This is a genomic window from Ferrimonas sp., from assembly GCF_048263965.1.
Classification (GTDB): Bacteria; Pseudomonadota; Gammaproteobacteria; order Enterobacterales; family Shewanellaceae; genus Ferrimonas.
This window is the reverse complement of sequence record NZ_JBLXDO010000007.1, coordinates 56,711-113,201: the sequence shown is the minus strand read 5'-3', so window position 1 is coordinate 113,201 and position 56,491 is coordinate 56,711. Positions and strand designations below refer to the sequence as shown.

The window sequence follows — 56,491 nt, the reverse complement described above, 5'->3', positions numbered from 1 at the left end:
CGCTGCGGCCCTGTTGATTCCGCTGTGGCTGCTGGTCTGGTACCTGCCGGGTCAATCGCCGATTCTCAGCCCCAGCTTCTTTAGTCCGGTGATCCCCATCTGGTGGCACCCCCATGAGATGCTGTTTGGGTTCGCCATGGCCATCGTGGCCGGGTTCCTGCTAACCGCCACCCAGAACTGGACCAATCAACCTGGCCTTAAAGGTTGGCCCCTGGCGCTGGTTTTCTTCCTGTGGCTGCTGGCTCGGGTCAGCCTGATGCTGCCTACTGCCATTCCCCTGTGGTTGCCCGCCCTGGCTGACACCGGTTTTCTGCTGATCACCGCCGGTAAAATTGGCCACTCCATCATCAAGGTTCACCAATGGCGCAACCTGGGTTTCCCCCTGCTGCTGCTGCTAGCCACGGGTGCCAATCTCTACAGCTACTATGCCCTCTATCAGAGAGACATGGTGCTCTCCTCCACCCTGTGGCAGGCGATGATCTGGTGGATGGCCTTGATGATCACCTTTGTGGGCGGACGGGTGGTGCCCTTTTTCACCGCCATCCGCATCAAGAGGGGCAAGCCCTCTCCCCTGCCCTATCTGGACTGGCCGCTGTTTATCGCCCTGGCTATCCTGGCCATCAACTCGGTCACCCACACCCTGAGCGGCGTAGCCCTCCAGGGGCTGCTGGTGGTTGCCGGTACCCTGCAACTGGTTCGCCAGGCCCGCTGGTTCCCCCACAAGACCCTGAAGGAGCCCATGTTGTGGTCGCTGCACCTGAGCTACCTGTGTATCGCCTTGGCGCTGCTGGGTATGGCTCTGTTCCTGGACAACCCGCACATTGAGCGGCAAATGCTGCATCTGGTGGGTGTAGGCGCCATCGGTGGCATGTGCCTGTCGATGATCTCCCGGGTTTCCCTGGGTCATACCGGTCGCAACATCTACGCAGGCCCGGCCATGGCGCCTGGTTTCGTGATGATCCTGGCCGCGGCCCTGGTGCGCGCCTTTGGTCCCATCCTCTGGCCAGAGAACACCATCATCTGGCACTGGCTGGCCGCCAGCCTGTGGACCGCAGCCTTCGGCCTGTTCCTGTGGCACTATACCGGCATGCTGAGCAAACCCAGACTGGACGGACGCCCCGGGTAAGCTAAGGGGGTGCAGGCGAGGCCTGTACCCTCAACTAAATTTACAGATAATCACAACAAGACAACGAGACCCCCATGCGCATCATGACTCCCCTGCTGCTGTCGGCCCTGAGCTTTAGCCTGCACGCCGCCGACGCCGTGCCCAATAGCTTCTGGAAGGAGCGCTCTCCCCTGGAGTACCAGTCCTGGCAGACCACAGAGAACCAGGGCGAACGCGAAGATATGCTGGCTCAGCGCCCCCAACTGGTAGTGCTCTGGGCAGGCAGTGCCTATGCCAAAGAGTTCCACAGCCCAAGGGGCCATCGCTTCGCCATCTCTGATGTGGCGCAAACCCTGAGAACCGGGGTGGCCCCTGCGGAAGGTCAGAAGGGGATGTCCGCCAGTTGCTGGACCTGTAAGGGACCAGACGTACCCAGGATGATGGCCAAGCTGGGCGAAGAGGGGTTCTCCGGCAAGAACTTTACCGATCTGGGCGCCGAAATGGGCAACACCGTCGGTTGCAGCGACTGCCATGAGTCCGACTCTACCAAGCTGACCCTGAGTCGGCCCCACGCCCAGAAGGCAATGGCCAAGGTCAGCCTGCCCTTCAATGAGCAGAATGCCGCCATGCAGGGTGCCCAGACCTGTGGCCAATGTCATGTCACCTACTACTTCCAGCCCGAAGCCAGCAACAAGGTCAACATCCCCTGGATCTTTGGCAGCACTGCGGACGACATTGAACGCTATTACGACACTCGTCGTTTCTTCGAGTGGTCCCACCCCATCTCCCGCACACCGATGCTCAAGGCCAGACACCCCGAGTTCGAGCACTGGAGCCGCAGCCACCACGCCAAAGAGGGCGCCACCTGCATCACCTGCCACATGCCTCAGGAGCAGGGTGACAACGGCCAGAGCTTCAGTGAACACAGGGTAGGCAACGCCCTGGAGCGTTTCGACCAGGCCTGTGCCGGCTGTCACGACAGCAAGGCGGGCGTGGAAGCGGCGCTGAGAGTCAACAAAGAGAAGATCGATGCGCTGCGTACCGAGGTGGAGTTGCTGCTGGTCAAGGCTCACTACGAAGCCAAGGCGGCCTGGGATGCCGGCGCCGAATGGTACTTTATGGATGAGCCGTTGATGAGCATCCGCCACAGCCAGTGGCGATGGGATTTTGCCGTCTCCTCCCATGGCCTGTATGCCCACAACCCCAAAGAGGGGATGGAGCTGCTGACCACCGCCCTGGCCCAGGCCAAACAGGCGCGGGCTCAGCTCGGCGAGATTCTGCTTCGCCTCAAGGTGGAGACGGTGACCTATCCGGATCTCTCCAGTAAAGAGGCAGTTCAGGCTGCCGTAGGCCTGGATATGGACAAACTGACCGCCGAGAAGAAAGCCTTCATCGACTCAGAGATCAAGAAACACTGGCCGGAAGCGGCCAGCCGATTGCCTCACGAGTAAGAGATCAGCAGTGGCAGCGCCTGAGCCAGGCGTTGCCACTGACTCTCATCCAAGGGCAGACCAAACCTCAGTCCATCCCCCTCATCGGTCAGCCGCACCAATATCCCCTCCCGACACAACTGTCTGTGCCAAATCGCCGCCCGCGGGTGGTAGAGGGTCTGAAACAGTCCGGTACCACAGAGTCTGCCCCCCAGGGACTTCAGCTGCCGGTTCAAACGATTCGACGCCGCCATCAACCGCTCAGTCTGCTCAACCTGCCACCTCTTGTCTTCCAAAGCGCGGCGACAAGCGATGCGGCTGGGCCCGGCCAGGGTCCAGGGCCCCAGCTCATCGGTCAGCTGTGCCAACAGACAGGGCTCGGCCAGGACAAAGCCGGCCCGTATGCCTGCCAGACCAAAGAACTTGCCGATGGAGCGCAGCACCACCAGACCAGGCAAAGGACACAGCTTTGACAGGCTCTGGGCCGGTTCCACATCGGCAAACGCCTCATCCACCAGCAGCAGGCCGTGGCGACTCTGCAACTGGTTGTGCCAAGCCAGCAGCGATGCCCGCTCCTGACGCTGTCCGGTGGGATTATTGGGGTTGATCACCACCAGGGCGGCCACCTGGGGATCCAGGGTTTCATCGGGCTGAGAATCATAGTGCACCACCTGCCAACCCGCGCGAAGCCAGGCTTTCTGATGCTCCTTATACCCCACCCTGGGCAGCAGAACTTTGAGGCCGGATTGCCAACGCCCCAGCCCCTCCATGCGCAGACGCCAAAGCTTGGGTATGGCCTGAATCGCCGCCTGGGAGCCGGCCACCGGCAACAGTGACTGGCAGCCGTAATAGTCACGGGCGGCCTCCTCCAAGCCATCTTCACACTCGGGCAGACGGTTCCAGCTGAGCACCGGCATCTCACCGACCGGATAGGTCCAGGGACTGACGCCGGTGGAGAGATCCAACCAGCTGTCGAAGGGGATGCCATACTCCTTCGCCGCCTGACGTAGCCGACCGCCATGATGCAGGCTCGAGGGCGTTATTGGTCTCATCTGAGTCATCACAGGCCTCCCCAAAGCAACAATCCGGTCAGGGCACACAGCCCAGCCCAGGCCCAGGCGCCCCGGTCCACCAGGGTCACCGCACGCTGCACCGACTCTCCGGTCGGTGCCGCCCCCTGCCCCAGCAGGGGCTTCTCACAGCTGTAACCCTCGTACTGGGCGGCGCCGCCCAGAGTCACCTCCAGGGCGGCGGCACCGGCGGCCATTACCGGGCCACCGTTAGGACTGGCGCAGCGCCTCCCCTGCTCACGAGCACAGCGCATGGCTTGGCCGGCCTGGCCCTGCAGGGCGTAGGTGAGTACGGTTAATCGGGCGGGCAGCCAGCCCATAAGATCGTCCAGCCGGGCCGCAGCCCAGCCAAAATTCAGATAGCGGGGGTTCTTATAGCCCCAACGGGCGTCCAGGGTATTGACGATGCGAAACGCCACCGCCCCGGGCACGCCGGCAATCAAAAACCACAGCAGCGCACCAAACACCGCGTCGTTGCCATTTTCCAATACTGATTCCATGGTGGCCGCCGCTACCTGGGTTTCGCTGAGCTGACCGGTTTTACGGCTGACCATGTAGCCTACCCGCTCCCTGGCCAGGGGAAGGTCTTTGGCCTTGAGGGCATCGGCCACCGCCTGGCCATGCTCCCCCAGGCTGCGATTACCCAGCACCAGATAGAGCACCACCACCTGTGCCCACCAGGGTAACGGCCAGAGCAGCAGCAGGCCCAGGGGCAGAAGCAGCAGCACCACCGCCAGTACGCCCCGCTCGGTGTTGGGACGATAGAGACGGCGCTCGAGCCAGGAGATCATTCGGCCCAGCCCCACCAAAGGGTGAAAGCGGCGCGGCTCGCCCAACAGGCGGTCCAGAAGCAGGGCCAGGACGGGGATCATCAGGGTGAGCCAAAGTGGCTGAGGATCTAGCATGGGGATACCAGGGGTCGTTGTTGTTCAATGGCGCTGCCCCACCCTTTCAGTGAGTGCTGGGCCAGCTCGTGCACCAGATGCTGTGGCTCACAGGCCTCCACCAGGGGAAGCAGATTCGCCTCAGTAAAGGGGTGGTGGCCGTCTATGGTGCTGACGTGTTTCAGTGCCACTTCCAGCTGATACCAGAAATCGGCGCAGCCCTTATAGGGTTCGCTGCGCTGTTTTGCCTGCTCGATGTAGTCGCCACTCAGGCTGCAGTTCAGGTGCAGGGTGTGGATCTCCCCAGTGAGATCCAGTCGCTTGAGCTCCTTCACCAACCAGGCGACGCCGTCAGACTCGTTTCTGAGGGCGGTATTGGTGGCCATGCGATGACCGCTGTCGAAACAAAGGCCACAGTTGTCGTAGTTCACCAGTTGACGCAGGGTGTCGTACTCCTGGCGATCGTCCAGGCGGAAGCTGCCCGGCCACCACAGGTTCTCAAACAGCAGTTTGCCCCGGTAGCGGCTCTGGCCCAGGGCGGCATTAAGCAGCTCGGCGCACACCTCCAGGGTCTCACGCCAGTGCCAGGGAAACGCCTGGGTGAACAGATTATCCATGTCACAGGTCACCGGATGAAACACCACGTAGGGGATATCCAGATCCGCGGCCAGGTTAAGCTGATACACATAGGTGTCCACCAGGCACTGGGGGTCCAGTCCGCCGTAGAAGTGCTCCACGGTCTGGCGATCGCCGAAGATCTTAAGCAGCTGCGGCCAATCCTGGCGCCAGAACGGCGTCAATATGGGAAAGAAGGTCAAGTGCAAGCCGCCCGCCAGATCCGCCGGCACACTGGCTGTGGACCAGAGCCCGTGAGGCGCGTATTCGAAGCCATCAAAAGACCAGCGGTTAAGCCACTCTCTGGCCTGGGACCAGTCCTGGAGTAGGTGACCCGGGGCGGGATTGACGGTGATGTTCAGCAGCTGCTTCATCAGAGCCAGCCCTGATTCATCATGGCCACCAGGGCAATGAGGGTGGCGCACTCGGTCAACTGCTGGGTGGCGCCCAGGGTATCGCCGGTATAGCCCTGGATGTGGCGGTGCATCAACCAGGTCATCAGGGCAAAGACACCACTCCACACCAACGCCAACACCGCCGCGGCTTCATAGGGAAGCAGCAGCAACGGCAGCGCCGCGCAGATCATCAACGCCAGTTGGTCGCCAAACCCCGGCTGGTGCTGGCGCTGAGGCGTCTTACTGCCCTCCCCGGTTCGAGCGTAGGACAGTAGCACCGGCACCAACCCGGCCACCGCCCGGCTGCCGGCATGACTCACCAGCAGCGCCACCATGGCCAGTCCCAGGTGCAGCTGAGTCAACGCCACCGCCTTGATGGCCAGGGCGCCTATCAGAGCCAGCACCCCGTAGGTGCCGATCTGGCTGTCCTTCATGATCGCCAGCTTACGATCCCGCTCCCAGCCACCCCAAAAGCCGTCGAAGGTATCCGCCAGCCCATCTTCATGGAAGGCGCCGGTAACCAGCAACAGCAAAACCAACACCAGCACCACCGCCAGAGGCTGACCCAGCCAGGGCGTCAGGACAGACAAAGCCCCTGCCGCTACAGCGCCCAACACCAGGCCGATGAGGGCAAACCAGCGGGCAGAGCGCGCCACACTGTCCGGGTCGAAGGGCACCCAGGAGGGCATCCTCAGCCGGGTCAGAAACCCCAGTGCGGTCAGGATCAGCTTGGGGTTCATGGGTGTTCCCCCAAAAACCAGTTAGCCACCAGAGCCGGCGCCGATGGGAAGTACCAATGCACATAGGAGGCCACCACCCCTCCCTGCCGGTAGACCGGCTCGGCCACTTTCACCCGCCCCGGCTGAGTCGCGGTGGCAATGGGCTCCAGCGGTATGTCGCTGCTGGAGTAGTGGAAGCAGTGACCGTGCAGGGTGAAACCCTGTATTTCGGCGCTGAGCATTCCGATCCCCTGCAGCCGTGGCTGCATCTGGGCGCTGCCGGGTAAAATTCCCAGCATCTCCGTACCCTGCCCCTGTTTGTCGGTCAGATGCTCGAGCAGATAGAGCATGCCGCCACATTCAGCCACCACGGGATGACCGGCACCGGCAAAGTCGCGGATCTGTCGCATTAGAAGGGTATTGGCGGTCAGGGCCGGACCATGAAGCTCGGGGTAACCTCCGGGCAGATAAAGGGCGTGGCACTGGGGCAGTTCATCCTTCAGGGGTGAGAAGTGCACCAGCTCGGCGCCGAGTCTGGTCAGCAGTGCTAGATTGTCCCGGTAGACAAAGGCAAAGGCGGCGTCATCGGCCACGGCGATGGTGCGCCCCAACAGAGGCTGACCCAAAGCCTCCAGCTCAGCGTCTTGCGGTACCGCCTGGAAGCTCACCGGCTCAGGCAGAGGCATGTCACAGCTTTCTCCCAGCTTGGCCGCGGCCACATCGAGCCAGGCGTCCAGGTCGGGCAGTTCTCGGGCCTGCACCAGTCCCAGGTGTCTGTCCGGCAGTGCCAGGCTCTCATCCCGGGGTAGCCAGCCACAGAAGGCGATCTCCTCCGGCAGGCTCTCCTCCAGCATCAAAGCATGGCCAGGGCTACCCACCTTGTTGGCCACCACCCCGAACAGGGTGACGTCCTCGCGATAATGGGCCAGGCCGCTGGCGATGGCGCCAAAGGTCTGAGCCATCTTGGCCGCTGGGATCACCGCCATGGTGGGTACCCCAAACAGGCTGGCCAGATCGGCACTGGAACTGCGGCCGTCGAACATCCCCATCACCCCTTCGATGAGGATCAGGTCGGCTTCGGCGGCAGCCGCGGCCAGATGGCGTCGACAGGCTGCCTCCCCCATCATCCCCAGATCCAGCTGATAGGCGGGCTGGCCACTGGCGACCTCATGGAAGATGGGGTCGATAAAGTCCGGCCCGGTCTTAAATACCCGAACCCTCTTACCCCGGTTGCGCCAGTAACGGGCCATGGCAGCCACCACTGTGGTCTTGCCACTGTCACTGGAGGGGGCGGTCACCAGCAGTGCCGGGCAGCGGTACTGGGTCATGACTGCCACCCCTTTAGTCCGGCAAATACCCGATCGAGATCCAGGTACTGCTCCAGGCAATCCGCGAGGCGATCGATCCCCTGCTCTCGCAAGGCATCCATATCCTGGGCCTGGGAGTGCTGTTCCTCCAGCCCGGCCCAGCGCAGCAGCAGGTTGCAGGCCTGGGGTTCATCGAACAGCCCGTGCAGGTAACCACCGAGTATCTGGTTGCCAGTGTCGATGGCACCGTCGGCCTCACCGGCCAGCACGAAGGGCTGGCTGGCGGTCACCTGACTGCGGCCGGCATGGATCTCGTAGCCGGTCACCGGGGCACTCTCCCCATCCAGAGACAGGCTGCCCTGCACCCGGGTCAGGCGCTTGTCGCCGGTGAGCACGGTGACCAGGTCCAAATAGCCGAGACCATCACTGCTGCCGGGCGCCCCTTCGACGCCATCGGGATCGTCGATGCGCTGACCCAGCATCTGGTAACCGCCGCAGATGCCGATCACCTTGCCACCAAAGCGCAAGTGGCGGGCAATCTGGCGATCCCAGCCCTGATCCCTCAGCGCCTGAAGATCGCCCCTGGTGCTCTTGGAGCCGGGCAGGATGATGAGATCCGCGGCGGGCAGTTCATTGCCCGGGCGCACGAAGGTCAGGTCTACCTTGGGGTGCAACCGCAGGGCATCAAAATCTGTGTGGTTGGAGATGCGCGGCAGTCCGGGCACCACCACCTTGAAACGGGCGTCCTCATCGGTCTGCTGCACATTGATGGCGTCCTCCGCCTCCAGATACAGGCCACGCAGGTAGGGGACCACCCCCAACACCGGCACACCGGTCTTCTGTTCCAACCAGGCCAGGCCGGAATCGAGCAGGCTGGGATCACCGCGGAAACGGTTGATGATAAAGCCTTTGACCCTGGCCTTCTCGGTGTCGGAGAGCAGTTCGAAGGTACCATAGAGATGGGCAAACACTCCGCCGCGATCGATGTCTGCCACGATCACCACAGGGCAGTCGGACGCTTCGGCGAAGCCCATGTTGGCGATGTCATGTTCACGTAGGTTGATCTCCGCCGGGCTGCCAGCCCCCTCAACCAGGCGGGCCTGGTAGCCCTGTCCCAGCTCTTCGAAGGTATCCAGCACCATCTGCATCAGCTTGGGCTTGTTCTCATGGTACTCCCGGGCGTCCATGTCGGTGAGCGCCTTGCCCCGGACAATCACCTGGGCACCGGTATCTGTGTTGGGTTTGAGCAGCACTGGGTTCATCAGAACGCTGGGCTCCAGGCCACAAGCCTGGGCCTGAACCGCCTGGGCTCGGCCAATCTCGCCGCCCTCGGCGGTGACCGCACTGTTGAGCGCCATGTTCTGTGGTTTGAAGGGCGCAACCTTGATCCCCCGCCTCGCCAGAACCCGGCACAAACCGGCAACCATGACACTTTTACCCGCGTCGCTGGTGGTGCCCTGCACCATCAGTTTGAATCCACTCATGCTGTTACCCGAATCGGTTCATATGTTCGATGACGGCCCTGTCCAGCCCGCCGATGATCTCGGCCTGTGACAGGCCCAGTTGCTCTGCCAGCACCAGGCAACCGCCCAGGCCACAGCCCTCCACCACCAATCCCTGTTCATACAGGTTAAGACAGTGATGGCGGCTCTGATTGAAGTCTGTGCTGTTGAGGCGGAGCTGCCACTGCCCGGGCAGATGCCCCAGTACCTTCTCGCCCTCACCGGAGAGCACCCAGCGGGTGGTGTCCACCGACCCGGTCAAGGTGGGGCGGCGTTGGTGGGCCGCCAGCAGCGGCGCCACAAACATCATCCCCCCGGCCAGCCTGGGCAGAGGCAGGCCTTCAGGCCAGTGATACAGGGTCTGATAAACCGACCGCTGAATGGCGTCGTGAAATCTCTCGTTGGCCAGCAGGGTGTCGACACAGAATGCCTGACTGTGCTGGCGATACTCCTGCTCCAGCTGGGAGAGCAGCGCCTGTTTCTGCATAAGCTTGGCGCTGTCCTTGGTGCTGCCCGCCGGAGTCAGCCCCAGCCCGGTCAACAACCTGAGCCATAGGGTGGAGAAGGTGGTGCCGCCAACGCCACACTCGGCCAGGACGCTGATCTGCCCCTGCTCCGCCTGACGCAGCAGTTCCGGCAACAGCTGCTGCTCAATCAGTGCATCGGTATTGGCCTCGATGCCGCCCAAATGGCGGACCGACTCCAGCCAGTCGCTGTGGCCCGGTTTCGGGGTCGCCACACCGAAGTTAAAGCTGCGAAACGCCACCCTGAACCCCTTGGACGCCAGCAGTTGCAGCAGTCCCCGGGTCAGCACCGCCGGACTGATGCCGCCGTTGCCCAACAGGCCTTTGGCGGTCAACGCCGTGGGCGCCGGCGCGTTGGTCAGGGGCGTCAGTGCCTCACCAGAACAGATCAGCTCCGAATCCCGGGTTGGCGTAAGGTGCATCAGGTTCTTGCCCGCTCCGGCGTCGCTCAGGTTATGCAGCTCTGGCAGCTGGGTGGCTGCCCCATTGAGAATATTGAAAACGATGGTTGTTGGCGCGGCGTTCATGGTGCCTCCTGGGGGTTATACAGCTCCACCAGTTGAGGCCACACCTGGCCCTGTTCATCCTGGTACAGGCTCAAAGTGATGCGTGCCGCGTGGCCCAGGGTCACCCGACTGAGATGAGCGTTACCCTGACGGGAGCCTTCCAGCAGCCAGGCCAACACCAGACGCATCACCCCGGCGTGGGTCACCAGCAACAGGTTCTTACCCTTGTGGCGAGTACCATGTTCAAGCAGCGCCTGCTCCACCCGCCGTTGCAGCGACTCGGTGGACTCACCGCCCGGCGGCGTTTCCTGCCAGGGCGCCTGCCAATAGAGTTCGAAAGCGCCGTCGGTGCTTTGCCACAGAGTTTGAAAATCCAGGCCATCCCAGTCGCCAAAATCCAACTCCTGAAACCTGGATTCGGTCTCAACGGGCAGCTGACGCTCCCTTCCCAGGGCCTGGGCGAAATCGGCGCAGCGAGTCAGGGGCGAGGTAATGATGGCATCCACCTTCAGGCCCTGGCAGCTTTGCTGCATCTGCTGCCAGCCAAGGGGGGTCAGGCCAGGATCGGTGCGGCCCAACAACCGGTCCGCCAATTCGGGGCGGCCGTGACGCACCAGGGTCAACACGGTTTTCATCGGCCTGACTCCTTCAATAAGATGGGGTGGCCCGCCTGGCAGAAGGTGACGCTGTCGGCCACCTGAGCGATGGCCTGATGCAGCTCACCGGCTGCGGCAACGAACGCCTGACTCATGGCATCATCGGGGATCAGCCCCTGCCCCACCTCGGTGCTCACCAGCACCACTTCCGCCGCCGACGAAGCCAGGGCAGTGACCAGTTGATCTCGGGCCTGACTGAGATCCGCCTCGGCCATCATCTGATTGGTCAGCCACAGGGTCAGACAGTCGATAAGCAGCAGCTGACCTGCATCGGCCTGGGCAATAAGCTCGGCCAAGGCCAGAGGCTCCTCAATGCATTGCCAGTTGCCGGGACGACGGCTGCGATGCAGCTCAATGCGCTCAGCCATGGAGGGATGACTGCGGGCGGTGGCCACGTAGATCACCTGCCCCGGCCAGTGATAGGCACGCTCCTCCGCCAGGGAAGATTTGCCACTGCGGGCGCCGCCGAGATAGAGATGAATCATTGCACCGACTCCCGGCGCACCTTATCGACCAGCTGGCACACCATGGCCATGCCGTCGAGCACCCGCGGGCCGGTACGGTGAACCAGATCGCCCTGGATCGGGATAACATGCCCCTGCTTGACCGCGGGGATCTCTGGCCAACTGCTCCAGGCCACCGCCTCCTGGTTGCTGTTGCCGTGATACTGGGGTTTAAGTATGAGTTCGGGCATTCGGATCAGCACCTGCTCCATCGCCACCTGGGGGTAGTCGGCAGTGCCGTCGGCAAAGATGTTCATGGCGCCGCAATCGGCGAGGATGCCGTTCATCCAGCCACCGGAGACCGTGGTCAGGGGCTCGGGCCACACCTGATAGAACACCTTCACCGGCTCGCCCTGGCTGTATTGCTGACGCAGTTGTGCCAGTCGAGTGCGAAACGCCTCGGCACTCTTTTGCCCCTGAGCCTCACGGCCGATGGCCATGCCCAAAGATTCGAGCTTGTCGGCCACCTCGTCGACACTGGTGACGCTGCTGTCAAACATGGAAATCCCCAGGGTTTGCAGTCGCTCGATGATGGGGGCCGAGGTGTCTTCAAAGGAGATCACCACCAGTTCCGGCTGCAGCTCCAGCAGACGCTCGAGGTTCATATGATCGTAGCGGCCGATGCGGGGAATCGCCTTGGCCGCTTCCGGGTAATCGGCGTAATCCACCGTCGCCAGGATCTCCTCCCCAGCGCCGAGCTCAAACAGCATCTCCACCGAATGGGGAGAGAGGGCCACCAGGCGCATCGCCTGAGCAGGCAGAGTCAGCACAATCATTAGCAGCGCCAGGACTCTCATGAACACTCCTTCAGTTCCAGGGGCAGACCGGCAAGGGTCAGGGTGACTCTGTCCATCAGGGGGGAGAGGTGCTGCTGCAGCCAGCCACACTCGTCCACGAAGCGACGATTGCCCTCACCCAGGGGCACCACCCCCTGCCCCACCTCGTTTCCGATGAGGATCAGTGGTCCTGGCAGGCCAGGAAGGGCATCGAGCAGTGCCTCTTTGGCCATGGGCCAGTCGCCGCCAAACAACTCATTGGAGAGCCACAGAGTCAGGCAATCCACCATAATCAACGTATTGGGCTGACTGTGTTTCGCCAGCAGATCCCCCAGGTTCCTGGGGGCTTCCAGCAATTGCCAGCTGTTGGGACGACGCGACTGGTGGTGGGCGATACGCTGAGCCATCTCCTGGCCCTCGGCGGTAGCGGTGGCGATCACCACCACCTTGCCGTCGGTTTGCTGTTGCCACTCAAGGGCTCGGGCCTGGGCCAGGGCACTCTTGCCAGAGCGGGCGCCGCCGGTGATCAACTGTTTCATGCCAGCCTCCTGCGCCGGTTAACCAACAGAACGATAAAGAAGCAGCTGCCGAGGATGGCGGTCACCACCCCGACCGGCAGTTCCTGATTGCCAAGGAGCTGACGGGCAAGCAGGTCCACCCACACCATCATCACCGCACCGAACGCCGCGGTGGCCACTATGGTGGCTCCGCTGGCCGCACCAATAAGCATCCGTACGATGTGGGGCACCATCAGGCCGACAAAGCCGATGCCGCCACAATAGGCCACCAGGGAGGCAGTAATGAGGGCAGTCAGCAGCAACATGCCCAGACGCAGCGGTGCCACCGCCACCCCCTGGGTATGGGCGCTCTCATCCCCCGCCATCAGGGCCTGCAAAGGCCGCTGAAACTGATGGATGATCACCAGGGACACCAGCACCACCAGCCCGGGGATCCACAGGGTGGCCCAGGTGGCTCGGCTGAAACTGCCCAGACTCCAGAACAGCACCGCCTGAATCGCCTGGCTGTCACCGAAATAGAGCGCCAGATTGGCCAATGAGGAGAGCAGAAATGAGATGGCCACACCGGCCAGGATCAGCCCTTCAACCTGACCGTCTCTGGCCATCACCATCACCACCGCCACGGCGATCAACGATCCCAGGAAGGCGCACAGGGGCAAGCCGAGGCCGGCCACCCCCAGGGTCAGCGCCAGAACCGCGCCCAGGGTGGAGCCGGCGGAGATACCAAACAGATAGGGATCGGCCAGGGGGTTGCGGGTGACGCTCTGAAGCACAGAGCCGGACACCGCCAGGCCGGCACCGCACAGCATGGCCAGCAACACCCGTGGCAGTCGCAGTTCAATGATGATTCGGTCCGACAGCCCCTGGGCCGCCTCACCGGTGAGGGCGCGGCCCACCGCCTGGGCCACATCAAAGGGCGCAATGTCGGCGGAGCCGGTGGCCACGGCCACCAGAGGAGAGATCAGCAGCAGTGGCAGGAGCAGCAGCATCAGCTGCCCGGGTTTAAGCAAGGGCATAGTCGCTATTGTGGTAGTCGTAGGTAATTCTGGGGTGGGTTCCCTGGGGATGGGGGTCGATGCGAGCATCCACGCCGTAGGTCTGGGCGATCTGTTTCTGGGTCAGCACCTGACCTGGCTCCCCATAGGCGGCCAATCGGCCTTGGTGCAGCAGCAACAGGCGATCGCAGTAGGCACTGGCCAGGTTCAGGTCGTGAATGGAGGCCACCACGGTGACCCCAAGGCCGCGAAGCAGCTTGAGGGTGTCAATCTGGTAGCGGATATCCAGGTGGTTTGTGGGTTCATCCAACAGCAACAGTTTGGGCTGCTGCAACAGGGCGCGGGCTATGAGCACCCGCTGACGCTCACCGCCGGAGAGCAGCTCGAAGTGGCGATCGGCCATCTCGGTCAATTGCACCCGCTCCAGCATTTCATCAATCTGAATTCGCTCTTTGCGGCGATCCAGTCTTTGCCACCAGTTGCTTTGGGCCAGCAGGCCTGTGGTCAGAAATTGACGCACGGTCATCGAAAATCCGCTGGGCAGGTGCTGGGTCACCACCGCCACCTCTCGGGCAAACTGGCGGCGACTCATTGTCTGGGTATCTCGGCCCCGCAGCAGCACACGGCCACTGGTGGGGTCGAGGTAACGATAGAGGCAGCGCAGCAAGGTGGACTTGCCGACGCCATTGGGGCCGAGCAGACCCACAAACTCTCCCTGGAATATGTTGAAGCTGATCCCGGAGAGTATGGTTCGGCGCCCATCGCCCCACCCCAGGTTCTCCACCTCCAATTGCAGGGGCGGCTGTGGGGTACGGGGTAGATCGTCAAATGCCTTAAACATGGCGCTGCCTCCGGCGGGCCACCAAGCGGCCCGCGTTTTGGGTTAGAACTGGGTGTAGCTAACGCTCAGGAACCACTCTGTGCCTGGACCATTGTAATTGGCGCTGGTGATGATCTCCTGATCCAACAGGTTATTGGCCTTGAGGCGCACAAACCAGCTTTCAGAGAACTCATACCCCAGGCTCAGGTCAACCTTGTGGTAAGGGTCGAGGTAGTTATCGCCCTTTTCCTTACGCTTGCCCTGATAGTGGTAGTCCAGAGTCAGATCCCACTGGGTCCAGGCGTAAGAAGCAGAGTAGTCAAACTCGTGTTCACTGCGCCCTTCCAGCTGCTCATCCTTCTGCTCATCCTTGGCGTCCAGATAGGTGTAGGCAACTTGGTGGTCCAGGCCGAATGTGGTGAAGTTGACACTCAGCTCCACCCCTTCCAGTTTGGCTTCATCGACGTTGGCTGGCTTATAAATTGCCCAGCCATTGTCATCGGTTTCACCGGTGTCGGCCCATTGAATCAGATCTTCCACGTCGTTGCTGAACACGCTCAGGTAGGCGTTATAGCCGTCGCCGGAGTAGCTCAGAGTCAGATCGGTGTTGTTAGCCGTCTCTGAGCGCAGATCCGGGTTGCCAGATCCTGGCCAGTAGAGATCGTTAAAGCTAGGGGCCTTAAAGGCGGTGCCATGGCCTGCGGTCAGTCGCCAGCCATTGCCGAAACGGTAGGCGGCACTGAGGTTGTAGGAGGTCTCGGAATCGATCTTCTCCACATCGTCGTAGCGCACCACGGCTTCCAGCAGCCAGGCGTCCAGGTCGGCGCGGGCCAGGGCGTAAACACCCAGGATATCGCGCTCATCCTGAGCATAATCACCACGAACGGACTCGTTATAGAAATCCACACCGCCAATCAGGGTCAGCACGTCGCTGGCCAGATACTGGTTGCTCCAGCTCAGCTGCTCGCGGCGGGTCTCGTAGATGCTGTGGTCCGGGCTGCCGTCACGGAAGTTGTCGTTGTAGTCGCGAGCCTGGCCCACTGTCAGCTTGCTGGTGTAATCGCCCTGGTTGTACTGGGCACCCAGGTTCCAATAGAAGTTATCGATGTCTGCCTGGTTGCCGCCATAGGAGCTGTCGTATTCATTGTTGCCGGTGTTGTACTGACCGGTCCAGTTCAACTGCCACTGATTGTTCAGTGTCTGCTCACCATTGATGCCGGCGGTAATGCGATCAAAGCCGTCATCGTCATCTTCGCCGTCACGCTTGGCATCAAAGCCATCGCTCTGCTCGGTAGACAGGGTCAGGCTGGTGCGGCCATCGCCGTGACCTACGCCAACACCTGCCGCCAAACGTTGATAGGCATCACTGCCGACGGCAGCACCTGCATACCACTGCCCCTGATCCAGCTTACGGGTAAAGATCTGGATAACACCGCCGATGGCATCGCTGCCCCAGACGGAGGCGCGAGGACCTTTCACCACCTCGATGCGCTCAATCTGCTCGGGAGAGAGGCTGGAGAAGCTGACCGAACCCAGGGTGGCTGAACTGATGCGAATGCCATCGACCAGCACCAAGACATGATCGGAGTTGGCACCACGAATGCTGATGTTGGCATTCTGGCCCGCACCGCCATTACGGGTCACGCTGACGCCGGGCAGGCGCTCAAGGAGATCGGCCACAGAGGTCGGGCTGATCTTCTCAATCTCAACCCGCTCAATGGTATTGATGATGGTCAGTTGCTGCTCAGGGGCAGAGTCGAAGCGGTCACCGGTGACCACAATGACGTCCTCGGTCGCCGAGGCGGTAAAGGCGGCGCCCAGAGCCAGGGCAACCAGGGAGAAGCGCGTTTTTAAACTCATGGTGTTTCCTTTGAGTTAGAGTTTTAAAAGCGCGGGAATGCTCTCTAGGAGAGGTCGGCGCGATCACCACAGATCGCGCACATACAACAGACGTAAGCCAGATGGGTACGACTCAGAGGGCAAGCCTGTGGCTTACCTTGATACTCCAAATTGTTCGTTCAGGCTATCTGCTCAAGAAACCCGCTTGAGTCAAATCAGCAAACCGAGGTAGGTCTCCTGGCTCTCAGCATCCCAACCCTCTCCTTCCCGGTTTCCCAGTGGCGTCTTGAGGGTCGCTCTGATCACAGTTGCAGGTACAGCCGCGGATTCTCACCGCGTTCCCTGTTATGCGCTGGGGGTAAATCCCGTTCGCACCTTGGTTTGGAGGCATGATAACCATGCCACAGATTGAGATTGTGCCAGAGATCACGGCGCTTTCAAGAGGGAAAAATGTGTGTGAAAACCCACAGTCATTCTTTTGAGTCACTTTTCCATTTGGCCGTATGGATGTCCAAACTAGACACCCCAAGGGTTTGCGACGGCCGCCCTGCTCTGCTGATTCCTCAATTTGTGGCCCAAATTTTTTTCAGATTTTTTTCACTCATTGGGTTTATGCTGGTTATATCGAACAAAAGGAGGTGAAATCTGGCACCTATGAAGAAGTCGATGGGCACAATTGCCCTTCTTTGCAGCGGTCTGGCCTGGGCCGTTCCCGGCAGCGCTCCGCAACCGGATTGGGGCATCGCCATTGGCGTGCGTTACGCGGATATCCCCTACGACACCGAGGTGGATCAGGTAGCGGACATCATGCCGCTGATGTTTTTCCATGGGGATAAGTTCTATCTCCATGGGCTGGAAGCGGGATATCACTTGTGGCAGCAGGAACAACACCAAACCACCCTGCTTAGCCGGTTTCGCTTTTTCGACATCCCCCGGGAGTTTCAGAACGACATCCAGGAAGACAGCTTCGACGTTGGGGGCCGCTACCGTTACATCCCAAGTCCTGGCCACTTCATCGATACCGAGCTTCTCAGTGACAGCCATGGCCGCAGCTATGGCCACCTGCGCTACGGATTTGACCATCAATACGGCGCTTTCACCTTCCAACCCAAGGTGCAACTGGACTGGCGCAGCCGTGAATTTATCGAGCACTACTACGCTCTGAAAACCGGCGGCGGCCGCTCTGACATCGGGATCAGCGCAGGCGTCGACCTCTCCTGGCACCTGATCAGTAACCTTTACTTCATCGGCAAGCTGGAAGGCTCCATGCTCGGAGAAGGCGCAGGCGATCTGCCCACCCTGGACAAACGCTTTACCCTGGAGAGCTATGCAGGCATCGCCTTCTTCCCGAACCCTGACAGCAAGGGAGTGCATTTCACCCGCGACCAGTTCAACGGCCATTACCTGCGAGTGGCTCACGGCTGGGCCACGCCCTCCAATCTGGGGGAGATCCTGGGATTCGACTGGGAGGAGGATCCCTACAACAATCAGCTCACCTCAGTGTTCTACGGCATCCCTCTGACCGACACCTTGTTTGGCCTGCCCATCGACCTCTACTTCACCCCAGGCGCGGTGTACCACCACAGTTCGGAAGTACAAAAGACCACCTATGAGGGCGTTGTGGCAATCAAGGCCTATTACACCATCGACTGGCCACTGCGTTGGCGAATAGGTGTGGCCGAAGGCCTCTCCTACGTCAGCCGCCCCACCTACATCGAGCGCAGTGAGCTGGAGGAAAAGGGGTATCGCCCTTCCAAGCTCATGAACTACTTGGACTTCTCTTTCGATCTGAATCTTGGGGATCTGTTCCAGAGCGCCGCCCTGGAGCAGGTGTGGTTCGGCTGGAGCATCCACCATCGCAGCTCCATTTTTGAGAGCTCCTCTGCCTTTGGACGCATCAAAGGGGGCAGTAACTACAACACCCTCTACCTGCAATGGCACTTCTAGGGTGACCGTTCATTAAAGTTGCTTACGATTTGGTCGATAATAGGACCATGCAACCTAGATGAGGTATCTGCTAATGGAAGTACGTAATCATGGGGCCGAGGTCTCTCAGGTCGCTCGCAACAAGCCCACCGACGGCAGCAATCACGGCAAGGCCGTATCCGAAGTGGCCAGAAGTAAGAGCCCGGCTCAGGCCGCAAAGGCGATGACCAACGCCAATGTCGCGTCTGCCATGGAGGAGGTCAGCCTGAGTGCCGGTCAGGACTCGCTCGCCCTGCTCTATCGCGCCGCCGTGGAAGCCATTGATGAGCACCTGGCCCCGACCCTTGGCGAGAACTCCACCCAGAAAGGGCTGGACGCAGGTATCGACTACTCCCCCGAGGCCACCGCTGATCGAATTGTGGGCTTTGCCACTCAGTTCTTTGAGACCTACCAGGGGCAAAACTCCGGCCTCTCCTTCGATGAGCAGTTGGATGGGTTTATGAGCGTCATTGGCGAAGCGGTCGACAAGGGCATCGATGAAGCCCGCGGCATTCTCGACGGCCTGCAGGTGCTCGATGGTGACATCAAAGACAATGTGGACCTGACCCAGAGCCTGGTGCACGAAGGGCTCCAGGCCTTCAGAGACAGCTTCTCACAGGACGGTGCTACCGGGGAGAGTACCGACAGCTGATCCTGGCAATAGGACCGGAAAGGCCGCCCATTCAGGCGGCCTTTTTCTTGGTAAAAACAACCTCAGGCTGCGGCAGGTTGTTGGCTAGCCAGTCGCTGTTTACGGAACTCCCATAGCTGCACCACGCAGGCGATATTGAGCACCAGGCTCAGCAGCGCCAAGGAGTAAGTCAGCACATCGTTCCTGGGGAAGATCCACAGGTTGCGCTCGTAGAACTCGGTGAAGGTAAAGTAGAACATAAACCAGGCCGCCAGGGTGTAGGCTCTGGCCTGCAGCCAGGTGCCCTCCTTGATGAGCAGCGCCGGAATGGTGGCCGCCACAATCACCATCAGCTGCGCCGAGGCAGACGCGGGAAAGTTCAGATAGACATAAACAAAGTTCCACACGTCGTAGGCGATGATCCACAGGGCGGTCATCTTGGGCCACACCATATCCTTCTGAGGTGAGTCGTCCGCCTTGATCCCTTTCCAGCCGTAATAGCAGGTCAGAATCGACAGCACCCCGGCGACGCCGTTCAGCAGATTGGGGGTAAAGCCCATGGTGAAATCCTGGGCCACCGCTTCGGCGATGTTCAGCGCCAGGAAGCCTACACAAAACAGCTTGGCAAAGGTGTACTTGTGCAGAGGAGTAAAGCGCATCAGCAGGAAGAACACCGACGCTGACACCACGGAGTAGATCTTGGCCCACTTAAACCAGTAGGCGACCCCCTGATAGGGCCAGACGAAGATGGTCAGCAGCAGAGACAAACCGACGAAAAAGGCAAAGCCACTCCACTTCACCAGACGGAACAGCTCATTGAGCGCCACCAGGATGATCAACGTCAGCAGGATGTGGGCCTTGGCCTGGAACTCGTACCAGCGATAGAGGGTAAACTCGGTGTCCTTCTCCATCAGCTTCAGGGACTCCCCAGACACATTGAGGCTGACGGCAATGTTGTCGTGGTCCAGCACCGTCAGGGTGGCCTGATCGAAGTCCTTGATGAGCCCATCACCCACAGGCAGGATGCGAATCTCGTCGCCTACCCGGGTAAAGGGGTGGGTCTCTGCCAGGTCCTCACCATTGAACTTTTTCTCTATGTAGACGGTGCCACCTCGATTGAACTCCATGTGGTAACTCAGTCCGCCGGTGCCGGGCACGCCCTCCAGCAGGATCTGGTAGGTGCCTAGGTCGTAGTTCTCGCGGGTGCCCTGCTCCGGCAATGCGGCAGCCAAAACACTGCCTGCCAACATCCACAGCAGTAACACCCCCATCAAACGATTCAGGTATCTCATAACCCCTCCTCAGGCGCGATGGAAATAGAGATGGGACCAGAAACCACCAATGGATTCCTGGCGCTCCTTGTCGGTAAAGACCCCTTGTGGCGCCGAGGCTGGGTGGCGGAACTTGGTGTCGCAGCCCCCTGTGTACATCTGCCAGTTGTACCAGAACACGTAAGCCACGCTCAGAACCAGATTGATGATGCCCCACCAGGTGGCAAGTTCAGGATTGGCCCAGGCGGATGAGTCCATAAAGGGGAAGACGTCGGTCAGGCCCAACTGAACCACGAAGATCGCCAGGGTGTAGATACGCCCCATGATGTAGAGGTCGTGGCGACCGAACACCGAGTAAAGCTCACAAGCGATGAGAATCGCCAAACCACCGGCAAACTCATCGGGAATGCAGCCAAACAGGAAGGCGGCGTTCCAGGTGGTGTAGAGGAAACACCAGCCCAGGGGGAAGTCCACAATCAGGTCGCCACAGGTTTTGTCCTCGACCCGCCAGAACTTGCCGACGAAGGGGATGGTCAGCACCAGGCAGAAACCGGACAACGCATTCCAGGGGTTGCCCAGTTGCCAATCGTGAATGGAGGCCTCGGTGATGTTGAGGGCGAGAATGAAAAACAGAAACCACAGGGTCCAGGGCTTTTTAAAGATCTCCCAGAACGGACCCTGCTTCTTTTCATAGACGGCGATGCGCATCAGGCTGACCACCACCATGGGCACCAATACGCTGAAGATCTTGGCCCACTCAAACCAGGTATCCCGGTTCTCGGCCCAAAGGGGAAAGGTGCACAGGGAGCCGACGATAAAGGCAAAGCCCAGATAACGATAACGCCGGAACACTTCGGTAAGCGCATAGGTCACGGCGGCGTAGACAAGAATGGAGACGACCAGTGTGAGATTTGAGGGTTCCATACCCTTCTCCTTCAAACATCAAGTGAGCCAGCTGAGCTGGCACGACCGTTCCTTGTTTGGTTTCAACCCCTCACAGTCCAGGCCCCCCCGGACAATCCCCATTGAAGCCGGACCCAGTACCACCAGAGAAGTACACTTCCCCGCTTTACTGCCCCCCAACCTCTGTCTACATGGTTGAAAACCAAAAGAAACAAATTAGAGCATTTACTCTATTTTCAGGATTAAGGTAACACACCGTCACAGGGATGTTGTGAAGCAGATCAAGGTTTTTTGGAAATGGGATACGCAACACCCATACCGTCTCTGGAGGCCGGACACGAGAACAGCGCAGACAGAGAAACGCGCACCTAACGCCCTCTACAGACTCTAAAGCTAATCTCTAAAAGTCATCTTATTGGCGACTCTGCCGCCAGTGTCGATCATTCTGTGTCTACTGAACTTAGGACTATTCAGACCAATCTAAATTGAGAACAATAATAAAATGTAATTATAAATATCACATTTGATAATTTAACGTCACCATCCACTCTCCCTATACTGCTCCACATCGAAACAAGACAAACTCCCCCACAACAAATCTGGAGCACCATATTATGAAAATGAGTCACGTAGGCATCATGGTCACCGACATGGATAAGGCCATCGAGTTTTACACTAAAGCACTGGGCCTAAAGATGGTCATGGGCAAGAGCGAAGTGCTGGAAGAGCGCGAAACCGCCATCGGTCGCATGTGTATTCAGGTGTTCGGCGAAGGTTTTAAAGGCTTCAACATCGCCCACCTTCTGACCACTGATGGCATCGGCGTTGAACTCTTCGAAATGAAGGATCGCCAAGAGCGTCACGAAGTCGACTTCTCCCGCATCGGCATCTTCCACTTCTGTCTGGAAACCACCGACTTTGAGGGCGTAATCGAAAAAACTATTCAGTATGGCGGTAAACAACGCATGGACATCATGCGATACCACCCAGAAGACGACAGCAAGCCGGCGAAGATGGTGTACCTGGAAGACCCGTTCGGCAACCTGTTCGAGCTGTATTCTCACTCCTACGCCGAAACCTACTCCTCTGAGTACGAGTAAATCGACGGCTTCATTGAGTAAATCCAAGCCAGCGTAGTATTGCTGGCTTTTTACTAACGAGTACGCATCCTGACAACCTTAGGGAGAACCTTATGGCACAACTACTTCACACCATGTTTCGCGTTGCCGATCTGGATAAATCTATCGCCTTCTACACAAATGTACTGGGCATGAAACTGCTACGTCAGGTTGAAAACAAAGACTACAAGTACACCCTGGCCTTCGTTGGCTACGGCAAAGAGAACGAAGGGCATGCCGTTATTGAACTAACCTACAACTGGGGTGAATCCAATTACGACCACGGCACCGCGTTTGGCCACATTGCCTTAGGCGTTAATGATATCTACATCGCCTGCGATAAGATTCGAGCTGCAGGTGGAAAAATCTCCCGCGAGCCAGGCCCGGTACTGGGCGGCTCGACGCACATCGCCTTTGTGACCGACCCCGATGGCTATAAGGTTGAATTGATCCAGCAAGACTAATCATCTGCGGACGCTTTCGCCGCAGTATAGGCGAGGCATGAACTATTATGCTGAGCATTAATACATCATGTCGATGACTTTATTATCCTCCAACACCAGCGCAACTGAGCAAGGCATTTTAGTGATGTGATAGACACCCCTTCGCAATACAGCGTGGGTAGATTCTCCGGTCAAAGCACTGAAACGGGCAGTTTCAAAGCTTTGACACCGGAGTGGTTTGGAAAAATTAATTTTCAGCAATTAGTAAGTGTGTTTAAAGCTATCAAGCCATTTATGCTTGCCTAACAAGTTGAGTTAGGGCGCGCAAACAGCGTGCGCCCTATATTGAAGCATCACCGATAGCCATTACGGAATAGGCTGGCAATCAAATCGCTATACGAACGCATCACAGCTCTCCGACAAAGTGATGACCGGTCGTTATCCCAAGTGGTACTGTCACAAAAGACCGTTAGGCGCCTGACTCAACTCGACCACTTAGTACCGGTCAGACGCAGAATATGTGATTATGAACCTCTGATCGTCAACGCTTGCATCTACCGATGCGCTCCTTACTTTTATAGCTTGTGTGAATCACCCATTTAAATGACTTTATTAGCAGCACCTGCTGTTTGAACCGCACATCATGGTACCCGGTAATTTTGGCCAAACTATAACCTTATGCACTCAGGTTATTCAGTAAGACTTCTCAGAATTTAGTTTTAGCCAAAATTCACTTCAGCATCCAATTTCATTCTAAATAAGATGCCATTGCATCTGATTATGTCTGTTTGCGCAAAATACAATTGCCTCAATTGCGGCTTCTCTTGTGACAAATATCCCGGTTTATATTCATCTGCCACATTAGAATATTCAACGAGCTTAATGAAGTGATGGGCTTTCGGTGTGTGAGCATTGAGGCAATTTCCTTTCATTTTTCTTCATCAGTTTAACCTGACTTTTGAACTCCTCTGATCCAGAGGTTAAGTCCGCCCTCTGGGCGGACTCTTTTTTAGATGCATCTTTATTTTTCTCTCGGAAAACGTAAACAAAGTTTTGGTTAATCAATGCCGACATTCCTGCAATGCAGGCTGAACGAAGGCAATATTAACTCTGGCTTCAATAGCCAGCACGACACTGGTTATACTTTATACTCAAAATCAGTAATCTTCAGATCTGCTATAAGTGTTTCCGGGCAGATCACTAAGAATGACACCTGGACTAATTTGCGCATTAATTAGGCGCCGCCAGGGGCGGAGACATATATCAAACCACTTTCAGCGAACTTTGAACTTAACCCGCTTTAATGGAAACTGGCGATTCCCACTTTGCAGTTATAGGCCCATCCACCCAAAGAGTGCACTTGTTCCGCCAGCAACCATAACACAGCAGATCCAGTTCACGAATTGCTGTTGCGGTACGAAATCGACTATTTACCGGACGAAATCGACCTCCTTTCCCTTTGAAGTATTAATTAAATTTTCTCTTGCGAGACAATAAAATCGCAGAGGAAATGATGATGAAACAACACGTAGTAAAACAAGGTGCTCTGACACTTTGCGCCAGTGCGCTTATTGCGCTGCTGGCAGGGTGTAACGGAGACAGCGACAGCAATTCGGATACCAATCTGCCTCCAGGTCCTGGAGCAATGTCGGCCATTGCCGTTATCGGTGAAGATACCTCCATCGACGTCCTGGCTGAAGCCAGCGATCCTGAGGGAGATACGCTTTCCCTGGCCGGTGCGAAAGTCGTGCAAGGCGCCGGTGAAGTACGAGTAGAGAACGACCTTCTATGGTTTGTCTCCAGCGACTATGGCCTGGCCCAGGTAGAGTACACCATCAGCGACGGCAAGGGTGGTACAACACTTGCTGTAGTGGATGTGGAGGTGAAAGCCAGTATTCAGGATTATGCCGGTACTCAAGCCTGTCTGCGCTGCCACCAGGACAAGGCCAGCTTCCTGGAGACCGGACACAACTGGAAATTCACCAAGATTGAAAACGGTCAGGCGCCCGACCTGCCCTTTACCTCCCTGGATGGCGCTTTCGAACTGTATGAAGGTGTCGAGAACAGCGCAGGAACACCGGAAAGCTGGGACGACATCAGTTACCTGCTGGGAGGCTTCCAGCGTCAGGCGATTCTAGTCGATAAAAACGGCTACATGATCAACGGTACCAAGGCGATGTTTGATGTGTTGCCAAAAGGGGAAACCCTCGACGAGACTCGGGTGGTCCCCTTCGCGCCTGGTGCGGGCGGCGATGGCATGCCCTACACCTGTGGCCACTGCCACAACACCGGCTGGCGCGACTACACCTCCGAGCCCGATGACCATCGCAACCGCGATCGTCAGGACGGTCTGATTGGCATGGAAGGGACCTTTGCCCAAGCTGGTGTACAGTGCGAAGCCTGCCACGGTGCCGGTGGCGATCACGCCAAGAGCCCCAGCAAGAACAACATTGTCCGCAACGCCAAAGGCCGACTGCGCGCCGATTTGACGGCCATGAACCAGGCCTACGGCGACGCAATTGCCTGTGGTGAATGCCACACCAAAGCAGGTGAGCGTTGGTATAAAGACGGATATATGACCAGCTACGACGAGAAGTTTGGCGGAGACACCATCGGTGGCTTCGTAAAGGACTACTTCGAAGAGGGTCGTAATGCCGGAGACGCGCTGCTGGGCTATGACCCTGATACCGGTGAAGCCACCGGTAAGAAGCGTATGTTCCAGTGCATCCACTGTCACAACCCTCACCTGTCCACCAACTTCCGTGATAAGCCAGGACACGAACAGGCTCTGACCACCGAGTGCCAGGATTGTCATCCCAGCGTAGAGTTCAACGATGGCCTCGGCGCCATGCACGGTGCCATGGCAGACTGTACCGATTGCCACATGCCGAAGAACTCTCACCTGTTCAAGATCGACCTGTCTCATGCGTCCGAGGATCCGTATCAATACGGCGAGGACGGCAAGTACCGCCAGCCCTGGCTGAGACCGGTACAGTCCTGTGGAGGGTGTCACGCAGAAGACTATGACGATCGTGCAACCAGAATCGGCAAGGTTCACAAGTAAACCGTCACAGTCATGACAAAACAACAAGCCAGCGGCCTGACAGTCGCTGGCTTTTTTATGACCGCCAGAGCACCACTGCCTCATTCCCCGAACCAGAGTGCTTTGCTATACTTCCCGCCCCTTAAGCCACCGCCATTTGCGGCGCCGTTGATTCACCTAACCGAGACCACCGATGTCATTCTCCAGCCTGGGATTATCCGCCCCACTTGTCGACGCCGTTACCGAAGCCGGTTACAGCGAGCCTACCTCGATTCAGCAGAAGGCGATTCCCGTTGTGCTGCGGGGCGATAATCTGATCGCCGCCGCGCAAACCGGTACCGGCAAGACCGCCAGTTTTGTGCTGCCGATTCTGCAGCAGCTCAGTCAGGGCAGCCGAGGTCGTAAGAAACGGGTTCGGGCGCTGATCATCGCGCCAACCCGCGAGTTGGTGGTTCAGGTGGCCGAGAGTGTCGAGCGCTATGGCCGTCACCTGCCACTGAAATGCATGGCCATGTACGGTGGCGTAAACATTGAGCCTCAACGACAGGCGCTGCTGGATGGCGTTGATGTGCTGGTGGCCACGCCAGGACGACTGTTGGATATGTACAGCCGCCGCGCCATTCACTTCGATGAAGTAGAGATGCTGGTGCTGGATGAAGCGGACAAGATGCTCGACATGGGTTTCATCGACGACATCAACGACATCGTTACCAAACTGCCCACAGACCGACAATCTCTGCTGTTTTCCGCCACTCTTTCGAAAAAGGTACGGGCGCTGGCCAAGAGTGCCATCACCGATGCGGTTGAGATCAGCATTGCCGCCAGTCAGGCGAGCAAGGCCACCATCAGCCAATGGCTGACCACCGTAGACAAAGATAAGAAATCGGCACTGCTGAGCCACCTGATCCAGTCCACCCCCTGGAATCAAGCGCTGATCTTCATCGAAACCAAGCACGGCGCCGCCAAGCTGGTCAGTCAGTTGGCCAAACGCGGCATCGAAGCCGAGTGCATCCACAGTGGCCGTACCCAGGCGGTTCGGGAGCAGATCCTAGCAGACTTCAAAGCCGGCAAGATTCGCTACCTGGTGGCCACCGGTGTTGCCGCCCGCGGCATCGACATCGACAACCTGGAGCGCGTGGTCAACTACGACTTGCCCTTCCCGGCCGACGAGTATGTGCATCGCATCGGTCGAACCGGTCGCGCCGGTGCCCTGGGTGAAGCGGTGTCTCTGGTCTCCAAGGACGATTTCAAAAACCTGTGCATGATCGAAAGTCGGTTGAATCACCTGATTGAGCGCCGCGAAGTTGAAGGGTTTGCACCGAGGAAAGCAGTACCTATCTCCATCCTCAACTACGTCCCCAAGGCCAAACGACAAGACACCAAGCCAAAGTCGTAACTTCCCGCCTTCTTCACAGCCTTTCGCACTATCCATAACAACACCGCCGGCATCTGAGCCGGCGGTGTTATAAAGACCTTAGGGTTCTCTTTCGGCCAATTGTTTGGCCAGCAGTTCGTTCATGGCATCCACCACCTGTTGTATGTTGCCTTCACCGTAGCCTACCCAACGATTGGCAATCTTCCCCGCGTGGTCAATCAACACCATATGGGGAATACCATCCACGCCATACCTGCGACCAATCTTGCCATTGCTGTCGCTGGTCAGGGTGAAGGTCAGATTCTTCAGCTTATTCTTGATGCGGCGATACTGCTTCTTGTCTTCGCGGTAGTTCACCGCCACTACTTTCAGTTGCTCTGTGCCCACAGTGGCCTGCAGTCCCTCCAGCAGAGGCAGCTCCTTAAGACAGGGGGGACACCAGGAGGCCCAGAAAGTCACCACCATGATCTTGCCCTGCTGCTCGGAGACACGAACCACATTGCCATCGTTGCCACGCCCCAGATAATCGGGGGCAACCTCACCAATGTCAGGCATGGAGGCCGCCAGGGAGGAAAAAGAGATAAAAACAGCGCTAAAGAGAGTTAGAATTTTTTTCACAGTACTTCCTTGCTTACAGATTGCGGTGTATTAGACCCAACACAAACGAATTCCCTTTCATCCGGTTGTTGTTCAACACGGCTGCCCATGGACAACAGTGCAGAGAGTGTACAAGACACGCCCATTCGAAAACAGGTTTAGCGTCATAAAATCAAAAGGTTAGTCAGCCAAGGCTGGGCGAAAACCTGCGTTAGTGCATCGCCGAAGACACTACAAAACCCACAAACAGCAGGATGGTGGACTGGAAGATGGCCACCGCCAGGTTGCCCTTGCGGATCTCCTCAATGAAGTCGATGCGGCGGAACACGAACTTGTCGATGATCACCAGGGCAATCACGCTGACAAACAGGCTGATCACCGCATAGCTCAAGTTCAGGAACATAAAGACGGCGTTTTGTTCGACGGAGGTGATCTCCATACTCATTTCTCCTTGTTTTCAATCTTGAAGGGCGCGTTTGGCGCCTCAGCCCAGCCGATGGACCAGGCAGTAATGGGGTCGATGGTGGCGTGGCCCAGGGTGTCGCTGTAGTAGTTCATGATGTCGGTCACGGCGTAGTCCCGGGCGTTACGAATTCGGTAGAGGTCGGCGGCGCCGAACAGGTGAAGCATCTCATGGGCCTGCACCTGGGGAACGTAGCTATGGCGGGCTCCGGGGACCATCTTTTCGGTAAGCATGGCGTACTCATAGTGGCAGCGCGGAGCCTTTTCCTTGCTCCTGCAGGAGAGTGCAAACGAGCGGGCTTCGCCATTGGAGTGGAACACCAGAGCCACTTCACCTCTGGGCGCCTTGGCCTCAACGAACTGAGCCATGTTGCCGTACCCCAATTGCTGGGCAATCAGGTGCTGGGCGTCACTGAAAAACGCCTTAGAACGCAGCCACTCCTTGGTGATCCCCTTGGGTGAGGTCAGGAAGAAGAACCGGGTGTTAAAGGTGGGCTTGACCAACCCATACTCTGTCGCCCGACGGCCATACCAGTCGGTCACCTGCTGCAGATACTGACGATTCTGGAGACGGTCTTTACCGGACCATTTGCTCCAGCGGTTGTCATTTAGGTAGAGATAGAGGATGGTCACCTGGCCTTTGAGCTCGCCAGCCATGCCATTGCCCCGGGCATCCCGGTAGTGATCGGCCATGGCACGCTCCTCCTGCATCCTACCGATCCAGTTTTTGATCTCATCGATGCGTGCCGAGGTCGCCATACTCTGGTCGCCGGCTTCCTGAGCCTGGGTCAGAGACTCAATGGCGTAGTGAAAGTGGCGACGCTCCACCTCGATGTGAGCGCGCAACTTGTAGAGATATTGCACCACCTGTGGGTTGCGAACTTCGGGCAACATTTGGGCGATCGCTTCATAGGCATCATCACTCTTCTCCTGCTCGACCAGAGTCAGGATCTGCGCCAACCTGGGATCGGCCGGAGGCTTAGGCTCAGCGTCTCTTTTCAAGTCACTGAACACCACCTTAGCCACCACCACCAGGCAGATCAGCACCCATATCTTTCGAAACATCGCTCTTGTTATCTCTCCAACCGGACTGCCGTGGTTTCGGCCCCGGGTTGCAACTCATAAGGTCGCTAACTAAACCACAGAAAAATCGCTAATTTCAATAGAAAACACCACCAACTGCCCTCGTTTGCCCCATATGTGTACATCAGTGCATGCATTTCGAAAGCTGGGCACTTGATAACCAACCCCGCTGCCCTTATACCCATACTATGAGAGGCAATGAGTGAGGTCAGGATGGATCCGAGACAACACCTGAGATCCCGGCTAAGGAACGCCCTGCATACCCTGTTTTTACTTGGGGGAATGGCACTACTGCTGATGCTCAGCGGCCATCTGCTGCTGGGGCCAGGCACCGAGTGGATGGTATTGGCGTTGCTGATCTCCGTTTCGGTGTTGCTCCCTACCCTGCCGACTCAGTGGCAACTGAGAATGATGAGGGTCACCCCCATGACCGGCGCACAGGGCCTGAAGCAGGCGGTGGCTGAACTGGCCCGGCGAGCAGAGCTGGAGCGCTCACCGCAGGTGTACTGGTCTCCCTCACTGACCGCCAACGCCTTTGCCATGGGCAGCCAGCGTGACGGGGTGATCGTGGTCTCCGAAGGGTTACTGAGACGCCTCAGTGCCCCACAGATCGCCGGGGTGCTGGCCCATGAGATTGCCCACCTGGCCCACAGTGACGCCTTCCTGCTGCGAATGGCAGCGCTGATCACCGGCCTGTGCCGGATGCTGGCAAGCCTTGCCTGGATTGGGGCCCTTATCATGCTGCCGCTGATGTTGTTCGGGATAGCATCGGTGTCCATCGGCGCCCTGCTGCTGTTGATGGTTACACCACACCTTTGCGCCCTGCTGCAGCTGGCGCTATCTCGGGTTCGGGAATTCGACGCGGACAGACGCGCCGCCAGTTTGCTGGGTGCGCCGGAGCCCCTGGCCTCGGCGCTGCTCACCATCTCCCGCGAGCAGGCCCCCATGTGGCGCGGTCTGCTGATACCAACAGGCCAAGGGGATCCCCTGGCCTGGCTCCGATCTCACCCGCCCACCTCGGAGCGGGTGGAGAAGTTGATGGCCCTGAAAGCCGCCCCCTCCCCCTATCGGCACAGCGAACACTGGTGATCAGTTGACGCCGCGACGTCCCATGCGGTCGGCAGCCAGAATGGCGGACAGCACCTTCTCCGGCGTCACCTTAAACGGCATGTTGTGGATGGTTTCCCCGTCGGCACAGGCTTGTTCAGCCACAGCCTTAAGCTTGTCCATATCCAGCTCCTTGATCCCCAGCTGCCAAAGGTGAGTGGGCAGTCCCACGGTGTTGCAGAAGTTCAATACCTCGGCAAACTCCTCTTTGGGTGCGTTCTCCATCACCAGTTGCACCAGAGTGCCAAAAGCCACCTTCTCACCATGATAGAGATGGTGACACTCCTCCATCAGGGTCAGGCCATTGTGGATGGCGTGGGCTGCTGCCAGGCCACCGCTTTCGAAGCCCACACCGCTGAGGTAGGTATTGGCTTCCACTATGCTCTCCAGCGCCGGGGTAGTCACCTTGGCTTCGGACGCCGCCAGCGCCATGGGCCCCTGATTAATCAGGGTGTCATAACAGAGCTTGGCCAGGGCCAGGGCGGTGTTGGTGGGCACGCCACCGGCCAGGTTTTGCGCCTGACCCTGTGCTGCGGCACGGGCCTCGAAGTAGGTAGCCAGGGCATCGCCCATGCCCGCCACCAGCAGACGTGTGGGCGCCTTGGCAATCAGACCGGTATCCATCAGCACCACGTCCGGATTCTTCGGCAGCAGCAGATACTCGTCGAACACCCCGTCTTCGGTGTAGATCACCGACAAGGCGCTGCACGGCGCATCGGTCGAGGCGATGGTGGGCACCACCACCACAGGCAGAGCAGCGAAGTGAGCCACCGCCTTGGCGGTATCCAAAGCCTTACCGCCACCGATGCCGATGATCATCTTACAACCACAGGAGTCCGCTCTGTCTTTCAGGCGCTCAATCTCCGATTTGGCACACTCACCACCAAAGAGTGCAAACTCCACTTCCAGGCCCTTGTCGCTAAAGCTGGCCTGGACCGCCTCCTCGGTTAACCCCATGACGAAATCATCAGCCAGTACCAATGAGTGCGCCTTGGCGTAGGAAGCGATGTTCTTGATGGCTCCATCGCCCTGAACATACTTACCCGGCGACAGAATAATGTTTTCCATGACAAATTCCTTTAAGCTCTGGTGGAAAGAAGAATCTTTTTCTGCCGGGAATAATAACAACGGAAATTAAGACTTTTTGTGACCTTGGTGCAGAACATTTTTCCGCAAGAAGTTTCAGTCGAAGCATTCTCAAATTTTTTAACAAGCAAAACACTCCCATCAAAAACAACGAGACAAGTCATTAATAGCTTTAAGTCACCAGCGCCACCACTTTAATGAAAAGTCTTCTTTTGAGCGGGCATTTCGTCATCGACGGTCATCTCAACCACTGTCACGCGCAACTCCTTCCCACAGGCAGCATCGAGCAAAATAACATAACATTCATGAAGATAGTGACTTGTGCGCTTGCCTGCCCCTGCATCAGCCACTGTTCAAAAAGCCATGACAAACCAGCCATCTCCGTCAGGGAGCGGCTTTAGACCAGGGCTCTTTGTTCAATGCTTCGACACGAAAATAAGGGCATCGACATTTAATACGCCTAGAACAACCCATGCATTTTTTGCATAAACCAAATGTTGGACTCTAATATTCGTATGACTTTTGAAAGTAATTAGACAAGGTTAAGCGGCGCTACTCTCTTCCTAAAGAAAACAGGGTATTTACCCGATAATGATGGTCTCTCCTGTGGCCCTGAAATAATGGCTTTCCTTACTCCGGCCAACTTAGATTGATAAAGGCGCTCCCTGGTGCTGGTGACCGGCGCCGCCGCGCGAAACAGCATCACCCTGGTGGGCAGCATGGTCATAGGCACCCTGCTGCTGTTCGTGCAGCCCTGTGCCGATTTAACCATCGCCAAAGAGACCAACACGACGACTAACCTTGACACCGACTTTGGCGAGGACCAAAACCTTAACCAAAAGGGAGGGCTGGCGACAGAGACAAACTAAAAGTCATAAAAAAACGGGCTCCCCTGGAGCCCGTTTTCAAAGCCGTTTCTGTCGCACATGCATTACTACCTTTAGGCCAGCGCCGTGCAGGATGGTCTTGACGCTGTGCTCTCACCTTAGTCAAAAAGGCAGCATTGATTCACCACAAGTACTGGCATCAAAACCCTAGCGACTAGGGAAGTGCGCCTATGGAGAGGCTGTTCCACAGGCCAAAATCAACGGACTACGGCACACCTTCCCTCAGAAAACTTAGATTCAATAAGAGAATTTACGCCAACGAAGTAGGCCCCTTCATCCAAGACAAGGAATGGTTGGTAATCAATCCGATTGTCAGTATCGACATAAGATACCTCCAAGTCGCCAAGACAACCTGTGAGCATAGGCGGCTCAAGGTATTTCAAGATATTGACATAGGGTGAAGCGTAGATACCCTCTTTAGAACTGAAATATAACCACTCCTGACTACTGTGATAAAGCACTATGAAGTCATCGCTTCGCGTATACGTCAACCAGAAGTGAATTGTTTGAAGTTCTACTGTGTAACGTGAGTACTCACCTATATCGGCGCTTACAACGGTATATGGCCCTTGGTCCAATGAATCCAGAAGTGCTTTAAGATCATCCGAAGGGTTCCATAACACCGATTGAACTCGATGCCTAAAGTCAACACTGTGTGCCACTAACAAGTCGAAGACTGAAAACACCAGAATAACAAGGCAGGGAATCGCTAATCGCTTCTTACTGAAAAAACTCATTCTACTTCCATTCAAAAGGCTTAAGAAAACCACTGGACTACGGCGGTTAGCGCCTACCCTTCAATGACTGACAAAACCAAGGCGTCTTGTCCTACTTAAATTCAGTGCCAAGTTAATCCTGAAACACAGATAGCTTGCCAAGACAACCTGACTTGCTCCACCACTAATCCTCTCCGCCCTTGTTCATCAGGGCCTGTAACAGTTCAATACTCTCTTTACTGTTAGAGACCATAATATCGTTTAAGTGCTTCTGGGTACCGACCATACGCTCACCCAGAGCCTCTGCATGCTCCAGCATGTAAGACATCTCCTCGCTCATGGCTTTGATGTTGTACTTCGGTACGGCAACGTACCCTGTTTTATTAAGCACAGTCATTGCAGCCTCCAGCTCTTTGGGGGAAATATCGAGCGCAGCGACTGCCGTACACATTCCCGGGCGCTCTTTATTAACGCACTTCCAAAGGTGGTTCCTGTAACGCTGTACCGCCCCTTGGGGCTGCCTGAACCGAAAAGGAGGCAGGATCTCTGCAACCAGTTCCTTCTCCCCCGCTTCATGAAGCGCCTTAATGTCTTCTATCGAATACACCTTGCCTGGCTCAACTTGACTGTATGCAGTGCTGCAGAAAAGCAGACTGGTCAACAGCGTGATGATTTTGGCTCTCATAACACGTACCTTCTTCGAATCGATTGAATCCCCTAGCGCCATGATAACAGCTTAAATATAATGATTTTCCTGAAAAATCATCGACCTTGTAAATTCTTGTTTTAAAAAACAGCTTTTCCCATTGTAACTATAGGTTTTCTTCATTATCGGGCATTCCAATTATCATTATTCTTCGAGCGGCACACCCGAATTAAAAAATAGTTAATCGTGCAATTTAATCGGCGACAATAAAAAGCAGGAGCAACACAACTCCTGCTTACCTTAAAAAGGTTAACACATATAACTTCAAATTTTTTTACTCACACTCAAGCAAGCTCGCGATCAACATGCCACTTGACCGGTAATCATAGATCTTACAAGTCGTTTTTGTAGGATTAGTAAGAGTTTCACCTGGTGTACCTAAAGAGGGGACTCCACCACCTCCCCCTACTGGCGTTACAGTCAAAGTAACAGCTTGCTGTTGAGCCAATTCATCTAGCTTTTCTCTAATGCAAGCATTATCCACTTTAAGCGTACCATTCTTCCCCTGAAGCCCAGACAGAGTATAACCACCAACTCTAGATGCATCAGGAATCAGGTCAAACGTCAAACTTTTTATATTGTTCTCATCAGTTCCAAATGTCCCAACACGAAAAACAAGCCTGTCCTTCACCCCGGTATTAGGCCTTTCCGAAAAGTCGAAAGTTTCTACATAAGTAGGCACTTGTCTGCTTGCCTCATGGGTTACAGAATATGAGAAACCCTTATAACCGCCAGCATAACCACTAGCGTAAGCGCGTGGATTCACATTGGCTCTATTGTTATGTGACATATAGTTTGTAGATATTTGCAATTCCATTTTTGTCATTAATTGCTCTAACTTATTTGGATCTGCGAGAGTATCTAATGCTGTTCCAGTAGGACAGTTTGATTCTGTTTGTGCTGAGTAAAGGCTAGGACTTGAGTAGGAAATATCCTCTTTTTCAGCTTCCCTGATAGAACTTGTAAGAGTTCTATGAAACTTAGCCAATTCTCTGAACACATATTCTGCGTCGGCAGAAACACTTTTTGTACTTACTACAACGCTCCATGGTTCAACATTTTCATGATATACATCAAAGGAGTACGTCGCACCACTTAACGAACTAACAAGTGTTATTCTCTTCGCAGTAGAACCGCATGTCATTGAAGGGCCAAACGAAGGATCGCCTCCACCAGAATTATGACACTCAAGTTCTGGAGCATACTTTTCTGCCTGATTTCTTGCAGCTTCATAGCTAGTACAACTGTCACAAAGAATAGCATCCTCAGCAAATACGTTACAACTCAACAATGTGGCGGTAAATATACTAAGTTTAAAGTTCATAATTCAAACATCCATGTGAATTGTCGACACTTATATATTAGAGGCACATATATACCCTTGAAATACCTCAACTATTCCGATTGCGGAGTTACGAGTAAAAGTTTTAAGTTCGTCATAACCAGCTACTAGCATCTAATACAACCGGAACTAATAACAGTAGTTTTTCAACTTCCAAACGTCAATCTTAGATTGCCAGTATACAATCATGGGGTAATCTGACTCTTCCATGGTCATCTATTATGTTGGTAACAATAGTTTTTATGTCTATCCTTAGCTTTCATTCTCAAGGAGCGAGAACAATGCCTAAAGCCAACAGCCAGCAGCCAGCAGCCATCAAATCAGCTTGGACGGTACCCGCCACTATCACTGCGTTAATCAATGCGTCCGGCGCACCTTCCTTATGCGGACAAGATCACAGAGAATCCTGACACCACAGAGCAGTCACTGAATTGTTTCGATCACTCTGACCCCTTGAAACATGGCCAAGGGCAGCCACCACGGCCTTGCCCTGGTCCTTCTGCAGTTTGCAACTAAGCGGCCTTGTCCTATTGCGCCCCGGCGTTAGTTGGTTGGGCAGACATATATGTATTCGGTGTCATATATAACAAACCCCGAGTTGAGGATGATGGGAAGGGTGATATCCAGGATCACGCAGGGGGTGAGCTCCGCCCTCAGTGTCTTGTTACTGTAGCGATCGCCGTACTCGGGATGTTTCTCATCCCGATAGACCTCGGTAAAGCGATGGCTTCGCATCAGCGCATGGTACTTCTCGAGTCGCTCTGCCTCTATCCGCATCATTCGTTCGTTGCCAGCTTCTCCCAGGTTGCGATCCACCACTGTGCCGGTGAACATCGAGTCGACATTGCGGATGACAACCAGCCGGTCCCGTTGGTCAAAAATCAGGGTCGGGGAGGGCAAGCTGTCGCTCTCGATCTCATAAAAGCTTCGTACTCTGTCGACCACCGGCCCCACTTTGCCGATGCGGGGCTTTTCCGCCTGTGAGCGCTTGCCGAGAAAGCGCCTAGCGCCGTGTGAGGTGAAGCGATCGAGGGGAAGGAGTTGGGCTGCCTGGTTAGCGGTCGTCGAGCCCAAGCGCAACTCCTGAACGCCATCGATACAGTAGCCACGGATCGGGTAGAGAAACTCGCCGCTTGTCTCTGAGAAGTAACCAAATCCCTGGTTCACTTCCGCCTCATATCTCGCCGGATCCAGCCGGTTTGCCTTATCGGTGTCGGCGACAAAACCTGGGTGGGCAGCGCTGATGATGGCGCCTGTGGCAAGCGCCTGATGATCGATGATCCTCCTGGCGCGTCCGCGTCCCCGGTAGGCGTTGGCGTTGTCGGGATCGAGGGCAATGGCCCTGCTGAAATCCGTGATCGCCCTGTGGTATTGCCGCGTGCAAAAGTAGGCCCGCCCTCGAGTGGCGAACAGCTCGGGATCTTCGGGATTGGCCTCAAGTCTTACCGTGGCTTCGGCGATCACTCGGCCGTGCCGTTCATCGTGGAAGTCGATGTAGGAGCGTGAGCTGCATCCGACCGTCCAGAGTACCAGAAGTGTGCCCAGACAGGCGGTCCGGTTTGCGAAGACTGGGTTATTCATCACCCCCCTGTTGGTTTGTCTAAGGAGTTGAAGTCCTGGCCAGTGCAACCTCTGCGCTCACGACGCCCTGGAGCGGAGCGATGCTCGGTGTCTGTTTCTATTGTGGCTGGGTTCTTGGGTTGTCCTTTGTCTGTAACCTGATTCCGAAGAATCACGACGCGCCGGCCCAGTGATGAAGATAGCTGAGCGGCGCTGCAGGTTTCGCGGCAAGGAACCGGGGGAAGCGGAGCGGCCATGCGCCGCCAGGTGGTGAGCGTAGCGTCTGTGGCGATCTTTCGCCGCGGCATAGCCCCGCTCGACCCTCTCAGGGCTTGAGTTTGAGCAATTCAGATCAAAGGGGGCAGAGTCTGAGGCATCCCCATAAAGTTATTAAATTAAACAAAGAGATAGGGGGAAAGGAGGGAACATTCATGGCGTTTCGCGATCTGATCAGTCGCCAAACAAAACCAAAACAAGGAAGCCATGAATGCTAGACAAGGCCTATCTCGATTCGTCTCTAACGTCACCGTCGGCATGCATCGCATGCGTCAGCGTGCTGCCGATGCCTGCGTTGAGGAGCTACAGCGCACCATAGTCCAATTATATGCGTGGAGATCCTTCTGGGTCAGAGTTATTGAAATCGCGAGAGGCTGGTCTTGGCGCCGAACCGAGCACTGATGCTACCGATGACCGGGTGTGAGACGTCACCACCAGGTTGACGGGCAGCGCACGCCACATACCGGTCATTGGGGGGCTGAGTAGTGTCCATTAGGATGGGGTCTATTCACTGGGAGATGACGGCTGATTAAAGATCGCTTGATTCGGCCCACTCCCTCATGACTTCCAGTACATCGAGTGCAGAACGGCCGAAATCGGTCAGTTCATAGGTAACGGCTATAGGGCGATCACTTAGAACCTTTCGTATCACCATGTTGCGTGATTCCAACTCTTTGAGCCTTTGATCAATCATTTTTTTGCTGGCGCCCCCCAGCATCCTGGTCAGATCATTGAATCGTACTGGCCCATCCTTCAAATGATACAGCAGAGAACCGGTCCACTTACCACCAATGATTCGCATGCCCTTTTCAATGGCACATGGCTCCATGCATGCGTTTTCGACCCTCTTTCTACCAAAGGCGTCTGTTTTGATTTTGCTTTCCAAATTTCACCTCTCTCAAAGGATTCAGAGCAGTTACATACCGGAAGCCATCATACAGGTGGTTACCAAAAGTTAACTGGTTGAATATTGTGAAACGGTAACATAATGTTCATAAAAATGAAAGTAAAGGCCAGCCGGGCTTTGACCATGACGGCTGCAGTTCCACAAATGATTGGAGATAAACGATGACACTAAAACCATGGGCTACTGTGGCTAGCAGTTTGTTTAGTGCTAGCTGCGCAGTGGCAACAACCCTACCGGGTTCGGCACATATCGAGTCACCGGAACAGTACCAACTGTTGCTTGAAAGCGACAGCATTGAGGTGTTGAAGATGGTGCTTAAACCCGGTGAAGCGGACCTCTGGCATACCCACAGGGACGAAACTGTGTATTTCGAGAAAGGAGGAGATCTGCTGATTCGCCAGAAAGGAGCCGATGATCTTAGAGTAAGCGTGCCTGATGGTCATGTGATGTGGCATCAAAGCTGGACTCACCAGGTAACTAATATGGGCACCAAGGAAGTAATTGCCATCATTGTGGAGAGTAAAAAGTAATTTTGCAGATCGGTTCTGCCGGAAAGGAAGAGGCACAGGGACTTTTAATAAAGGAGACAAGTATATACGACAAAAGATATCCACTTATACACCGCATCAACTATGAATGGCTGGAAGCCGGTTATCTTTTTGGAAGAAGCTGGAGTGGAATATGATCTTACCCACATCGACTTTGCCAAGAAACAACATAAGCACCCTGAATATCTGCAACTCAACCCCAATGGGCGCATACCGACCATAGTCGATCGTTCCAACAACGATTTTGTTGTCTTCGAGTCCGGTGCCATCCTCTGGTATTTGGCAGAGAAGTACCAAAAGTTCCTGCCCCAAAAACCAGATGAGCGATCTGTCACCTTGCAATGGCTGATGTTTCAGATGGGTGGAATAGGGCCAATGATGGGGCAAGCGATGTACTTTCAGCGTATCGCGGCAAAACAGGGCGAGGAAAACCTCTTTGCCACTGATCGTTATGTTCAGGAAAGCTGTCGCTTGATGGAGGCCCTGAACGCTAGGTTGGCGAAGAGCCGCTTTCTGGCCTGCGGGGAGTATACCATCGCAGATATGGCCACTTATCCCTGGGCACGAGCTTTCTACTGGGCCAAGGTACAGGTGGAGGATCTTCAGCACCTGAATCGTTGGTTCGATGAAATTGATGCCAGAAAGGCGACCCAGAGAGCGCTTACGATTCCTAAGCCATTTTGGGCATTTTTTGGTAAGGGGAATGTGGAAGTTCAGGAGCGGGAAAATGCAGAACGCTTCAAGTCTGACGTAATAAAGCGTTCTAATATTTGAGTTTTTAATGTTGAGCGGAATAGTACCCCGACAGGTTACTAAAAGTATACTGGTTGACTTAGGTTGCCAGCCAACAATAGCATACCCACGGTAAGTAAGTTAATTGTCTGGATCACTGTCCAGTCATCAAAGAGAAAGGTGTTCTTCCATGAGTAATATACTGATTATCAATGCCCACCAACCATCTCCCTACTCTGAGGGTCGTTTGAATGGGTCATTGGTTGAGCGAGCCAAAATCCAGTTGATGGAAAAAGGTCATGAGGTAGAAATGGTGACCATGCAGGAGCAGGTTGACGTCGAAGAGCAACTGAAATTGTTCCAGTGGGCAGACAGGGTGATAGTACAGATGCCGGTGAACTGGATGAGCACTCCCTGGATGTTTAAGAAGTATATGGATGAGGTGTTCACTGCAGGCATGGGAGGGGCATTGTGCCAGTTTGATGGACGCTCTTCTGAAGATCCAAAGCGCAATTATGGCACTGGCGGTACTCGAACGAATACGAAATATATGCTCTCGCTGACCTTTAATGCTCCGCAGGAATCCTTTGACGATATCGATGAATATCTGTTCCAAGGCAAGAGTGTGGATGACTTGATGTTCCACATGCACAGTAACTTCCGGTTTTTTGGTATGTCTTCATTACCTACTTTTGCCTGTTATGACGTAATGAAGAATGCGAATGTCGAAGCTGATTTCCTTCGTTTTGATGCCCACCTCAAAGCCCATTTCTAAGGAGTGAGAACTCATGATTGATTTTACCTATTACGATGAAGAGAGCGCTCCAGAAGAGTCGCAAGAGCTAGTGAAAGGGTCGTTGAAGGCATTCGGTATGCTACCAAATCTTCATCGAGTTCTGGCTGAAGCTCCAGCCACTTATGAGGCTTACAACAACACTTTTGGTCTCTTTATGAATGGCACTTCTTTGTCTCCTCTGGAGCAGCAGGTGGTGTTCATGACGGCGAATTATGAGAACAGTTGCCACTATTGTATCCCCGGGCACACCTGGATGATGAAAACAGCTAAGATGCCCGATGAAGTGATTACTGCATTAAGAGAAGGAACTGAAATTCCAGATCCGAAGTTGCAGGCATTGCATGACTATACGAAGGCGCTACTAGATAGTAGAGGTCATATTGGACAGGAGCGTCTTGAGGCTTTCATTCAAGCCGGGTTTACTAAGCGTCAGGCGCTTGAGGTATTAACTGGACTAGCAGCCAAGCTAATCTCAAACTTTACCAATGCGCTTGCTAATACTGAGACTGATTCAGCATTTAAGAAATACGAATGGATTCATCCGTCCAAGCGATAAGCTAAAGAATTATATGTTCGAACTGGTTGATTCTTAGCAAATGGTATAGGTACTCCCCTCTAACAAATCTTTAGTAAGAGAAGCTCATCATCACAATGTGAGTTGGCGGAGGTCATGGATGACTCCTTTGGCGCCAAAGCAGTCATTAGGAAAAATACAGCACGTACTCTCTCCATCAACCACGAAAAAGGGCTACCTACTGGCAGCCCTTCTCATAGTTTGTCTCGAATCGCTGTTACAACTCGCCCATCACGGCATTCACTGCGGCCAGGGTGTCTCGGCCAAACTGGTGGCTGCGCTGGGGTGACCAGCCGTAGTCTTCGTCCGGGGCGAAATCGTGGTCTTTGAAGGGCATCTCAACGGTGTAGGAGAGGCAGTCGAACTGCTCGGCCACCCAGTTGGAGCCTACGGTGAGGTTGGCTTCGCGGGGCTTGTCCTTGTCGTAGCCGTACTCGTCCTGGAACTCTGGGGTAATGGCCATCAGGGCGGACTTAAAGGCGTCTTCCAGAGCTTTACGCTCTTCGCCGTAGGAGGGAGTGCCCTCACTGCCAGCCACGAAATTGTAGGGAATCGCTTCATCGCCGTGAACATCCAGGAACATGTCGATGCCGGTGTCCAGCATCTTCTGGCGCACCAGGAACACCTCGGGGCTGCGCTCCATGGAGGGCTCAGCCCACTCACGGTTGAGGTTCACGCCAATGGCGTTGGTACGCAGGTGGCCACGGATGGAGCCATCGGGGTTCATGTTGGGCACCACGTAGAACACGGAGTTGCCCAGCAGGGTGCGGCCTACGCTGTCTTCATCGTCCAGCAGTCGGGTGAGCAGGCCTTCGATGAACCACTCGGCCATGGTCTCGCCGGGGTGCTGACGGCCGATGACCCAGACAATCTTCTTGCCGGGCTCCGGGGTGCCGATGGTCAGCAGGCTCATGTCGTTGCCGTCCAGGGTGTGACCCAGGGTCTCCAGGGTGCACTCGGGGTGCAACTGGGCGTGGTGGATCAGGTCCTGGTGGCGGCCATAGCTGTATGGGGCGAAATAGGCGAAGTAGATGGAGTTGTGCTCCGGAGTCACCTTGAAGCTCATGGTGTCGCCGTCGAACTCGGCGGGGATACGGAACCACTCCTCACGGTCGTAGGAGGCGGCCACCCGATAGTTGTCCCAGCCTTCAGGGTAGGCGGACTTGGCCAGGTTCATCAGCTTTATGCTGTGCTCCTCGCCCACCTGGGATTCCAGACGGAAATGGAACCACTGGTAGAACTCGGACTGGTTGTCGTTGGGGATGGTCAGCTGGATGTCGTCTTTGGACTCCGCTTTCACCACATTGATGGCGCCACTTTCAAAGTTGCTGAAAATCTTCATTGAACTGTCCCTGTGAGGGTTCCTACTTACTTAAGTGCTGGAAAGACTAACACAGGATATAAAGTGCCAACAGCAAGACACCCGACCGCCAGGGGCGATCGGGTGTCAATTCAGTGGAACAGTGTTGCTGCCTGATTTACAGGTAGTTACCCGACATAAGCGCCGCCAGAGCCACCTGCTCAGGGGTGGGCTTCACCTCCTCCTCGGGCAGACCCTGAGCTGCGGCGGTGTCCGGGAACATCTTGTAGGTGGTGGACATCAGCAGCTCATACAGCTTGGGCGCCAGGATGTTGGCCGCGCGCATGGCACTGCCGATGGCGGTGTTCACCTCCACATGCTGCTCAAGAATCGCTTCCTCAATCATCGCCACTGCTTCATCTGGGCTCAGAGTGGGGGCGAACTTGTACATGGGCGAGGCTTCAATCATCGGCGTACGCACCAGAGGCATGTGCACGTTGGTGAAGGCCACGTTGTGCTCCCGATACTCGGCACCGGCGGACTTGGACCAGGCATCCAGCGCCGCCTTGGAGGCCACGTAAGCGGAGAAGCGCGGGGCACTGCCTCCGAGCACGGCAATGGTGGAGATGTTGATGACGTGGGCGCCACCAGCTTCCACCATCTTGGGCAGAGCCCGCATGGTCAGGCGCACCGGCGAGAAGTAGTTCAACTGCATAGTGCGCTCAAAGTCGTGGAAGCGGTCGTAGGTCAGTTGCAACGAACGGCGAATGGAACGACCGGCGTTGTTCACCAGCAGATCCACCGTGCCATGCTCCTCATGGATGCGGTCAATCACCTGGTCACACAGCTCCAGATCATTGAGGTCGCAGTTGTAGCTGTAGGCTTCACCGCCCTCGGCCAGGATCTCCTGCTCCACCACCTTCAGTTCGTCCATGCCACGGGCCACCAACATCACCTTGGCACCGGCGCTGGCCAGACGAATGGCCAGGGCGCGACCAATGCCGGAGCTGGCGCCGGTGACCACCGCCACCTTGCCTTCGATGTGCTGCTCCAGGGTGCGGCTGCCCATGCGATTGGGATCCAGGTTGCGCTCCCAGTAATCCCACACCACACCGGCGTAATCGCGCAGAGGCGGTGCGGCGATGTCGGTACCCGCCAGGGCTTTGCGGGTGTTGGAGTCGTCAAACTTGGTTTTGAGATCCAGCAGCTTGAGCGCCTCTTTCGGCACCTTGAGGCTGGCCAGAGTCTGGTCAATCAAATGACGCACGGTAGGCAGGGTCAGCAAGGCGCCGCGCATGGGCGCAGGGATGAAGTCCAGCAGACCGGGGCTGATGCCCGCAGACAGGCGTGAGCCGTGGGCGGCCTGGGAAAACACGTCCAGCGCCTCAATCATCTTCACCCCGGCAGAGTCAATCAGGTGGAAGCACTGACCCTGGGTCTCTGGGGTATTGACTATGTGGTCGATGGCATTGGCCACGTAGTCCACGGGCACCATGTTGAACTCACCACCCTTGATGCCGATGGCCGGAATCCAACTGGGCAGAATGTTGCGCAACTTCTGCAGGGTCTTGAACAGGTAGTAGGGGCCGTCGACCTTATCAATTTCACCGGTCTTGGAGTGGCCGATGACCATGGAGGGCCGGAAGATACGGTACTCCATCTCCTCCTGCTCTCGCACCAGGGCTTCGGAGTCGTACTTGGTCTTGAGGTAGGGGTTCACATCCAGGCCAACGCCCTGCTCGAACATGTGCTCGTTGAATACGCCCTGGTAGAAGCCGGCAACGGCGATGGAGCTGAGGTGGTTGAAGCATTTGGCGCCGGCAAACTTGGCCAGGGCCAGGGCTTCTCTGGTGCCTCCCACGTTGATGTCGTGGTTGAGCTGGGCAGACGCAGTGATGTCATACATCGCCGCGCAGTGGATAAATTCGGTGACCTTACCGTAAATCTTCTCTTTGTCGACGTCGCTGACACCGAGCATGGGCTCAGCCAGTTCGCCCATGATGATGGTGAACCTGCTGGGGTCGAGATGCAGCAGTTCGCAGTTCTCTTTAAACTTGTCCTCAGTGCCCTCCCGCACCAGGATAAAAATCTCACCTTTCCGCTTGGCCAGGTTGGCCAAAATGTACTTTCCAATGAAACCAGTACCGCCAGTAACAAAGTAACTCATACCCGCCTATCTCCATCCGTAGATAATGACTTTTATAATAATGACGGTAAGTTAGTGGTCTATCTATTACCTCCGAGGTAATATTGACTGTAGAAAATGTGATGGTTTTTGCATCAACGGATAAAAAGGATTGATGATGCATGAGGCGGAACTGACCATGCCCAAAGGCGCCTTTGGGAGACTACTGAAATTTTGGCGAAAAACCCGGGGGTTGAGTCAGGAGACTCTGGCCCACAAGGTGGGTTCGTCGCTCAGACACATCAGCTTCCTGGAGACGGGGAAATCCCTGCCTGGCCAGGAGCTGGTGGAGAAACTGGCGGAGCTGCTCGAGCTCAACGTCAGAGAGACCAACAACCTGCTCGCCTCCGCCGGATACGCCCCCACCAGCTTTACCCTCAAACCCGACTCCCACGAACACCACTGGCTACGCCAATCGCTGATTGCCACCTTGCGCGGTTTCGATCCCTTTCCGGCGATGATCATCGACCAGTACGGCAGCGCCAGGATGATCAACCGCGGCATGCTGACCCTGATCAAGCGTTTCACCCCCATCACCGCCGCCAAAGACAGCTTCAATATGGTGGATCTCATCTTCACCGAGCAGGGGTTCAAACCCTTTCTGATTGGCTGGGAGGACACCATCTGTGCCCTGCTGATGACCCTGCAGCAAGACATCCTGATGTACCAGGACCCCTGGGCCAGTCAGTTGCTACAAAGGGTGCTTCAGGAGAAGTCGGTGCCCAAAGACTGGCGCAAGCGCGGCTCCAAGCAGATGAACGTGACAGGCTTTGTGACCACCACGGAATTTCCCGGGCGCGGAGTGGAACAATGGATGCACGTCTTTCATACCGTTGGCGCCACCAGTTTTGTGTCTGAGCCCAAGCTAATGATTCACGCCATCTTTCCCAAGGAACATTGCTGCGATCCCAAATGGGAAGAGCTGGTATCGCGCTGCGACGCCGACCATCCATTGCTGCCCTATTGACCAAATCCTCGCCAGGAGCGATCATAGACGCTTTGTTGGCGCAACTTCTGGAGGGTTTGGGTGAAACAACACATTGCACTGTCACTGGCCACTGCGGCCCTGCTCTCCTTGGGATTGAGCGGCTGCCCCTCGGCGCCGCCGCCGGGCACCCAGGCCTGGGTGGTGCCCGCGGCCACCGCCGCCACCGATGCGCCCGCACCCCTGCCCCATCGCTTCTCGCTGATCTCCTGGAACATCCATAAGCAGCTGGGCCAGCCCCAGTGGCAGCAGGAGTTTGCCCGGATGCAGCATGACTACACCCCGGATCTGCTGGCGCTGCAGGAAGTGAACGTCGACCCGACCATCGCCCCTGAGCTGGCGCCCTACCACTACGCCTTCGGTGCCAACCTGCAGCAGCGGGACGGCAGCCAGTCCGGGGTAATGAGCCTGACCGGCAGCCCCATACTCAGCGCCCGACTGAAGCTTACCACCCCGGCAGAGCCCATCACCCACACTCCCAAGGCCGCGCTGCTGACCCAGGTGGCCCTGGATGAGCAGCAGAGCCTGATGTTGGTGAACATCCACGGCATCAACTTTGTGACCAGCAGTGATTACCGCCAGCAACTGGATAACCTGGAAAAACGCATCGCCGAGCATCAGGGGCCGGTGATCTTCGCCGGCGACTTCAACACCTGGTCATCCCAAAGGCAGAAGCTGTTGACCGCCCTGGCCGGTCGCCAGGGTCTGAAGCAGGTGCAGTTCAGTGACAAGGAAAAGTCTGAGATAAAGCAGTTTCTTGGACAACCGCTGGATCACATCCTCTACAGCTGCCAGCTGACACCCGTTGCCGACAGCAGCCGGGTGCTCAGCGAGTTCACCAGTTCTGATCACACTCCGCTGCTGGTGGAATTCGAGTACAGCCCGGTCTGCGGCTGAGACAGAAACAACCCACCGATGTCATACCCCACGTAGGCGCGACGGCCACTGTGGCTGGGCGCTTTCTGCGCCGGTTCGGTACACAGCCCTGCCATCTGCTTGAAGTTGTCCAGCATCTGCTGGCACAGCGGCAGCAGGTCTTTGGCCCGGCCGGTGGCAACCAGAGTGTGGTTGCGACGGACAAACAACTCATCCTGAAACAGCTCTCTGAGTACGCTCAATCTGCGGCTCACCCTGGAATTGCTCAGCCCCATCTTTTGCGCCACCTCCGTGGCACTGCCCCGACGATGCAGCTCACAGAAGATGGTCAGTGTCTGCAGGTCCAGTTCCTTTAGATTCATACGGCTACTCACCCCGGTGTGTCGTCCAAAAGGGCCCCGCCGAATCGGCGGGGCAATTGAGGATGGTGCTTTGTTGTCGGCTAAGGCTTAGAAGTAGTAGCCAAAGTTGATGTTGATGCGGTAATCCCAGCCGGAATCTGTCTGCGCCAGACCCACATGATTGTTGGTGCCGGAGTAGACCATGTTCTTGCCGGTAATGAAGTCCACATAGGTGTAGGTGGGACCGGCGGCAATGGCCATACCGGTGACGTTCTGGATGCTGTCCTCGAACTTGGCGTTGTCGGTGTCGCTGATCAGCACGCCATAGTCGTTGTACAGTTTGACGCTGCCCCAGTCGAAGGGGATGGTGTACGCCAGATTGGCGCTGACAATCTGCGCCTCGGCAGCCACTTCGTACTGCCAGCCACTGGCAGACACTGCCATGGTGTCGGGCAGGTCGTCAGACAGGGTGTCAAACTGATAGCCCATGTACTGCAGCATCAGGTTCCAGCGGTTCAGGGTCAGATCCGCGTGCACCGCATAGGCGTGGCGGTTGCCGGTATCGCCGCTGTCGGCGTCATACACCTGGCCCACTTCCACAGAGGCACCCAGCACCGCTTTCAGATCGCCAGAGGTCAGGCGGTAGGCTCCGCGCAGGTTCAGCTGGTTGGCCTCTTCCACGCTGTAGCGGTTTCCGTTCACTTCACCGCGGAACAGGTCGACGGAGTAGCGCTGATTGTTGGTGGCGGAGTACTCGGCGTTCTTGAAAAAGCCCAGATCCAGGGTCAGGTCGCCGGCCACATAGCTGCCGGTGACCCCCATGTCGTAGTCATCTTCGAAGCCCAGGTAGTAAGGCACACCAAACCAGAAGCTGTTGGAGATGTAGCCCGGGTTGCCAAAGGGCACCTTGGCCAGACCGCCGTTGAGGGTCCAGCTGTCGTTCAGCTGATAGGTGGCGTAGGCGTAGCGAGCGGTGTCGTAGCCGTCGTAGAAGCGGTAATCCACAAACAGACCAATGCCGTTGATCTCTCCGGAGGTTTTCAGGGAGAGCATCTCGAAGGCGAAGTCACCGCCTTTGTCTTTGGAGGCTTCGCTGTAGTCGATGTACTTATAGTTGGCGCGAACAATGCCGCCCAGATCGATGCCCTCGCCGGCGTGCGCGGGGGCCAGGGGTGCGGCCAGCGCCAGAGCGCAGGCACAGCTAACCCGTGTCATAAAGAAGTGCTTCATGACCAAATCCTGTATTTGAGTGGTTAATTTGGGGGCCGGCTGGCCCCCACATCTAGAAGGTGCGCGGTAGGTCGCGCGTCGGCGAACTAGCGCAGGCTCTTGTACCAGAGATTGTGGTGCTGCTTAGCCCAGTTCTCGTCGCAGTAGCCAGTCACCATGGCTTCCATGCCACCCTCGGAGATCAGGGTTGCCATGAAGATGTGCACTACAGCAAAGACACCCACGATACCGGCACCGACCATGTGCAGAACCAGCATCCAGTTCATGGCACCCTTGTCGAAGCCGAACAACTCGGGGAACATCATCGCCAGGCCGCTGAATACCAGCACACCGCCGAACAGGGTGAAGGCCCAAAACCACAGCTTCTCACCGGCGTTGGCAAAGCCCGCATCGGGGTGCTTGCCCTTGCCATTGTTGATGTAACCACCCAGGGCGCGGAACCAGGCCATGTCGCCCTTCTCAGGGAACTGCTTACTGCCCCACTTGAGCACCATCACCGCCCAACCCAGGATGAAGGGGAAGGCCATCCAGTTGTGGCTGGACACCATGCTCTGGATGAAGTTGCCCCAGTTGTGACTGCCCATCATGTCGGCAAACAGGAAGCGGCCGCTGGCGATGGCAATGCCGGTAACCAGCAGACCCAGGCAAGACAGGGCACCAACCCAGTGGAAGATGATGTCCGCTTTGGACCAGCGGAAAATCTTCACGCCGGAGAAGCCCTTGTCCAACTTAACGCTGCCATTGATCATGGTGAACAGAGTGAACAGGGCGATGGTGGCCACGATGCCGCCCAGCAGCAGGTTGCTCCAGCCTTCCCCGCCAGCCCATACGGCCAGGGCCGCGGTGTCCACGCTGGTGGATGGCTGCTCAGGGGTGAACAGCACAGGCGCGGTGGCAATGCCCTGAATTTCAGGAATGTCACCCTGAACGATCACTTCGTTCATTTCGTTCCAGGCCTGAGGCTTGAGCACCCCCTCCTCTGTGGCTGACGCAGAGACACTGGCCAGCAGCACTAACAGTGCAGTGATGTATCGTTTCATTGTTTCGTCCTCTTAAGCTGCGCCTTGGCCCAGCTCCTTGGATGCAGTGATGGTTGAGTCGATGAGTGCCTCAATCTCGTCCGCCGCCAGCTGCCAGAATCTCTGGCGGCTGTGGCTGCGGATGTCCTCAAGGAAGCGCTTGTACCAGCAGCCCAGGTGGTCGTTCAGAAAACGCTGCATCAGCGCCTGAATCTCCGGGACTGCGGCCTCGCCCTCCTCCAGAAGCCTGGCGTGCAGGACATAGAGGAACTCGATCTCATTACCAAAGAAGTCTGCCGGCTCACCTCGGCTGCCGTCCGCCATTAGCCCCAGCTCCTGATAGCAAAGCAGTACCCGGTCGGTGACCTCGGTAAAGGTTTCACGGGTGGGTCCCATGTAGACCGACTCGTAAGGCGGCGCCACCAGTTTGTAGGGACCGACACAGAGGCGGTTGTACTCCACCTCAAGCTCTTCGGGTTCTGCCAGGTGGGCAGAGGCCACTTCGATAAGCTCACTGTCAGGCTTGAACAGTTTCAGATACTCAATCAGGTTCTGCAGATCCTGGTTTTGGATACCAAAGAACAGCGATTTGAATACGTAGAACCCGGAGGCTCTGAGGTTATTGCCGGCTTCCATTAGGTGCGCTTCCTGATGATGACCATGTTGGGTTTAGTCAGGCAGTCGCCGTAGCCAATGCCCTCTTTGCTGGCGCTTGGGTCCTGCAGGACCTGGGCAACGTTGTCCATATCCAGGCACTTGACCGGGCAACCATCCACACAGGCGGGCTTTTTGCCTTTCTCAATCAGCTCGATACACATGTTGCACTTGATCGCCTTGCCGTCGGTTTCCAGCATGGTGACCGCGTCGTATGGGCAGGCCTGTTCACACAGACCACAACCGGTACACAGATCCCGGTCCAGAACCACCAGGCCGTCGTGACGCAGGGTGTAGGCTTTCGCCGGACACACCATCAGACAGGCGGGGTTTTGGCAGTGCATGCAGGAGTGGCTCAGCCATACATCCTTAGTGCCTTTACCGGTCTTCACCTCGTAACGGTCCACCTTACGGAAGCGAACATTCTCTGGCAGCTCGTTGTGGATCTGACAGGCCACGCTGCAGCCGCCACAGCCGACGCAGTTCTCCTGTCTGAAGACAAAGCCAAGTTGGTGTTTGTTTTCCATGATGATTCCTTAAGCCTTTTGAATGTCCACGTTGGTGGAGTGGTACGCGGAGCAGCCCCCCAGATCCGCCAGACGATCTGTGGTCAGCATATTGGTGCAGGTCTGACTGCCATTGGGGTTGAAGCGGCGCAGGTTGTTCTTCACCGTCAGAACCACACCGGTATCCACCTGGTCGCTGACCACTGCGGTCAGGAAGATTTCACCCCTGTGGTTGAACACCCGAACCTTGTCGTTGTCCTTGATGCCGCGAGCGACCGCATCTTTGGGGTTGATGGTGACGGTGTACGCAGGGAAGTTACGGATGTACTTCACGTTGTAGAACTCGCAGTTCATCCGCTGAATCACCGCCGGGCTGACCATGCGGAACGGCAGGTTGCGCTCCTCAGGGATCATCCAATCTTCTACCTGACCCAGGTCCAGTACGGGGTGGAAGTGCTTCTTCTCCATGTACTTGGATTTGAATTCAATCTTGCCACTCTCGGTGCCAAACTTGCCGTCACCCAGGAAGGGACGCTGCTCCCAGACCTTGATGAACTTCTCTTTCATGATGCGATCGTAATCGATGTTGGCGTTCACCAGGTGCGGGCTGTCGGAGCTCATGAACTGACGGATCATGTCGTCGTTGGTCTCATCGAACTCAGGGTCGGTGTAGCCCATCGCCTTGGCCAGCTCACTGAAGAAGGTCCAGTTACTCTTAGACTCGCCCAGAGGCTCAATCACCTGATCACACACCTGTAGGTCGAAGAAGCCGTAGGAACCGATGATGTCGGAGGTTTCAAACTGGGTGGCCGCCGGCAGGATGATGTCGCACACATCCATGGAGTCGTGCATGTTGAAGTCGAAGCCCACAACGAACAGGTCTTCGCGCTTCATGTGCTCCAGCACCTTGTTCACGTCAGGGGCCATGGCCGCAGGGTTGCCGTTGTAGAACAGCATCGCCTTCACCGGATCGCAGGGCTTGTCGTAGGCGGTGGGGTTAACCGGATCCAGCGCTTTGGCCAGTTCGGTGATGTTCACGTGACCCACATCGTGATTGGTACGCAAGTGCTTGGCGCGAACCTTATCGTGGTCGCCACAGCCCCAGGCTTGCATGTTGTCGTAGGAGAGACCGTTACCGATCTTGCCATAATGACCACCCACGGCATGCAGCAGACAGGCGGCACGGGCGATACGCCCCCCGGTGTAGTTGCGCACGATGCCGTAACCCAGACGCCAGTGGGCCAGCTTGGCCTCGGTGTAGATCTTGACGAACTCCATCAAGTCTTCACGGCTCACGTTGCTGATGCGCAGGCATTCGTCGATAGAGACAGTTTTCAGCTGCTCGACCAGGGCGTCGAAGTCCTTGGTGTTGGCATCGATGTAGGCTTTGTCGTGCAGATCATTGTCGATCATGTACTTCATCACCGCGGCGAAGAAGTGCACGTCGGTGCCAGGACGCAGCTGAATGTGCAGATCCGCCTGGGAGGCCAGAGGCGTGCGGATCGGGTTCACCACGATCACCTTGCAACCTTTGTCGCGGGCGATGTTGATGTACTTCAGGTAGTGGACGTTGGTCGCCGCTTCGTTCCAACCGTGAGAGATGTACAGGTCGGAGTAAACGGAGTCCTCTGGATCCGGGCCGTTGGAGGTCCCAAGGGCAGACATCACGCCGTAAGAGCCGGAGTAGGCACAGACGTAACGGTCCAGGAAGCGAGCGTTGATCTTATTGAAGAAACGCTCGGACGCACCGTACATGCCGATGGCACCATAATTACCGGAGTAGCTGTAGGGCAGGATCGCCTGGGAGCCATGCTCTTCAATGATCGACTTGAAGCGCTCAGAGATCTTGGCGTAAGCGTCATCCCAGGTGATACGACGCCATTTGCCGCTGCCCTTGGGGCCCACTCGCTCCATGGGGTGCAGGATACGATCCGGCGAGTAGGTGTACTGGATGTAGGTCATCCCCTTCACGCAGGGACAGGTACCGGTCTTACGCTGCTCGGCGGCGCCTTCCACGTAGGTGGCCCGACCGTTCTGTACGGTAAACTTCAGCAGGCAACGGTCGGCACAGTTACGCAGGCAGCTGTGGTAAACGATGTCACCCTGGCGCTTGGCCATGATGTCACGGTTTTCGCCTCTGACCCGGGCATTCACCTTCCCTGGCATCAGACCGCTCAGGGACGCAGTGGCACCAGCCGCACCGACGCCCTGAAGAAAGCTTCGTCTGTCTAATTTCATATTCATCTCGTCCAAAAAATTTTGATCCAATAAAGGGTGCACTGTTTATTTATGGCTTTTTATTCGTCCTTATATTCAGGCTAAGTTGCGACCAAAACTGGAGTGACAGAATGGAAAATTCCCTCTTCCACTCTCTCTCCTGGGGATCCGCCAGGCCAGTAAATACTCTTGATACTCATTACCATTTCACCAATGTTGAAAAGACAACGGCTTTGATGAAATAAAGCGCAGGGTTTATTTCCATCACGATGACAAGAAACAAACTCCCAAAATTAATTTATTGAAACCGATACACTGCGACCAAAGTCATGCTTCTTCTCTGTAAAGCTCCAATTCATGGCCGCGGTGATTTTGCGTATCAGCTTTAGACCCAGGCCAAAGCCCACGTCCTGACAACTTAAGGTCATCGCCTCTTCGTTGGCGTTCAGGCATCGCACGCAAGAGCCCTGTTGGGTAATCTCGATGCTGCCGTTGGTGGTATGCTGATAGGCGTTACGTATCATGTTGTTCAGCACCATCCGGCACGCCTCCTGATGAGCGTGCACCTCCTGAGGATGAGTCTTTATGGAGAGCGTCGTCTGACGCCCCTCCAGCAGGTAGCGGTTCTCATTGGCCACCTCTTCCACCAACTTGTCGAGTTTGAAGGTCTCGATGGACAGCTTGGTGTAGTTGTCCTTGGTCAGCCACAACAGGGTATTGGTCAGGGCCGACATGGTGTTGGAGGCACGCTCCAGCCGGTGACGGACACTCTTTTGCTTGGCTTCATCCATCTCATTCCACAGCTCCAGCAGTTCGATATTGCTGGCAATGGTCGCCAGAGGCGTGCGCAACTCGTGACTGGAGTAATCCAGAAACTCCTTCTCCCGCTGCACACTGTTGTGAGCCTGCTCGATGTTGTGACTGAGCAGCTGAGCCAGGTTGTCCAGCTCCTTAAACTTAAATCCCTGTTCCGGTACGTCGTAACGCCCCTCCCGCAGGCTGCCCGCCCACTGGATCAGGCGCTCAACCGGCTTGGCCAGGGCGTTGAACGCCAGAGCCAGGGACAGGGAGAAGAACAGGAATACCATCAGTCCAAACAGCATGATCTCGTTAAACTGGTCGTAATCCTCAGGACAGAGTCGCTTGGGCACAAAACTCTTAAACTCCTTGGCCACATAGCGCTTTTCCCCCTGGTCATTCATCGACAGCAGGGCGTAGTAGCCCGCTTCGGGGTGACGAAACATACTGCGGTCAGACACCACCTTCTTCAGCTCATACTGCCCCACCGGCTCCCGGGCAAACTGGCTGCGAATGCCCTGGGGAATGTCCTGCCAGCGACTGGCCACCACGAAACCGAAGGTCTCTTTCGGCTGGCCATCTGCCACGCCATCGATGTCTGAAGCCAGCACCATGGTACTTCTGAGTTCCGCGTCCATCCCCAGCACGTAGTAGTAAGCGCTGAAGGAGGAGGCCACCCCGGCCAAACTGACTCCCAGGGCCAGCATCGACAGGCACAGATAGAGTTTGACGCTGCGACTAATCTTCATTGCCAGCCCTCAGGGCAAAACCAAACCCTTTGATGGTGTGCAACGTGTCGCCCTGCCCCAGGCGTGCCAGCTCCTTACGGATCTTGTAGATGTGCACCTTGAGGCAGTCGGTTTCCGGTAGCTCATCGCTCCACAACATCTGCTGAATGTGCTCCCTGGAGACCGAGTCCGGGGCATGAGCCACCAGGCACTCCAGGATGCTGAACTCTGTGGGCGACAGCTTCAGCAATTCCCCTTCGATGGAGGCGGCCTTGCTGTTGCTGTCCACCATCAGGGCGCCAAACTGCTTATGCTTGGCCTGACCGCTACGCCGACCGCTGAGGGCCTTGATGCGGGCCGCCAGCTCCTGCATGGCGAACGGCTTCACCAGGTAGTCGTCGGCCCCGCTGTCGAACCCCTCTAGCTTGTCTTCCAGGCTGGATTTGGACGTCAGCATCAAAATGGGGGTGTCGGCGCCCAGCTCTCTCAGGGTGCGGCACACATCGAATCCATTTATTTTGGGGAGATTGATGTCCAGGACGATAACGCCATAGGCGTTTTCCTGGGCAAGGTTAAGCGCGGCCTGACCATGAATGGCGTGGTCGCAACTGAACCCCTTAATATCGAAGTAGTCCATTACTGTTGAGGCCAGATCCAAGTCGTCCTCGACCAGTAGAACTTCCACCATATATACCTCGACATGTTCAATTTTCTATTGATGACTCAATCTCTGTGACGGCACGTTACCCAACCTCAGGTAAAGGTCTGGTAAATGCTGATTAACCGTGAAAAGGAAAATGAATTTCTTGCGGGTTTATTCACACAGAACTGGTCGCGGAAAATGAAAATCTTCTTTTAAAGGGGGCCGGTTCGCTTCCACATGGATCACAGAACACCATTCGAACTCATCGTTGTATTACAGCTTTTTGGGGTTGAGTCACAAAACCAGATTCCGCCTCGAAAATGTGACCTTCGAAGCTTCACTATCGCTCTCGTCATGCTCGGTTAGGCTTTGTCACAAAGTAACTGGGACATCCCCCTGTTTTGGATGTATATTTGCTACACATAACCGCCACTTAGCAGACGATGTGAGTCAGTTTTATCAGTTCGTAACCCTGGCACTGGTTGCCGGCTACTGGATTCTGGTGGCTGGTGTCACCCTGCGCATCGTTCTTAAGCGCCGCCCCTTCGGGGTCTCCCTGGCCTGGATGCTGCTCGTCTACATCATTCCCCTGTTCGGCGTCATCGTCTATCTGCTGTTTGGCGAGATGAACATAGGCAAACACCGCAAACGCCGGGTGGGCGCCATGACCATCCCCTTCCAGCAGTGGTACCAGAAGCTGCAACATGCCGCCGAGGTGGGTAAGACCAAGGGCCCTCACGCTCGCCCCCTGCACGAATTGAGTCTGCGCCGTCTGGGGATTCCCGCCCTGATGGGCAATGATCTGGAGCTGATCGAGAACTGCCAGGAGATCCTGCGCCGCATCATCGTCGACATCCACAACGCCAAGAGCTCGGTGCACCTGGAGTTCTACATCTGGCATCCGGGAGGCCTGGCCAACGAAGTGGCCGATGCGCTGATTGAAGCCCGCCAGCGGGGGGTTCAGGTGAGGGTGCTGCTCGACGGTGCCGGCAGCCGCGACTTCTTCAACAGCCTGTGGGCCTACAAGATGGAGTCCGCCGGCATTGAAATCGTCAAAGCCCTGGGCGTGAACCCCTTGCGGATGTTCCTCAGAAGAATGGACCTGCGTCAGCACCGCAAAATCGTGGTGATCGACCAGGAGATCGCCTATACCGGCTCCATGAACCTGGTGGACAGCCGCTACTTCAAGCAGTCCTCCGGCGTGGGGGAATGGATCGACATCATGGTACGCATCACCGGCCCGTCGGTGCTGTCGCTCAAGGCGCTACAGGCCTGGGACTGGGAGTATGAAACCGGGCTGCGCACCCTGGAGGAGATGGATCCGGAGCGGCTGCAGGCCAAGCCGGACCACAGCCACGCCAGCCACTCGGTGCAGGTGATCCCCTCAGGCCAGGGGCTGCCGGACAACCTGATTCAGCAGGTGCTGTTGCTCTCCATCTACCATGCCCGCAAGAGCATAGTGCTGACCTCCCCCTACTTTGTGCCCAGCGAGCAGCTGGTGGACGCCCTGCGCACCGCCGCCCAGAGTGGCGTCGAGGTCAAACTGATCATCCCAGACAAGAACGACTCCTTCATGGTGGAGTGGGCCAGCCGTGCCTTCTTCTCCGAACTGCTGCGCTCCGGGGTGGTGATCTACCGTTTCAACGGCGGCCTGCTGCACACCAAGTCGATGCTGATTGATGATGACCACTGCATCATCGGCACGGTGAACCTGGACATTCGCAGCCTGCTGCTCAATTCCGAGGTATCGCTGGCGGTGGATGACCCTGAGTTTTGTCACAACCTCGGCGACCTGTTGCAACGCTATCTGGATCAAAGCCATCGGCTGGATGGGGTTCGCTGGGCGGAACGGCCGATGTGGAAGAAGCTGGTGGAGCAGTTTTTCTACACCTTTGCCCCTCTGCTCTGAAAGAGCTCTAAGAGCAAACCACCAACCACGAAGGTACTGATTGCCAAGTAATTCGCTCACAAGTAAAAAAGGGCCCTGAAGGGCCCTTTTCACGTTCTGGTAAAAAGTAACTTGGTATACTGGCTTGCGAGCAGAAGAGGGAGTGACCATGAACAGCAGGTATCGGGATCCAGGCTACCCATTGAGGTACTGGGCCACCCAGGTGGAGGTAAACTGCCCCAAGTGCGACTGTGTTGCCCTGATAAAAGGCAACCCGGATATACGGGCATGGCACGCCACCCTGTTCTGCCCTCACTGTGCCCACACCCTGAAAACCGGCAAAAGCCACTGGCAGGGCCCTGTCGCTGGCTTTGGCTCACGCCCCTGCCAGCGCTGCGGCTTTCAATCTGTGCACTGCAATCTGGCGTTTGAATCGGCCAGCCAGGTTTCATCGCCTGTGGGCCATGCTCCCTGCCCCAACTGTCAGACCGACAATGCGATAGAGCTCTCTTTTACCCGTTCGGCCCCGGCAGATCACGCCATCGATCCCTACTTTGGACTGGAACTGGCGTTGAAGGAGCCCACCCGCCATGGGGTCGTCTGGGTGTACGGTGCCGCTCACCTTAAGGCGCTCAAGGCTTATATCCAGGCCAGCTTGCGCGAAGGCAGTGGCCTGAAGTGGGCCTACTTCACCCGGCTGCCCACCTGGATAAAAAGCGGCAAAAACCGGGAAGAGGTGCTCAAGGCGATCGCCCGCCTGGAGCGGCGAGCGGTGAGTCAGGCCAATCCTGAGGATCAGTAGGCGCCTGAGGAGTAGGTCAACTCATAA

Annotated in this window: 53 protein-coding genes and 1 riboswitch (2 of these 54 cut by a window edge); of the genes, 18 read left to right on the top strand and 35 right to left on the bottom strand. The window is 56.5% G+C overall.

The window, feature by feature from the left end:
* Both ACN0RV_RS08630 and ACN0RV_RS08625 read left to right on the top strand, forming a co-directional pair.
* Positions 1-1,126, top strand: the 3' portion of a protein-coding gene (locus ACN0RV_RS08630) for an NnrS family protein (RefSeq protein WP_417347228.1). It extends 89 nt beyond the left edge of the window; the window shows 1,126 of its 1,215 coding nt (coding positions 90-1,215); its start codon lies off the left edge, out of view; it ends in the stop codon at positions 1,124-1,126.
* 74 nt (positions 1,127-1,200) lie between these two features.
* Positions 1,201-2,556 (top strand): ammonia-forming cytochrome c nitrite reductase subunit c552, encoded by a 1,356-nt coding sequence (locus ACN0RV_RS08625; RefSeq protein WP_417347227.1) that lies wholly within the window; start codon positions 1,201-1,203, stop codon positions 2,554-2,556.
* Here ACN0RV_RS08625 and cobD read toward each other — a convergent pair.
* Genes cobD through ACN0RV_RS08555 form a run of 14 tightly spaced genes read right to left on the bottom strand, consistent with a single transcriptional unit; the run spans position 2,547 to position 16,185 of the window.
* Positions 2,547-3,596, bottom strand: coding sequence for a threonine-phosphate decarboxylase CobD (gene cobD / locus ACN0RV_RS08620; protein ID WP_417347226.1), 1,050 nt, complete (start codon positions 3,594-3,596; stop codon positions 2,547-2,549). The genes ACN0RV_RS08625 and cobD overlap by 10 nt on opposite strands.
* Positions 3,596-4,510, bottom strand: coding sequence for an adenosylcobinamide-phosphate synthase CbiB (gene cbiB / locus ACN0RV_RS08615; protein ID WP_417347225.1), 915 nt, complete (start codon positions 4,508-4,510; stop codon positions 3,596-3,598). Before cbiB ends, cobD begins: the two co-directional genes overlap by 1 nt.
* Positions 4,504-5,478 (bottom strand): TIM barrel protein, encoded by a 975-nt coding sequence (locus tag ACN0RV_RS08610; RefSeq protein ID WP_417347224.1) that lies wholly within the window; start codon positions 5,476-5,478, stop codon positions 4,504-4,506. Before ACN0RV_RS08610 ends, cbiB begins: the two co-directional genes overlap by 7 nt.
* Positions 5,478-6,239 carry an adenosylcobinamide-GDP ribazoletransferase gene (gene cobS, locus ACN0RV_RS08605; protein ID WP_417347223.1) on the bottom strand — a complete coding sequence of 254 codons (762 nt, stop codon included), beginning with the start codon at positions 6,237-6,239 and terminating at the stop codon, positions 5,478-5,480. Before cobS ends, ACN0RV_RS08610 begins: the two co-directional genes overlap by 1 nt.
* Positions 6,236-7,546, bottom strand: coding sequence for a cobyrinate a,c-diamide synthase (locus tag ACN0RV_RS08600; protein WP_417347222.1), 1,311 nt, complete (start codon positions 7,544-7,546; stop codon positions 6,236-6,238). Before ACN0RV_RS08600 ends, cobS begins: the two co-directional genes overlap by 4 nt.
* Positions 7,543-9,009 carry a cobyric acid synthase gene (locus ACN0RV_RS08595; RefSeq protein ID WP_417347221.1) on the bottom strand — a complete coding sequence of 489 codons (1,467 nt, stop codon included), beginning with the start codon at positions 9,007-9,009 and terminating at the stop codon, positions 7,543-7,545. The genes ACN0RV_RS08600 and ACN0RV_RS08595 overlap by 4 nt, the downstream gene beginning before the upstream one ends.
* A gap of 4 nt (positions 9,010-9,013) precedes the next feature.
* On the bottom strand, positions 9,014-10,078 hold the full coding sequence (locus tag ACN0RV_RS08590) for a hypothetical protein (protein WP_417347220.1): 1,065 nt from the start codon (positions 10,076-10,078) through the stop codon (positions 9,014-9,016).
* A complete protein-coding gene (locus ACN0RV_RS08585; protein WP_417347219.1) occupies positions 10,075-10,692 on the bottom strand; it encodes a histidine phosphatase family protein in 618 nt (205 codons plus the stop codon). Before ACN0RV_RS08585 ends, ACN0RV_RS08590 begins: the two co-directional genes overlap by 4 nt.
* Entirely contained in the window at positions 10,689-11,198 is a 510-nt protein-coding gene (gene cobU / locus ACN0RV_RS08580) for a bifunctional adenosylcobinamide kinase/adenosylcobinamide-phosphate guanylyltransferase (protein WP_417347218.1), read from the bottom strand. The genes ACN0RV_RS08585 and cobU (ACN0RV_RS08580) overlap by 4 nt, the downstream gene beginning before the upstream one ends.
* Complete coding sequence (locus tag ACN0RV_RS08575; RefSeq protein WP_417347217.1) at positions 11,195-12,013, bottom strand: cobalamin-binding protein; 819 nt, start codon at positions 12,011-12,013, stop codon at positions 11,195-11,197. The genes cobU (ACN0RV_RS08580) and ACN0RV_RS08575 overlap by 4 nt, the downstream gene beginning before the upstream one ends.
* Positions 12,010-12,531, bottom strand: a complete 522-nt coding sequence (gene cobU, locus ACN0RV_RS08570) for a bifunctional adenosylcobinamide kinase/adenosylcobinamide-phosphate guanylyltransferase (RefSeq protein WP_417347216.1) — start codon at positions 12,529-12,531, stop codon at positions 12,010-12,012. Before cobU (ACN0RV_RS08570) ends, ACN0RV_RS08575 begins: the two co-directional genes overlap by 4 nt.
* Complete coding sequence (locus tag ACN0RV_RS08565; protein ID WP_417347215.1) at positions 12,528-13,499, bottom strand: FecCD family ABC transporter permease; 972 nt, start codon at positions 13,497-13,499, stop codon at positions 12,528-12,530. The genes cobU (ACN0RV_RS08570) and ACN0RV_RS08565 overlap by 4 nt, the downstream gene beginning before the upstream one ends.
* A gap of 13 nt (positions 13,500-13,512) precedes the next feature.
* A complete protein-coding gene (locus ACN0RV_RS08560; protein WP_417347214.1) occupies positions 13,513-14,346 on the bottom strand; it encodes an ABC transporter ATP-binding protein in 834 nt (277 codons plus the stop codon).
* 42 nt (positions 14,347-14,388) lie between these two features.
* Positions 14,389-16,185 carry a TonB-dependent receptor domain-containing protein gene (locus tag ACN0RV_RS08555; RefSeq protein ID WP_417347213.1) on the bottom strand — a complete coding sequence of 599 codons (1,797 nt, stop codon included), beginning with the start codon at positions 16,183-16,185 and terminating at the stop codon, positions 14,389-14,391.
* Between the two features lie 188 nt (positions 16,186-16,373).
* Positions 16,374-16,558: riboswitch (cobalamin riboswitch) on the bottom strand.
* Positions 16,559-16,830: 272 nt separating this feature from the next.
* Between ACN0RV_RS08555 and ACN0RV_RS08550 the strand changes: the two genes are divergently transcribed.
* On the top strand, positions 16,831-18,111 hold the full coding sequence (locus tag ACN0RV_RS08550; protein ID WP_417347212.1) for a MipA/OmpV family protein: 1,281 nt from the start codon (positions 16,831-16,833) through the stop codon (positions 18,109-18,111).
* Positions 18,112-18,184: 73 nt separating this feature from the next.
* Complete coding sequence (locus ACN0RV_RS08545; protein WP_417347211.1) at positions 18,185-18,781, top strand: DUF5610 domain-containing protein; 597 nt, start codon at positions 18,185-18,187, stop codon at positions 18,779-18,781.
* Between the two features lie 62 nt (positions 18,782-18,843).
* Here the strand turns inward: ACN0RV_RS08545 and ACN0RV_RS08540 are convergent, their stop codons facing one another.
* Both ACN0RV_RS08540 and ACN0RV_RS08535 read right to left on the bottom strand, forming a co-directional pair.
* On the bottom strand, positions 18,844-20,052 hold the full coding sequence (locus ACN0RV_RS08540) for a DUF5692 family protein (protein ID WP_417347210.1): 1,209 nt from the start codon (positions 20,050-20,052) through the stop codon (positions 18,844-18,846).
* 9 nt (positions 20,053-20,061) lie between these two features.
* Positions 20,062-20,955 (bottom strand): DUF5692 family protein, encoded by an 894-nt coding sequence (locus ACN0RV_RS08535; protein ID WP_417347209.1) that lies wholly within the window; start codon positions 20,953-20,955, stop codon positions 20,062-20,064.
* A gap of 593 nt (positions 20,956-21,548) precedes the next feature.
* Between ACN0RV_RS08535 and ACN0RV_RS08530 the strand changes: the two genes are divergently transcribed.
* From ACN0RV_RS08530 to ACN0RV_RS08515, 4 genes are all read left to right on the top strand, one after another.
* The gene (locus tag ACN0RV_RS08530; protein WP_028111076.1) at positions 21,549-22,034 is read left to right on the top strand and encodes a VOC family protein; all 486 of its coding nucleotides are present in this window, start codon (positions 21,549-21,551) and stop codon (positions 22,032-22,034) included.
* Between the two features lie 92 nt (positions 22,035-22,126).
* Positions 22,127-22,516: a lactoylglutathione lyase gene (gene gloA / locus ACN0RV_RS08525; protein WP_417347208.1), complete on the top strand. Its 390-nt coding sequence runs from the start codon at positions 22,127-22,129 to the stop codon at positions 22,514-22,516.
* Positions 22,517-24,011: 1,495 nt separating this feature from the next.
* Complete coding sequence (locus ACN0RV_RS08520; protein WP_417347207.1) at positions 24,012-25,559, top strand: Ig-like domain-containing protein; 1,548 nt, start codon at positions 24,012-24,014, stop codon at positions 25,557-25,559.
* A 172-nt stretch (positions 25,560-25,731) separates the two neighbouring features.
* A complete protein-coding gene (locus tag ACN0RV_RS08515; protein WP_417347206.1) occupies positions 25,732-26,934 on the top strand; it encodes a DEAD/DEAH box helicase in 1,203 nt (400 codons plus the stop codon).
* Positions 26,935-27,012: 78 nt separating this feature from the next.
* On the opposite strand, the gene ACN0RV_RS08510 is transcribed toward ACN0RV_RS08515, so the two are convergent.
* From ACN0RV_RS08510 to ACN0RV_RS08500, 3 genes are all read right to left on the bottom strand, one after another.
* Positions 27,013-27,468, bottom strand: coding sequence for a TlpA family protein disulfide reductase (locus ACN0RV_RS08510; RefSeq protein ID WP_417347205.1), 456 nt, complete (start codon positions 27,466-27,468; stop codon positions 27,013-27,015).
* Between the two features lie 253 nt (positions 27,469-27,721).
* The gene (locus ACN0RV_RS08505; RefSeq protein ID WP_051216514.1) at positions 27,722-27,949 is read right to left on the bottom strand and encodes a DUF350 domain-containing protein; all 228 of its coding nucleotides are present in this window, start codon (positions 27,947-27,949) and stop codon (positions 27,722-27,724) included.
* 2 nt (positions 27,950-27,951) lie between these two features.
* A complete protein-coding gene (locus ACN0RV_RS08500) occupies positions 27,952-29,037 on the bottom strand; it encodes a hypothetical protein (protein ID WP_417347204.1) in 1,086 nt (361 codons plus the stop codon).
* A gap of 231 nt (positions 29,038-29,268) precedes the next feature.
* Between ACN0RV_RS08500 and ACN0RV_RS08495 the strand changes: the two genes are divergently transcribed.
* The gene (locus tag ACN0RV_RS08495) at positions 29,269-30,144 is read left to right on the top strand and encodes a zinc metalloprotease HtpX (RefSeq protein WP_417347203.1); all 876 of its coding nucleotides are present in this window, start codon (positions 29,269-29,271) and stop codon (positions 30,142-30,144) included.
* Here the strand turns inward: ACN0RV_RS08495 and ACN0RV_RS08490 are convergent, their stop codons facing one another.
* Positions 30,145-31,230, bottom strand: coding sequence for a glycerol dehydrogenase (locus ACN0RV_RS08490; RefSeq protein WP_417347202.1), 1,086 nt, complete (start codon positions 31,228-31,230; stop codon positions 30,145-30,147). It lies immediately after the preceding gene.
* A 686-nt stretch (positions 31,231-31,916) separates the two neighbouring features.
* On the opposite strand from ACN0RV_RS08490, the gene ACN0RV_RS08485 reads away from it, so the two are divergent.
* A complete protein-coding gene (locus ACN0RV_RS08485; protein ID WP_417347201.1) occupies positions 31,917-32,117 on the top strand; it encodes a hypothetical protein in 201 nt (66 codons plus the stop codon).
* A gap of 918 nt (positions 32,118-33,035) precedes the next feature.
* On the opposite strand, the gene ACN0RV_RS08480 is transcribed toward ACN0RV_RS08485, so the two are convergent.
* The 4 genes from ACN0RV_RS08480 to ACN0RV_RS08465 all read right to left on the bottom strand — a co-directional run bounded on the left by ACN0RV_RS08480 (position 33,036) and on the right by ACN0RV_RS08465 (position 37,621).
* Positions 33,036-33,536, bottom strand: a complete 501-nt coding sequence (locus ACN0RV_RS08480) for a hypothetical protein (protein ID WP_417347200.1) — start codon at positions 33,534-33,536, stop codon at positions 33,036-33,038.
* 295 nt (positions 33,537-33,831) lie between these two features.
* Complete coding sequence (locus tag ACN0RV_RS08475) at positions 33,832-34,881, bottom strand: hypothetical protein (protein WP_417347199.1); 1,050 nt, start codon at positions 34,879-34,881, stop codon at positions 33,832-33,834.
* Positions 34,882-35,442: 561 nt separating this feature from the next.
* Positions 35,443-36,480: a tetratricopeptide repeat protein gene (locus tag ACN0RV_RS08470; RefSeq protein ID WP_417347198.1), complete on the bottom strand. Its 1,038-nt coding sequence runs from the start codon at positions 36,478-36,480 to the stop codon at positions 35,443-35,445.
* Between the two features lie 784 nt (positions 36,481-37,264).
* On the bottom strand, positions 37,265-37,621 hold the full coding sequence (locus tag ACN0RV_RS08465) for a winged helix-turn-helix transcriptional regulator (RefSeq protein WP_417347197.1): 357 nt from the start codon (positions 37,619-37,621) through the stop codon (positions 37,265-37,267).
* Positions 37,622-37,803: 182 nt separating this feature from the next.
* On the opposite strand from ACN0RV_RS08465, the gene ACN0RV_RS08460 reads away from it, so the two are divergent.
* The 4 genes from ACN0RV_RS08460 to ACN0RV_RS08445 all read left to right on the top strand — a co-directional run bounded on the left by ACN0RV_RS08460 (position 37,804) and on the right by ACN0RV_RS08445 (position 40,274).
* The gene (locus ACN0RV_RS08460; protein ID WP_417347196.1) at positions 37,804-38,172 is read left to right on the top strand and encodes a hypothetical protein; all 369 of its coding nucleotides are present in this window, start codon (positions 37,804-37,806) and stop codon (positions 38,170-38,172) included.
* Between the two features lie 78 nt (positions 38,173-38,250).
* Positions 38,251-38,964 (top strand): glutathione S-transferase family protein, encoded by a 714-nt coding sequence (locus ACN0RV_RS08455; protein ID WP_417347284.1) that lies wholly within the window; start codon positions 38,251-38,253, stop codon positions 38,962-38,964.
* Positions 38,965-39,112: 148 nt separating this feature from the next.
* The gene (locus ACN0RV_RS08450) at positions 39,113-39,697 is read left to right on the top strand and encodes an NAD(P)H-dependent oxidoreductase (RefSeq protein WP_417347195.1); all 585 of its coding nucleotides are present in this window, start codon (positions 39,113-39,115) and stop codon (positions 39,695-39,697) included.
* A gap of 13 nt (positions 39,698-39,710) precedes the next feature.
* Positions 39,711-40,274, top strand: a complete 564-nt coding sequence (locus ACN0RV_RS08445) for a carboxymuconolactone decarboxylase family protein (protein ID WP_417347194.1) — start codon at positions 39,711-39,713, stop codon at positions 40,272-40,274.
* 235 nt (positions 40,275-40,509) lie between these two features.
* Here ACN0RV_RS08445 and ACN0RV_RS08440 read toward each other — a convergent pair whose 3' ends face one another.
* Positions 40,510-41,634: a M14-type cytosolic carboxypeptidase gene (locus ACN0RV_RS08440; RefSeq protein WP_417347193.1), complete on the bottom strand. Its 1,125-nt coding sequence runs from the start codon at positions 41,632-41,634 to the stop codon at positions 40,510-40,512.
* Positions 41,635-41,770: 136 nt separating this feature from the next.
* Positions 41,771-43,759, bottom strand: coding sequence for an SDR family oxidoreductase (locus tag ACN0RV_RS08435; protein WP_417347192.1), 1,989 nt, complete (start codon positions 43,757-43,759; stop codon positions 41,771-41,773).
* 136 nt (positions 43,760-43,895) lie between these two features.
* Between ACN0RV_RS08435 and ACN0RV_RS08430 the strand changes: the two genes are divergently transcribed.
* Both ACN0RV_RS08430 and ACN0RV_RS08425 read left to right on the top strand, forming a co-directional pair.
* Positions 43,896-44,744 carry a helix-turn-helix domain-containing protein gene (locus ACN0RV_RS08430; RefSeq protein ID WP_417347191.1) on the top strand — a complete coding sequence of 283 codons (849 nt, stop codon included), beginning with the start codon at positions 43,896-43,898 and terminating at the stop codon, positions 44,742-44,744.
* Positions 44,745-44,804: 60 nt separating this feature from the next.
* Positions 44,805-45,659, top strand: a complete 855-nt coding sequence (locus ACN0RV_RS08425; RefSeq protein ID WP_417347190.1) for an endonuclease/exonuclease/phosphatase family protein — start codon at positions 44,805-44,807, stop codon at positions 45,657-45,659.
* Here the strand turns inward: ACN0RV_RS08425 and ACN0RV_RS08420 are convergent.
* The 8 genes from ACN0RV_RS08420 to ACN0RV_RS08385 all read right to left on the bottom strand — a co-directional run bounded on the left by ACN0RV_RS08420 (position 45,611) and on the right by ACN0RV_RS08385 (position 53,819).
* Complete coding sequence (locus ACN0RV_RS08420) at positions 45,611-46,000, bottom strand: LysR family transcriptional regulator (RefSeq protein WP_417347189.1); 390 nt, start codon at positions 45,998-46,000, stop codon at positions 45,611-45,613. The genes ACN0RV_RS08425 and ACN0RV_RS08420 overlap by 49 nt on opposite strands.
* A gap of 87 nt (positions 46,001-46,087) precedes the next feature.
* Positions 46,088-47,209, bottom strand: a complete 1,122-nt coding sequence (locus ACN0RV_RS08415; protein ID WP_417347188.1) for a hypothetical protein — start codon at positions 47,207-47,209, stop codon at positions 46,088-46,090.
* A gap of 86 nt (positions 47,210-47,295) precedes the next feature.
* Positions 47,296-48,249: a formate dehydrogenase subunit gamma gene (locus ACN0RV_RS08410; protein WP_417347187.1), complete on the bottom strand. Its 954-nt coding sequence runs from the start codon at positions 48,247-48,249 to the stop codon at positions 47,296-47,298.
* Between the two features lie 12 nt (positions 48,250-48,261).
* On the bottom strand, positions 48,262-48,864 hold the full coding sequence (locus ACN0RV_RS08405) for a TorD/DmsD family molecular chaperone (RefSeq protein WP_417347186.1): 603 nt from the start codon (positions 48,862-48,864) through the stop codon (positions 48,262-48,264).
* On the bottom strand, positions 48,864-49,409 hold the full coding sequence (locus ACN0RV_RS08400; protein ID WP_417347185.1) for a 4Fe-4S dicluster domain-containing protein: 546 nt from the start codon (positions 49,407-49,409) through the stop codon (positions 48,864-48,866). The genes ACN0RV_RS08405 and ACN0RV_RS08400 overlap by 1 nt, the downstream gene beginning before the upstream one ends.
* Before the next feature lie 9 nt (positions 49,410-49,418).
* On the bottom strand, positions 49,419-51,626 hold the full coding sequence (locus ACN0RV_RS08395) for a molybdopterin-dependent oxidoreductase (protein ID WP_417347184.1): 2,208 nt from the start codon (positions 51,624-51,626) through the stop codon (positions 49,419-49,421).
* Positions 51,627-51,898: 272 nt separating this feature from the next.
* Entirely contained in the window at positions 51,899-53,152 is a 1,254-nt protein-coding gene (locus tag ACN0RV_RS08390; protein ID WP_417347183.1) for a sensor histidine kinase, read from the bottom strand.
* Positions 53,142-53,819, bottom strand: coding sequence for a response regulator transcription factor (locus tag ACN0RV_RS08385; RefSeq protein WP_417347182.1), 678 nt, complete (start codon positions 53,817-53,819; stop codon positions 53,142-53,144). The genes ACN0RV_RS08390 and ACN0RV_RS08385 overlap by 11 nt, the downstream gene beginning before the upstream one ends.
* A 400-nt stretch (positions 53,820-54,219) precedes the next feature.
* Here ACN0RV_RS08385 and cls point away from each other — a divergent pair, with 400 nt between their 5' ends.
* Both cls and ACN0RV_RS08375 read left to right on the top strand, forming a co-directional pair.
* Positions 54,220-55,683 (top strand): cardiolipin synthase, encoded by a 1,464-nt coding sequence (gene cls / locus ACN0RV_RS08380; protein ID WP_417347181.1) that lies wholly within the window; start codon positions 54,220-54,222, stop codon positions 55,681-55,683.
* 148 nt (positions 55,684-55,831) lie between these two features.
* Entirely contained in the window at positions 55,832-56,464 is a 633-nt protein-coding gene (locus ACN0RV_RS08375) for a hypothetical protein (protein WP_417347180.1), read from the top strand.
* Here ACN0RV_RS08375 and ACN0RV_RS08370 read toward each other — a convergent pair.
* Positions 56,458-56,491, bottom strand: the 3' portion of a protein-coding gene (locus tag ACN0RV_RS08370) for a lactoylglutathione lyase family protein (RefSeq protein ID WP_286339295.1). The gene runs 464 nt beyond the window's last position; 34 of the gene's 498 nt are visible here — the last part of the coding sequence; the start codon falls outside the window, past its right edge — the gene reads right to left on this strand; its stop codon occupies positions 56,458-56,460. The genes ACN0RV_RS08375 and ACN0RV_RS08370 overlap by 7 nt on opposite strands.

Excerpts from the sequence above, each read along its gene's own strand:
- ACN0RV_RS08625 (WP_417347227.1), top strand. The coding sequence starts at position 1,201 with ATGCGCATCATGACTCCCCTGCTGCTGTCGGCCCTGAGCTTTAGCCTG.
- cobD (WP_417347226.1), bottom strand. The coding sequence starts at position 3,596 with ATGACTCAGATGAGACCAATAACGCCCTCGAGCCTGCATCATGGCGGT.
- cbiB (WP_417347225.1), bottom strand. The coding sequence starts at position 4,510 with ATGCTAGATCCTCAGCCACTTTGGCTCACCCTGATGATCCCCGTCCTG.
- ACN0RV_RS08610 (WP_417347224.1), bottom strand. The coding sequence starts at position 5,478 with ATGAAGCAGCTGCTGAACATCACCGTCAATCCCGCCCCGGGTCACCTA.
- cobS (WP_417347223.1), bottom strand. The coding sequence starts at position 6,239 with ATGAACCCCAAGCTGATCCTGACCGCACTGGGGTTTCTGACCCGGCTG.
- ACN0RV_RS08600 (WP_417347222.1), bottom strand. The coding sequence starts at position 7,546 with ATGACCCAGTACCGCTGCCCGGCACTGCTGGTGACCGCCCCCTCCAGT.
- ACN0RV_RS08595 (WP_417347221.1), bottom strand. The coding sequence starts at position 9,009 with ATGAGTGGATTCAAACTGATGGTGCAGGGCACCACCAGCGACGCGGGT.
- ACN0RV_RS08590 (WP_417347220.1), bottom strand. The coding sequence starts at position 10,078 with ATGAACGCCGCGCCAACAACCATCGTTTTCAATATTCTCAATGGGGCA.
- ACN0RV_RS08585 (WP_417347219.1), bottom strand. The coding sequence starts at position 10,692 with ATGAAAACCGTGTTGACCCTGGTGCGTCACGGCCGCCCCGAATTGGCG.
- cobU (WP_417347218.1), bottom strand. The coding sequence starts at position 11,198 with ATGATTCATCTCTATCTCGGCGGCGCCCGCAGTGGCAAATCTTCCCTG.
- ACN0RV_RS08575 (WP_417347217.1), bottom strand. The coding sequence starts at position 12,013 with ATGAGAGTCCTGGCGCTGCTAATGATTGTGCTGACTCTGCCTGCTCAG.
- cobU (WP_417347216.1), bottom strand. The coding sequence starts at position 12,531 with ATGAAACAGTTGATCACCGGCGGCGCCCGCTCTGGCAAGAGTGCCCTG.
- ACN0RV_RS08565 (WP_417347215.1), bottom strand. The coding sequence starts at position 13,499 with ATGCTGCTGCTCCTGCCACTGCTGCTGATCTCTCCTCTGGTGGCCGTG.
- ACN0RV_RS08560 (WP_417347214.1), bottom strand. The coding sequence starts at position 14,346 with ATGTTTAAGGCATTTGACGATCTACCCCGTACCCCACAGCCGCCCCTG.
- ACN0RV_RS08555 (WP_417347213.1), bottom strand. The coding sequence starts at position 16,185 with ATGAGTTTAAAAACGCGCTTCTCCCTGGTTGCCCTGGCTCTGGGCGCC.
- ACN0RV_RS08550 (WP_417347212.1), top strand. The coding sequence starts at position 16,831 with ATGGGCACAATTGCCCTTCTTTGCAGCGGTCTGGCCTGGGCCGTTCCC.
- ACN0RV_RS08545 (WP_417347211.1), top strand. The coding sequence starts at position 18,185 with ATGGAAGTACGTAATCATGGGGCCGAGGTCTCTCAGGTCGCTCGCAAC.
- ACN0RV_RS08540 (WP_417347210.1), bottom strand. The coding sequence starts at position 20,052 with ATGAGATACCTGAATCGTTTGATGGGGGTGTTACTGCTGTGGATGTTG.
- ACN0RV_RS08535 (WP_417347209.1), bottom strand. The coding sequence starts at position 20,955 with ATGGAACCCTCAAATCTCACACTGGTCGTCTCCATTCTTGTCTACGCC.
- ACN0RV_RS08530 (WP_028111076.1), top strand. The coding sequence starts at position 21,549 with ATGAAAATGAGTCACGTAGGCATCATGGTCACCGACATGGATAAGGCC.
- gloA (WP_417347208.1), top strand. The coding sequence starts at position 22,127 with ATGGCACAACTACTTCACACCATGTTTCGCGTTGCCGATCTGGATAAA.
- ACN0RV_RS08520 (WP_417347207.1), top strand. The coding sequence starts at position 24,012 with ATGAAACAACACGTAGTAAAACAAGGTGCTCTGACACTTTGCGCCAGT.
- ACN0RV_RS08515 (WP_417347206.1), top strand. The coding sequence starts at position 25,732 with ATGTCATTCTCCAGCCTGGGATTATCCGCCCCACTTGTCGACGCCGTT.
- ACN0RV_RS08510 (WP_417347205.1), bottom strand. The coding sequence starts at position 27,468 with ATGCCTGACATTGGTGAGGTTGCCCCCGATTATCTGGGGCGTGGCAAC.
- ACN0RV_RS08505 (WP_051216514.1), bottom strand. The coding sequence starts at position 27,949 with ATGGAGATCACCTCCGTCGAACAAAACGCCGTCTTTATGTTCCTGAAC.
- ACN0RV_RS08500 (WP_417347204.1), bottom strand. The coding sequence starts at position 29,037 with ATGTTTCGAAAGATATGGGTGCTGATCTGCCTGGTGGTGGTGGCTAAG.
- ACN0RV_RS08495 (WP_417347203.1), top strand. The coding sequence starts at position 29,269 with ATGGATCCGAGACAACACCTGAGATCCCGGCTAAGGAACGCCCTGCAT.
- ACN0RV_RS08490 (WP_417347202.1), bottom strand. The coding sequence starts at position 31,230 with ATGGAAAACATTATTCTGTCGCCGGGTAAGTATGTTCAGGGCGATGGA.
- ACN0RV_RS08480 (WP_417347200.1), bottom strand. The coding sequence starts at position 33,536 with ATGAGAGCCAAAATCATCACGCTGTTGACCAGTCTGCTTTTCTGCAGC.
- ACN0RV_RS08475 (WP_417347199.1), bottom strand. The coding sequence starts at position 34,881 with ATGAACTTTAAACTTAGTATATTTACCGCCACATTGTTGAGTTGTAAC.
- ACN0RV_RS08470 (WP_417347198.1), bottom strand. The coding sequence starts at position 36,480 with ATGAATAACCCAGTCTTCGCAAACCGGACCGCCTGTCTGGGCACACTT.
- ACN0RV_RS08460 (WP_417347196.1), top strand. The coding sequence starts at position 37,804 with ATGACACTAAAACCATGGGCTACTGTGGCTAGCAGTTTGTTTAGTGCT.
- ACN0RV_RS08450 (WP_417347195.1), top strand. The coding sequence starts at position 39,113 with ATGAGTAATATACTGATTATCAATGCCCACCAACCATCTCCCTACTCT.
- ACN0RV_RS08445 (WP_417347194.1), top strand. The coding sequence starts at position 39,711 with ATGATTGATTTTACCTATTACGATGAAGAGAGCGCTCCAGAAGAGTCG.
- ACN0RV_RS08440 (WP_417347193.1), bottom strand. The coding sequence starts at position 41,634 with ATGAAGATTTTCAGCAACTTTGAAAGTGGCGCCATCAATGTGGTGAAA.
- ACN0RV_RS08435 (WP_417347192.1), bottom strand. The coding sequence starts at position 43,759 with ATGAGTTACTTTGTTACTGGCGGTACTGGTTTCATTGGAAAGTACATT.
- ACN0RV_RS08430 (WP_417347191.1), top strand. The coding sequence starts at position 43,896 with ATGCATGAGGCGGAACTGACCATGCCCAAAGGCGCCTTTGGGAGACTA.
- ACN0RV_RS08420 (WP_417347189.1), bottom strand. The coding sequence starts at position 46,000 with ATGAATCTAAAGGAACTGGACCTGCAGACACTGACCATCTTCTGTGAG.
- ACN0RV_RS08415 (WP_417347188.1), bottom strand. The coding sequence starts at position 47,209 with ATGAAGCACTTCTTTATGACACGGGTTAGCTGTGCCTGCGCTCTGGCG.
- ACN0RV_RS08410 (WP_417347187.1), bottom strand. The coding sequence starts at position 48,249 with ATGAAACGATACATCACTGCACTGTTAGTGCTGCTGGCCAGTGTCTCT.
- ACN0RV_RS08405 (WP_417347186.1), bottom strand. The coding sequence starts at position 48,864 with ATGGAAGCCGGCAATAACCTCAGAGCCTCCGGGTTCTACGTATTCAAA.
- ACN0RV_RS08400 (WP_417347185.1), bottom strand. The coding sequence starts at position 49,409 with ATGGAAAACAAACACCAACTTGGCTTTGTCTTCAGACAGGAGAACTGC.
- ACN0RV_RS08395 (WP_417347184.1), bottom strand. The coding sequence starts at position 51,626 with ATGAAATTAGACAGACGAAGCTTTCTTCAGGGCGTCGGTGCGGCTGGT.
- ACN0RV_RS08390 (WP_417347183.1), bottom strand. The coding sequence starts at position 53,152 with ATGAAGATTAGTCGCAGCGTCAAACTCTATCTGTGCCTGTCGATGCTG.
- ACN0RV_RS08385 (WP_417347182.1), bottom strand. The coding sequence starts at position 53,819 with ATGGTGGAAGTTCTACTGGTCGAGGACGACTTGGATCTGGCCTCAACA.
- ACN0RV_RS08375 (WP_417347180.1), top strand. The coding sequence starts at position 55,832 with ATGAACAGCAGGTATCGGGATCCAGGCTACCCATTGAGGTACTGGGCC.